General features: G+C 70.8%; 51 protein-coding genes and 2 tRNA genes (2 of these 53 only partly in view). 21 read left to right on the forward strand and 32 right to left on the reverse strand.

Features of this window, described 5'->3' with window-relative positions; all coding sequences use genetic code 11:
• The 4 genes from IEX89_RS15810 to IEX89_RS15825 form a co-directional block, all read right to left on the reverse strand.
• Positions 1-451: the 5' portion of a LysE family translocator gene (locus tag IEX89_RS15810; protein WP_188914207.1), read on the reverse strand. Its footprint begins 191 nt before the window's first position; only the first 451 of its 642 coding nucleotides appear in the window; it begins with the start codon at positions 449-451; its stop codon lies beyond the left edge, outside the window.
• Positions 452-550: 99 nt separating this feature from the next.
• Positions 551-1,642, reverse strand: coding sequence for a TRAP transporter substrate-binding protein (locus IEX89_RS15815; protein ID WP_188914208.1), 1,092 nt, complete (start codon positions 1,640-1,642; stop codon positions 551-553).
• Positions 1,643-1,945: 303 nt separating this feature from the next.
• Complete coding sequence (locus tag IEX89_RS15820; protein ID WP_244645502.1) at positions 1,946-3,034, reverse strand: AbrB family transcriptional regulator; 1,089 nt, start codon at positions 3,032-3,034, stop codon at positions 1,946-1,948.
• A 265-nt stretch (positions 3,035-3,299) separates the two neighbouring features.
• Positions 3,300-3,806, reverse strand: coding sequence for a ferritin-like domain-containing protein (locus tag IEX89_RS15825; RefSeq protein WP_188914209.1), 507 nt, complete (start codon positions 3,804-3,806; stop codon positions 3,300-3,302).
• 294 nt (positions 3,807-4,100) lie between these two features.
• On the opposite strand from IEX89_RS15825, the gene rpsO reads away from it, so the two are divergent.
• The 4 genes from rpsO to IEX89_RS15845 all read left to right on the forward strand — a co-directional run bounded on the left by rpsO (position 4,101) and on the right by IEX89_RS15845 (position 9,940).
• Positions 4,101-4,370 (forward strand): 30S ribosomal protein S15, encoded by a 270-nt coding sequence (gene rpsO / locus IEX89_RS15830; protein ID WP_188914210.1) that lies wholly within the window; start codon positions 4,101-4,103, stop codon positions 4,368-4,370.
• Positions 4,371-4,579: 209 nt separating this feature from the next.
• Entirely contained in the window at positions 4,580-6,805 is a 2,226-nt protein-coding gene (gene pnp / locus IEX89_RS15835; RefSeq protein WP_188914211.1) for a polyribonucleotide nucleotidyltransferase, read from the forward strand.
• Between the two features lie 146 nt (positions 6,806-6,951).
• Positions 6,952-7,281, forward strand: coding sequence for a helix-turn-helix domain-containing protein (locus IEX89_RS15840; RefSeq protein WP_188914212.1), 330 nt, complete (start codon positions 6,952-6,954; stop codon positions 7,279-7,281).
• A 148-nt stretch (positions 7,282-7,429) separates the two neighbouring features.
• Positions 7,430-9,940, forward strand: a complete 2,511-nt coding sequence (locus tag IEX89_RS15845) for a GcvT family protein (protein WP_188914213.1) — start codon at positions 7,430-7,432, stop codon at positions 9,938-9,940.
• 233 nt (positions 9,941-10,173) lie between these two features.
• Here the strand turns inward: IEX89_RS15845 and IEX89_RS15850 are convergent, their stop codons facing one another.
• On the reverse strand, positions 10,174-10,818 hold the full coding sequence (locus tag IEX89_RS15850) for a DsbA family protein (protein WP_188914214.1): 645 nt from the start codon (positions 10,816-10,818) through the stop codon (positions 10,174-10,176).
• Positions 10,819-11,010: 192 nt separating this feature from the next.
• On the opposite strand from IEX89_RS15850, the gene IEX89_RS15855 reads away from it, so the two are divergent.
• Both IEX89_RS15855 and hisD read left to right on the forward strand, forming a co-directional pair.
• The gene (locus tag IEX89_RS15855; protein WP_188914215.1) at positions 11,011-11,481 is read left to right on the forward strand and encodes a DUF2948 family protein; all 471 of its coding nucleotides are present in this window, start codon (positions 11,011-11,013) and stop codon (positions 11,479-11,481) included.
• Positions 11,481-12,773, forward strand: coding sequence for a histidinol dehydrogenase (gene hisD, locus IEX89_RS15860; RefSeq protein WP_188914216.1), 1,293 nt, complete (start codon positions 11,481-11,483; stop codon positions 12,771-12,773). The genes IEX89_RS15855 and hisD overlap by 1 nt, the downstream gene beginning before the upstream one ends.
• A 21-nt stretch (positions 12,774-12,794) precedes the next feature.
• Here the strand turns inward: hisD and IEX89_RS15865 are convergent, their stop codons facing one another.
• The 3 genes from IEX89_RS15865 to IEX89_RS15875 form a co-directional block, all read right to left on the reverse strand.
• Entirely contained in the window at positions 12,795-13,031 is a 237-nt protein-coding gene (locus IEX89_RS15865) for a DUF6894 family protein (protein WP_188914217.1), read from the reverse strand.
• Between the two features lie 97 nt (positions 13,032-13,128).
• Complete coding sequence (locus IEX89_RS15870; RefSeq protein ID WP_244645503.1) at positions 13,129-13,527, reverse strand: DUF2237 family protein; 399 nt, start codon at positions 13,525-13,527, stop codon at positions 13,129-13,131.
• A 94-nt stretch (positions 13,528-13,621) separates the two neighbouring features.
• The gene (locus IEX89_RS15875; RefSeq protein WP_188914218.1) at positions 13,622-15,556 is read right to left on the reverse strand and encodes a DEAD/DEAH box helicase; all 1,935 of its coding nucleotides are present in this window, start codon (positions 15,554-15,556) and stop codon (positions 13,622-13,624) included.
• Between the two features lie 230 nt (positions 15,557-15,786).
• On the opposite strand from IEX89_RS15875, the gene IEX89_RS15880 reads away from it, so the two are divergent.
• On the forward strand, positions 15,787-16,569 hold the full coding sequence (locus IEX89_RS15880; RefSeq protein ID WP_188914219.1) for a class I SAM-dependent methyltransferase: 783 nt from the start codon (positions 15,787-15,789) through the stop codon (positions 16,567-16,569).
• Here the strand turns inward: IEX89_RS15880 and IEX89_RS15885 are convergent.
• From IEX89_RS15885 to IEX89_RS15915, 7 genes are read right to left on the reverse strand one after another with little or no spacing between them, the layout of a single operon-like run.
• A complete protein-coding gene (locus IEX89_RS15885; protein WP_188914220.1) occupies positions 16,533-17,498 on the reverse strand; it encodes an isoaspartyl peptidase/L-asparaginase family protein in 966 nt (321 codons plus the stop codon). The two genes, IEX89_RS15880 and IEX89_RS15885, sit on opposite strands and share 37 nt — an antisense overlap.
• Positions 17,495-18,409 carry a polysaccharide deacetylase family protein gene (locus IEX89_RS15890; protein ID WP_188914221.1) on the reverse strand — a complete coding sequence of 305 codons (915 nt, stop codon included), beginning with the start codon at positions 18,407-18,409 and terminating at the stop codon, positions 17,495-17,497. The genes IEX89_RS15885 and IEX89_RS15890 overlap by 4 nt, the downstream gene beginning before the upstream one ends.
• A gap of 8 nt (positions 18,410-18,417) precedes the next feature.
• Entirely contained in the window at positions 18,418-19,317 is a 900-nt protein-coding gene (locus tag IEX89_RS15895; RefSeq protein ID WP_188914222.1) for a DMT family transporter, read from the reverse strand.
• Positions 19,314-20,066 (reverse strand): SDR family NAD(P)-dependent oxidoreductase, encoded by a 753-nt coding sequence (locus tag IEX89_RS15900; protein ID WP_188914223.1) that lies wholly within the window; start codon positions 20,064-20,066, stop codon positions 19,314-19,316. The genes IEX89_RS15895 and IEX89_RS15900 overlap by 4 nt, the downstream gene beginning before the upstream one ends.
• Positions 20,036-21,076, reverse strand: a complete 1,041-nt coding sequence (locus IEX89_RS15905; RefSeq protein WP_188914224.1) for a ketopantoate reductase family protein — start codon at positions 21,074-21,076, stop codon at positions 20,036-20,038. Before IEX89_RS15905 ends, IEX89_RS15900 begins: the two co-directional genes overlap by 31 nt.
• Positions 21,073-21,774 (reverse strand): creatininase family protein, encoded by a 702-nt coding sequence (locus tag IEX89_RS15910; RefSeq protein ID WP_188914225.1) that lies wholly within the window; start codon positions 21,772-21,774, stop codon positions 21,073-21,075. The genes IEX89_RS15905 and IEX89_RS15910 overlap by 4 nt, the downstream gene beginning before the upstream one ends.
• The gene (locus IEX89_RS15915) at positions 21,771-22,805 is read right to left on the reverse strand and encodes a GntR family transcriptional regulator (RefSeq protein ID WP_188914226.1); all 1,035 of its coding nucleotides are present in this window, start codon (positions 22,803-22,805) and stop codon (positions 21,771-21,773) included. Before IEX89_RS15915 ends, IEX89_RS15910 begins: the two co-directional genes overlap by 4 nt.
• Positions 22,806-22,946: 141 nt before the next feature.
• On the opposite strand from IEX89_RS15915, the gene IEX89_RS15920 reads away from it, so the two are divergent.
• From IEX89_RS15920 to IEX89_RS15945, 6 genes are all read left to right on the forward strand, one after another.
• Complete coding sequence (locus IEX89_RS15920) at positions 22,947-24,524, forward strand: ABC transporter substrate-binding protein (RefSeq protein ID WP_188914227.1); 1,578 nt, start codon at positions 22,947-22,949, stop codon at positions 24,522-24,524.
• 85 nt (positions 24,525-24,609) lie between these two features.
• The gene (locus IEX89_RS15925; RefSeq protein WP_188914228.1) at positions 24,610-25,584 is read left to right on the forward strand and encodes an ABC transporter permease; all 975 of its coding nucleotides are present in this window, start codon (positions 24,610-24,612) and stop codon (positions 25,582-25,584) included.
• Complete coding sequence (locus tag IEX89_RS15930) at positions 25,581-26,480, forward strand: ABC transporter permease (RefSeq protein WP_188914229.1); 900 nt, start codon at positions 25,581-25,583, stop codon at positions 26,478-26,480. The genes IEX89_RS15925 and IEX89_RS15930 overlap by 4 nt, the downstream gene beginning before the upstream one ends.
• Positions 26,477-27,496 carry an ABC transporter ATP-binding protein gene (locus IEX89_RS15935; RefSeq protein ID WP_188914230.1) on the forward strand — a complete coding sequence of 340 codons (1,020 nt, stop codon included), beginning with the start codon at positions 26,477-26,479 and terminating at the stop codon, positions 27,494-27,496. The genes IEX89_RS15930 and IEX89_RS15935 overlap by 4 nt, the downstream gene beginning before the upstream one ends.
• Positions 27,451-28,452, forward strand: coding sequence for an ABC transporter ATP-binding protein (locus IEX89_RS15940; protein WP_188914231.1), 1,002 nt, complete (start codon positions 27,451-27,453; stop codon positions 28,450-28,452). Before IEX89_RS15935 ends, IEX89_RS15940 begins: the two co-directional genes overlap by 46 nt.
• Positions 28,449-29,960: a carboxypeptidase M32 gene (locus tag IEX89_RS15945; RefSeq protein WP_188914232.1), complete on the forward strand. Its 1,512-nt coding sequence runs from the start codon at positions 28,449-28,451 to the stop codon at positions 29,958-29,960. Before IEX89_RS15940 ends, IEX89_RS15945 begins: the two co-directional genes overlap by 4 nt.
• On the opposite strand, the gene IEX89_RS15950 is transcribed toward IEX89_RS15945, so the two are convergent.
• From IEX89_RS15950 to IEX89_RS15995, 10 genes are all read right to left on the reverse strand, one after another.
• On the reverse strand, positions 29,961-30,791 hold the full coding sequence (locus IEX89_RS15950) for a nucleotidyltransferase domain-containing protein (protein WP_188914233.1): 831 nt from the start codon (positions 30,789-30,791) through the stop codon (positions 29,961-29,963).
• A 99-nt stretch (positions 30,792-30,890) separates the two neighbouring features.
• On the reverse strand, positions 30,891-31,538 hold the full coding sequence (locus tag IEX89_RS15955) for a trimeric intracellular cation channel family protein (RefSeq protein WP_188914234.1): 648 nt from the start codon (positions 31,536-31,538) through the stop codon (positions 30,891-30,893).
• A gap of 27 nt (positions 31,539-31,565) precedes the next feature.
• Entirely contained in the window at positions 31,566-32,474 is a 909-nt protein-coding gene (rarD, locus tag IEX89_RS15960; RefSeq protein WP_188914235.1) for an EamA family transporter RarD, read from the reverse strand.
• 128 nt (positions 32,475-32,602) lie between these two features.
• The gene (locus tag IEX89_RS15965; RefSeq protein ID WP_188914236.1) at positions 32,603-33,760 is read right to left on the reverse strand and encodes an iron-containing alcohol dehydrogenase; all 1,158 of its coding nucleotides are present in this window, start codon (positions 33,758-33,760) and stop codon (positions 32,603-32,605) included.
• On the reverse strand, positions 33,757-35,139 hold the full coding sequence (locus tag IEX89_RS15970) for an aldehyde dehydrogenase family protein (protein ID WP_188914237.1): 1,383 nt from the start codon (positions 35,137-35,139) through the stop codon (positions 33,757-33,759). Before IEX89_RS15970 ends, IEX89_RS15965 begins: the two co-directional genes overlap by 4 nt.
• Before the next feature lie 2 nt (positions 35,140-35,141).
• Complete coding sequence (locus IEX89_RS15975; RefSeq protein WP_188914238.1) at positions 35,142-36,506, reverse strand: glutamine synthetase family protein; 1,365 nt, start codon at positions 36,504-36,506, stop codon at positions 35,142-35,144.
• Positions 36,507-36,580: 74 nt separating this feature from the next.
• The gene (locus IEX89_RS15980; protein ID WP_188914239.1) at positions 36,581-37,615 is read right to left on the reverse strand and encodes a TRAP transporter substrate-binding protein; all 1,035 of its coding nucleotides are present in this window, start codon (positions 37,613-37,615) and stop codon (positions 36,581-36,583) included.
• 59 nt (positions 37,616-37,674) lie between these two features.
• Entirely contained in the window at positions 37,675-39,003 is a 1,329-nt protein-coding gene (locus tag IEX89_RS15985) for a TRAP transporter large permease (RefSeq protein WP_188914240.1), read from the reverse strand.
• On the reverse strand, positions 38,993-39,580 hold the full coding sequence (locus IEX89_RS15990) for a TRAP transporter small permease subunit (RefSeq protein ID WP_188914241.1): 588 nt from the start codon (positions 39,578-39,580) through the stop codon (positions 38,993-38,995). Before IEX89_RS15990 ends, IEX89_RS15985 begins: the two co-directional genes overlap by 11 nt.
• On the reverse strand, positions 39,577-40,353 hold the full coding sequence (locus tag IEX89_RS15995) for an N-formylglutamate amidohydrolase (protein WP_210317650.1): 777 nt from the start codon (positions 40,351-40,353) through the stop codon (positions 39,577-39,579). The genes IEX89_RS15990 and IEX89_RS15995 overlap by 4 nt, the downstream gene beginning before the upstream one ends.
• 149 nt (positions 40,354-40,502) lie before the next feature.
• Here IEX89_RS15995 and IEX89_RS16000 point away from each other — a divergent pair, with 149 nt between their 5' ends.
• The gene (locus tag IEX89_RS16000) at positions 40,503-41,387 is read left to right on the forward strand and encodes a MurR/RpiR family transcriptional regulator (protein ID WP_188914242.1); all 885 of its coding nucleotides are present in this window, start codon (positions 40,503-40,505) and stop codon (positions 41,385-41,387) included.
• A 76-nt stretch (positions 41,388-41,463) separates the two neighbouring features.
• Here IEX89_RS16000 and rplT read toward each other — a convergent pair whose 3' ends face one another.
• Positions 41,464-41,832: a 50S ribosomal protein L20 gene (gene rplT / locus IEX89_RS16005; RefSeq protein ID WP_188914243.1), complete on the reverse strand. Its 369-nt coding sequence runs from the start codon at positions 41,830-41,832 to the stop codon at positions 41,464-41,466.
• A gap of 43 nt (positions 41,833-41,875) precedes the next feature.
• Positions 41,876-42,076, reverse strand: a complete 201-nt coding sequence (rpmI, locus tag IEX89_RS16010; protein ID WP_188914244.1) for a 50S ribosomal protein L35 — start codon at positions 42,074-42,076, stop codon at positions 41,876-41,878.
• Between the two features lie 272 nt (positions 42,077-42,348).
• Between rpmI and IEX89_RS16015 the strand changes: the two genes are divergently transcribed.
• A complete protein-coding gene (locus IEX89_RS16015) occupies positions 42,349-42,561 on the forward strand; it encodes a hypothetical protein (protein ID WP_188914245.1) in 213 nt (70 codons plus the stop codon).
• Between the two features lie 15 nt (positions 42,562-42,576).
• Here IEX89_RS16015 and IEX89_RS16020 read toward each other — a convergent pair whose 3' ends face one another.
• Positions 42,577-44,103, reverse strand: coding sequence for an NAD(P)H-hydrate dehydratase (locus IEX89_RS16020; RefSeq protein ID WP_188914296.1), 1,527 nt, complete (start codon positions 44,101-44,103; stop codon positions 42,577-42,579).
• 226 nt (positions 44,104-44,329) lie between these two features.
• Here IEX89_RS16020 and IEX89_RS16025 point away from each other — a divergent pair, with 226 nt between their 5' ends.
• The 6 genes from IEX89_RS16025 (at position 44,330) to IEX89_RS16050 (ending at position 49,852) form a co-directional block, all read left to right on the forward strand.
• On the forward strand, positions 44,330-44,668 hold the full coding sequence (locus IEX89_RS16025; protein ID WP_188914246.1) for a P-II family nitrogen regulator: 339 nt from the start codon (positions 44,330-44,332) through the stop codon (positions 44,666-44,668).
• A gap of 94 nt (positions 44,669-44,762) precedes the next feature.
• On the forward strand, positions 44,763-46,172 hold the full coding sequence (glnA, locus tag IEX89_RS16030; protein ID WP_188914247.1) for a type I glutamate--ammonia ligase: 1,410 nt from the start codon (positions 44,763-44,765) through the stop codon (positions 46,170-46,172).
• A 354-nt stretch (positions 46,173-46,526) separates the two neighbouring features.
• Entirely contained in the window at positions 46,527-48,950 is a 2,424-nt protein-coding gene (lon, locus tag IEX89_RS16035) for an endopeptidase La (protein WP_188914248.1), read from the forward strand.
• 144 nt (positions 48,951-49,094) lie between these two features.
• Complete coding sequence (locus tag IEX89_RS16040; RefSeq protein ID WP_188914297.1) at positions 49,095-49,439, forward strand: HU family DNA-binding protein; 345 nt, start codon at positions 49,095-49,097, stop codon at positions 49,437-49,439.
• A 108-nt stretch (positions 49,440-49,547) separates the two neighbouring features.
• Positions 49,548-49,623 (forward strand) — tRNA-Val (locus IEX89_RS16045).
• 152 nt (positions 49,624-49,775) lie between these two features.
• Positions 49,776-49,852, forward strand: a tRNA-Asp gene (locus IEX89_RS16050).
• Between the two features lie 146 nt (positions 49,853-49,998).
• Here the strand turns inward: IEX89_RS16050 and purU are convergent.
• The 4 genes from purU to IEX89_RS16070 form a co-directional block, all read right to left on the reverse strand.
• Entirely contained in the window at positions 49,999-50,862 is an 864-nt protein-coding gene (purU, locus tag IEX89_RS16055; RefSeq protein ID WP_188914249.1) for a formyltetrahydrofolate deformylase, read from the reverse strand.
• Between the two features lie 177 nt (positions 50,863-51,039).
• The gene (locus IEX89_RS16060; RefSeq protein WP_188914250.1) at positions 51,040-52,401 is read right to left on the reverse strand and encodes an L-serine ammonia-lyase; all 1,362 of its coding nucleotides are present in this window, start codon (positions 52,399-52,401) and stop codon (positions 51,040-51,042) included.
• 27 nt (positions 52,402-52,428) lie between these two features.
• A complete protein-coding gene (locus tag IEX89_RS16065; protein WP_188914251.1) occupies positions 52,429-52,992 on the reverse strand; it encodes a sarcosine oxidase subunit gamma in 564 nt (187 codons plus the stop codon).
• Positions 52,976-55,764, reverse strand: the 3' portion of a protein-coding gene (locus IEX89_RS16070; protein ID WP_188914252.1) for a sarcosine oxidase subunit alpha family protein. It continues 214 nt past the right edge of the window; the window shows 2,789 of its 3,003 coding nt (coding positions 215-3,003); its start codon lies off the right edge, out of view — the gene reads right to left on this strand; the stop codon is at positions 52,976-52,978. The genes IEX89_RS16065 and IEX89_RS16070 overlap by 17 nt, the downstream gene beginning before the upstream one ends.

Genomic DNA, 55,764 nt, shown 5'->3' on the forward strand with positions numbered 1-55,764 from the left:
CGGCGTGCGGGTCCCCCGCCGTCACGAATTGCGGCAGGAAGGTCACGAAGAACAGGATGACCTTCGGGTTGGTGAGGTTGATCCCAACGCCCAGCAGCCATGTGGCGCGGAGCGAGAGGCGGTTCTTCGGCCCCTGCGCGCGCACGTTCAGCGCCGAGCCGTGGCGCAGCGCGTCGTAAGCCATCCACAGAAGGTAGAGCCCGCCGGCGATCTTCACCACGGTGAAGGCGGTGGTCGAGGCCGCGAGCAGCGCCGAGAGGCCGAGCGCGGCGAGAAGCGTGTGGCCCAGCGCACCCGTCATCGCGCCGAGCATGGCCGCGATCCCGGCCGCGCGCCCGCCCTGCACGGTCTTGGCCAGGAACAGGCTCATGTCCGGGCCGGGCGTGACGAAGAGGATGAAGCAGGCGCCGGAGAAGACGAGCAGCGTCTGGATGTCGGGCAGGAAGGTCATCGCGGTCGCCTCACGAAGAAGGGCTCCCGCGCCGCTGCACGGGAGCCCCGATGTCTCGGCGGGGGCGCGAGGCTCCCGCCGCGGATCCGCGCGCGCGGATCAGATGTCGAAATAGGCCTCGCGCGCCGCGATGAAGCGGGCGTCGTTCTGCTCGGTGCGGGTGCGCACGATGCGCAGCGCCTCGACGTAGCTCTGGGTGACGCGCTGCGTCAGCGGGTCGGAGGAATCGAGCAGCTCCTGCATGATCTCCTTCGCCGCCTCGGCGCCCGCCTGGAGGATCTCCTCCGGGAAGTAGCGCACCGTCACGCCGTGCTCGTTGACGAGCGTCTGCAGCGCGCGGGGGTCGTTGGCGTAGAAGTCGGAGGCGACCTGGTCGTACTCCGCCTGGCTGCAATCGCGCACGATCGCCTGCAGGTCGGAGGGAAGCTCCTGGTACTTCGCCTTGTCGACGACGAGCTCGGTCGCCAGGCCCGGCTCGTTGAAGGAGGGGAAGTAGTAGTTCTTGCAGATCTGGTAGAAGCCCAGCGCCAGGTCGTTGTAGGGACCCACGAACTCGGCCGCGTCCAGCGTGCCCGCCTGGAGCGCCGGGAAGATCTCGCCGCCGGCCATGTTGGTGACGGTGGCGCCGAGCGCCTCCCACACGCGCCCGCCGAGGCCCGGCGTGCGGAAGCGCAGGCCCTGCAGGTCGGAGAGGCCCGTGATCTCGTTGCGGAACCAGCCGCCGGCCTGGGTGCCGGTGTCGCCCGAGAGGAAGCCCTGGACGCCGAACTGGTCGTAGATCTCGTCCCACAGCTCCTGGCCGCCCATGTAGCGAATCCAGGCGGCGAGCTCGCGCGAGGTCATGCCGTAGGGAACGCCCGTGAAGAAGGACAGGCCCTGGCTCTTGTTCTGCCAGTAATAGGCCGCGCCGTGGCTCATCTCGGCGGTGCCGTCGATGACGGCGTCGAGCGCCTGCAGCGGCGGCACGAGCTCGCCGGCGGCGAAGACCTGCACCGTCAGCCGGCCGCCGGAGGCGGCGGTGATGCGGTCCGCCAGGCGCTGCGCGCCGACGCCGAGGCCCGGGAAATTCTTCGGCCAGGTCGTGACCATGCGCCAGGTGACGTTGCCCTGCGCGATCGCCGGGGCCGCGAGGCCCGACGCGGCGGCGACGCCGCCGACCGCGGCACCCTTCAGGAATTGACGACGTTCCATGCGTGAACCCTCCATCGTATTATGGGCGTTGCGGATCCGCTCCCCCGAGTGTGGAGGATTCGCGGCTCGCGGGCGTGATCTGGCGTTTCGCGCCCCGCGCGGACCCGACGCGGCGCGCACCTTAGCAACACCGATACGAAAAACAACAGAGCGCAACCGGTTGGTATCGCGCCTCGGGGGAAGCGAGCTCGATGCCGCGCTCTGCATCGACGTCGATGAGGCGCGCCGACCCGATACCGCCCCACGGGGCGGTCGGCGAGCGGAGCGAGACGGGTGGCGGCGAGGCAGCTGCAGGCGCAGCCCTCAAGGCGACGCGTCCCGTCGCCCCGCTTCGTTCGCCTCGCCGCGGCGGCGAGCGAAGAGGACGGGCAGGGTGAAGCCGATGCCGAGGAAGCGCACCAGGTGGTGCACGCCGACATAGAGCGGATCGAGCCCCATCACGAGGGCGAGCACGATCATCGCCTCGAGCCCGCCCGGCGCGAAGGCGACGAGGGCCTCCGCCAGCGGCGCGCCCGCGAGCGCCACGGCCAGCGCGGCGAAGAGGGCGGCCACCGCCATGCTCACCACGAAGGCGACGAGCGCCGGCGGGATCAGCCGGCGGATGGCAGCGAGGTCGAGCGTGTTGAAGCGCTGGGCGATGTAGATGCCGATGAGCACGAAGCCGAGCGTCGCCACGGGATCGGGCAATTGGCCGGCCACGGCGCCGGTGACGTGGCCGAGCCCGCTCGCCACCGTCGAGCCCAGCAGCAGCGGCGCCGCGAGGCCGATGCGCTCGAAGCCGAGGCCCACCACGAGCCCGCCGGCGAGGATGATCGCCAGCGCGACCGCGTCCGCCGGCGGCGCGCCCATCCCGATCGGTGCCGCGTGCGCCCCGCCGCCGGCGGCGACGAGGAAGGGAAGAACGAGGATGAGGAAGAGCAGGCGCGTCGACTGCACGATGCCGATGCCCGGCACGTTCGCCCCGCGCTCGGCGGCGATCGCCATCACCGAGGTGAGCGCGCCGGGCACGGTCGCGAGCACGGCGTCGATGCGCGTCCAGCCGAAGGCGCGCATCAGCACGAGGGAGGACGCGCCCGTCGCCGCGACGACGGCGAGCGCGAGGAAGAGCAGGCTCAGCGGATACCGCCCGATGGCGGCGAGCGTGTCGGGGGTCATGCCCGCGCCCATCACGGCGCCGGAGACGAGCATCGCCGTCTCGACGAGGGGGCGCGGCATGATGACGGCGAGCCCCAGCCGACCCAGCAGCACGACGCCGACGACGGCGCCCGACAGCCATCCCGCGGGAATGCCGGCCTGCGTGAAGAGCCAGCCGACGCCCCAGGCCACGGCGATCTGGACGATCTGCGCCAGCGGAGAGGCGCGATAGGTCTCGAGACGGGGCGTCGATCTCACGTCGCGCGCGCGACCTTTCTCGCGCGCCTTGCGATCGATCAATGTCCGGGGCGCGCGACCCTGCCATTGTCCTTCGCGACGGGGCGCTGTTCCTGGCGGTCGCCGTCACGGGCGCCCGGTGCAATCTCGGGGGAGTTGTGCCGGGCGTCTGTTCTTCTCGCCCCATCTGTCGCAGGAGATCGCCGCGCGCGGAAGACCCGCGCGCGCGGATCGGCCCTGCGCAGGACGCGCAGGGCCGCTGCCTTCGCGGCCGAAAGCCGGTGCCTCAGCGGCTCGCGTCCGCTCCCGAGAGGGTCAGCTCGAGATAGGTCGCGGTGACGGGCTCGATCTGCGCGGCGACGCGCTCGGCCATCGCCTCCTCCTCCGCCAGCGACTGCTCCAGCGCCGGCACGTTCCGCGCGTCGCCGGCGCGCTTCGCGATGGCGATGAGCGAGCGATAGGCGGCGATCTCGTAGTTCTCCAGCGCGTGGTCGGCATAGACGTTCTTGAGGATCTCGTCCTTCGCCGGTGCGTGGAAGATCGCGGCGAGATTGCCGGCGAGGCCGAGCGCGCCCTCCTTCACGGAGGAGGGCGAGGCGCCCTGGCCGTCGAGCGCGGTCTCCAGGCGGTCGCGCTGCAGCTTCGTCTCCTCGATGTGCTGCTCGAGGATCGCCTTCATCTGCGGATAGCGCTCCAGCCGCTCGACCTGGCGCTCCATGGCCTGGAGCGCCTCGAGCTCGAGGGAATGGGTGTTCTTGAGAGCCGTCACGTAGGTGGACTGCAGGTCGGTCATCGGATCGCTCCTTTCGAGCCGGTCTCGTCGGAGCTGCCGAAACGACGGGTGGCGCGCCGGGTTCCGGGCACGCGAGGCGGCCCGACGTCCCGGCGGCCGTCTTCGTGCTGGCGTTTCGCGCGAAATGCTCTATGGTCCGCCCCGTTCGCCGCGCGCTCGCGGCGGATCGCTCGCGCGCGACCCCGCTGGACGACATCCCGGCCGGGCCGACGACGAGCGCAGGAGCCGCGGGCGACGAGCCCGCCTCGGGCAGCGCGCCGGCTCACCACATCAAGACCAAGAAGGACCGAGACGATGTCGATCACCGCAGAGCGCAAGTCCGCGCTCATCAAGGACTATGCGCAGAAGGACGGCGACACGGGTTCGCCGGAGGTGCAGGTCGCGATCCTCACGGAGCGCATCACCAACCTCACGGAGCACTTCAAGAGCCACGCGAAGGACAACCATTCCCGCCGCGGCCTCCTGAAGATGGTCTCCCAGCGCCGTTCGCTGCTGGACTACCTCAAGCGCAACGACGAGGGCCGCTACCGGTCGCTCATCGAGCGCCTCGGCATCCGCCGCTGAGACCTGGCCGGGCGCGCGACCCTCGGGCGCCCGGCTCCTTTCCGCCCCGCCGATCCCGGATCGGACGAGGGGCGTCATCGCCCGGTCGATGACCATGGACAGGATCGCCCGGGGCTCCCTCCGCGAGGAGGGGCGAGCCCCGGGCCGTCTTGCCCATGGCGTCGTGTCGGACGCAAACGACCGCACGCAGGCAAGAGAGATACACAGACATGTTCGACATTCAGCGCGAAGAGCTGATCTGGGCCGGCCGCAAGCTCGTGCTCGAGACGGGCAAGATGGCCCGCCAGGCCGACGGGGCCGTGGTCGCCACCTACGGCGAGACCACCGTCCTCGCCACCGTCGTCGCCGCCAAGGAGCCCAAGCCCGGCATCGACTTCATGCCGCTCACGGTGAACTACCAGGAGCGCACCTACGCCGCCGGCCGCATCCCGGGTGGCTACTTCAAGCGCGAGGGCCGTCCGACGGAGAAGGAGACGCTCGTCTCCCGCCTCATCGACCGCCCGATCCGCCCGCTCTTCCTCGACGGCTGGCGCAACGACACGCAGGTCATCGTCACCGTGCTCTCGCACGATCTCGAGAACGACCCGGACGTCGTCGCCATGGTCGCCGCCTCCGCGGCGCTGACGCTCTCGGGCGTGCCCTTCACGGGTCCCGTCGGCGCGGCGCGCGTGGGCTGGATCAACAACGCCTACGTGCTCAACCCGACGCTCCCCGAGATGGAGGACTTCGCCCTCGACCTCGTCGTCGCCGGCACGCAGGACGCCGTGCTGATGGTGGAGTCGGAGGCGCGCGAGCTCTCCGAGGAGATCATGCTCGGCGCCGTCATGTTCGGGCACAAGCACTTCCAGCCGGTGATCGACGCGATCATCCGCCTCGCCGAGAAGGCCGCCAAGGAGCCGCGCGACTTCGCGCCGCCGGATCACGACGAGGTGATGAAGGCCGTGCTCGAGGTGGCCGAGGCCGACCTGCGCGCCGCCTACCAGATCACCGAGAAGCAGTCCCGCTACGCCGCCGTCGACGCCGCCAAGGCGAAGGTGACGGCCGCGCTCCTCCCCGACGAGGGCGAGGCCCGCTTCGCGCCCGAGCAGGTCAAGGCCGCCTTCAAGGAGGCCCAGGCCAAGGTCGTGCGCTGGAACATCCTCGACACCGGCAACCGCATCGACGGCCGCGACACGAAGACGGTCCGCCCGATCGTCTCCGAGGTCGGCGTGCTGCCGCGCACCCACGGCTCGGCGCTGTTCACCCGCGGCGAGACCCAGGCGCTCGTCGTCGCGACGCTCGGCACCGGCGAGGACGAGCAGTTCATCGACCAGCTGGAGGGGACCCGCAAGGAGCGCTTCCTGCTGCACTACAACTTCCCGCCCTATTCGGTGGGCGAGACCGGCCGCATCGGCTCGCCGGGCCGTCGCGAGATCGGGCACGGCAAGCTCGCCTGGCGCGCGCTGCGGCCGATGCTGCCGCCGCCGCACGAGTTTCCCTACACGCTGCGCGTCGTCTCGGAGATCACCGAGTCGAACGGCTCCTCCTCCATGGCCACCGTCTGCGGCGCCTCGCTGTCGCTGATGGACGCGGGCGTGCCGCTGCGCCGTCCCGTGGCGGGCATCGCCATGGGCCTCATCCTCGAGGACGAGCGCTTCGCGGTGCTCTCCGACATCCTGGGCGACGAGGACCACCTCGGCGACATGGACTTCAAGGTCGCCGGCACGGAGCAGGGCGTCACCTCGCTGCAGATGGACATCAAGATCGCCGGCATCACCGAGGAGATCATGAAGATCGCCCTCGACCAGGCCAAGGGCGGTCGCGAGCACATCCTCGGCGAGATGTCGAAGGCGCTCACCGCGCCGCGCGCCGAGCTCGGCGAGTACGCGCCGCGCATCGAGGTGATGCAGATCCCCACCGACAAGATCCGCGAGGTCATCGGCACGGGCGGCAAGATCATCCGCGAGATCGTGGAGAAGACCGGCGCCAAGGTGAACATCGAGGACGACGGCACGGTGAAGATCGCCTCCGCCGACGGCGCCTCGATCAAGGCGGCCTACAACTGGATCCGCTCCATCGTGGCCGAGCCGGAGCCCGGCGCGATCTACGAGGGCAAGGTCGTCAAGGTGATGGAGTTCGGCGCCTTCGTGAACTTCTTCGGTTCGCGCGACGGCCTCGTCCACATCTCCGAGCTCGCGCCCCAGCGCGTCGCCACGGTCAAGGACGTGGTCAAGGAGGGCGACACCGTGAAGGTGAAGTTCCTCGGCACGGACGATCGCGGCAAGGTGCGCCTCTCCATGAAGGCGGTCGATCAGGCCACGGGCGAGGACATGTCGAAGAAGGCCGCCGAGGGCGGCGAGGCCCCGGCTCCCGCGGCCGAGGGCGGCGAGGCGGCCTCCGGCGGCAATGGCGGCGACGGCCGCGGCCGCCGCCGCGGCGGACGTCGCGGGGAGTGATCCCGGAGGGGGCGGCGGCTGGCCGCCCCGTTTCCGGTTCGGTTACCATCGAGAGCGCGGTCCGCGAGGGCCGCGCTCTCTTTGCTTTCGGCGCCCGGGGAAGCTCCTTACGCGGCGGGCCGGCGCGCTGATCGAGGTGACGTGCGATGACGAAGAGACCTGAGACCACCTATCGCAGCGATGCTCTCGCGGCGATCCACGAGACGGCGTCGGATCTCCACGACGCGGGCGTGATGGCCAAGCGGACGATGCGGCGCTTCGACGAGATGTGCCTCACCCCGGTGAAGCCGCTCGGCGCCGAGGAGATCCGTGCGCTGCGCGAGCGCGAATGCGTGAGCCAAGCCGTGTTCGCCCGCCACCTCAACGTCACGACGGGTCTCGTCAGCCAGTGGGAGCGGGGCGAGAAGACGCCGGTCGGTCCCTCGCTGAAGCTGCTGACGCTGGTGCGCGCCCGCGGGCTCGACGCGATCGCCTGATCACCCTCGCTCCACTCCCTCCGCCTCCGCCGAATGGCGTCCCCGCGACATCCGATGTCGCCCCCGCGCAAGCGTCGCCCCGCTCGTGTCGCGAGCATGGACGCGATCCGGGCGGGTGCCCGGCGGGTCGGGCGAGCGGAGGCGAGCCATGAGGGAACGAGCGCGTGTGGTCGTGATCGGCGGCGGGGTCGTGGGGGCGGGGACGCTCTACCACCTGGCGAAGAAAGGCTGGTCCGACGTCGTGCTGATCGAGCGCAAGGAGCTCACCTCCGGCTCGACCTGGCACGCGGCGGGCCTCCTGCCTTTGTTCAACATGAGCTATTCCGTCGGCCAGCTGCACAAGTATTCGGTCGCGCTCTACGCGACGCTGCAGGAGGAGACGGGGCAGGACGTCGGCTTCCGCCGCGTGTCCAACATCCGCGTCGCCCGCTCGAAGGATCGCTGGGACGAGTTCATGGCCTACAAGGGCGTCGCCGACACGATCGGCGTGCGCTGCGACGTGCTGACGCCCGAGGAGGTGAAGGCGCTCTGGCCGCTCTGCGAGACCGAGAACCTCATCGGCGCCATCCGCCATCCCGACGACGGCTACATCCAGCCCGCGGACCTGACCCAGGCCTTCGCCATCGGCGCGCGTGCCCGCGGCGCGGAGATCCACCGCTACACGACCGTCACCGGCATCGTGCGCACCGCCGACGGCCTGTGGCGGGTCGAGACGGACAAGGGCGCCATCACCTGCGAGCACGTGGTCTGCGCCACCGGCAACTTCGCCCGGCGCACCGGCGCGATGGTGGGGCTCGACATCCCCGTCATCCCCGTCGAGCACCAGTACATCGTCACCGAGCCGCACCCGGCCATCAAGGCGCGCCAGAGCGCGGGCATGCCCGAGATGGGCGTGCTGCGCGACGCGGATTCCGGCTGGTACATGCGCGAGGAGGCGGGCGGGCTCATCCTCGGCCCCTACGAGAAGCACGCGCCGTGCTGCTACGTCGACGGGCCGGATGCGAACAGCGAGTACGAGCTCTTCCAGGAGGATCTGGAGCGGCTCGCGCCCCACATCGAGACGGCGATGGAGCTCGTGCCGATCTTCGGCGAGGTCGGCGTCAAGAAGGTCTACAACGGCGCCATCGCCTACACGCCCGACGGCTCGCCCATCGTCGGGCCGGCCTGGGACCTGCCGAACTTCTGGCTCAACGAGGGCCATTCCTTCGGCGTCACCGCCGCCGGCGGCGCGGGCTGGCAGCTGGCGAACTGGATCGTCGACGGCGAGCCGACCATCGACATGGGCGGCGTCGATCCCCGCCGCTTCGGCCCGCACGCGACCCGCGGCTACCTCGTGGCCAAGAACGAGGAAGCCTACGAGAACGTCTTCACCGTCCACTACCCGGACGAGGAGCGCGCCGCCGCCCGTCCGCTGCGCCGCTCGCCGGTCTACGACCGCCTGAAGGCCATGGGCGCGGTGTTCGGCACCTCCTACGGCTGGGAGCGCGCGAACTGGTTCGCGCCGGACGGCTACGGGCTCGACGCGGCCGATCTGGATCAGGCGCCGACGCTGCTCAACGAGAACCACCCGCCGGTCGTCGAGGGCGAGCGCCCGAGGGAGCGCTGGTCGTTCCGCCGCTCGAACTATTTCGAGCACGTGGGTGCCGAGGTGCGGCGCGTGCACGAGGGCGTCGGCATCCAGGACCTGACGCCGTTCGCCAAGTACGAGGTCTCCGGCCCCGGCGCCGAGGCCTGGCTCGACGGGCTCCTCGCCAACGCGCTGCCCAAGACGGTCGGGCGCATCGGGCTGACCCACATGCTCGCCGCGAACGGGGGCGTGCGGGCCGAGTTCACGGTGTTCCGCGAGGGGCCGGAGCGCTTCTACCTCGTCGGCATGGGCTCGGCGGAGCGGCACGACCTCGACTACCTGCAGAAGGCCCGCCCGCGTGACGGCTCGGTGGATCTCGCGCGGCTGACGACGCAGATCGGCGTCCTGGGCGTCGCCGGCCCGCACGCCCGCGACGTGCTCCAGAGCGTCACCGACACCGACCTCTCCGGCGCGAGCTTCCCATGGCTCACCGGCAAGACGATCGACGTCGGCTTCGCCAACGCGAAGGCGCTTCGCGTCAACTTCGTCGGCGAGCTCGGCTTCGAGCTGCACATTCCGGTCGAGATGACGGCCTACGTCTTCGATCTCCTGATGCAGGCCGGCGAACGCTACGGAATCGCGCCCTACGGCATGCGGGCGATGGAGTCCATGCGCCTGGAGAAGTCCTACCGCGTTCTGCCGCGCGAGCTCTCGATCGAGTACGCGGCGCTGGAATCCGGGCTCGAGCGCTTCGTCAAGCCGGGCAAGGGCGACTTCCTCGGGCGCGAGGCGCTCCTCGCCTGGCAGGAGCGGGGCTTCGCCAACCGCTTCGTCACGCTGGAGGTGCTCGACGTCACCGACGTCGACGCCCGCGGCAACGAGCCGATCCGCAAGGGCGGTCGCCTCGTCGGGCGCGTCACGTCGGGCGGCTACGGCTGGCGGGTCGGCAAGTCGATCGCGCTCGCCATGGTGTCGCCGGAGCTCGGCGAGATCGGCACGGAGCTCGACGTCGTGATCCTGGGCAAGCCGCACCGCGCCATGGTGATCGGCGAATCCCCCTTCGACCCCGACAACCAGCGCCTGCGCGGCTGAGAGCGCCGGGGAGCGAGCGCCGCGCGCGCCCTCCTTCCCTGTAGGGGAAGGTGTCGCCGGCGAAGCCGGTGACGGATGGGGCACGCCGCAAGGCGTGTTCCGCGAAGCGGAAGCGTCGGCTTCAGACCTCGCACGTCGGCTTCGGCTTCGCCGAACGCGCGTCCCGCGCGCCCCATCCGTCTCGTCGCCTTCGGCGCCGAGCCACCGTCCCCTACAGGGAAGGAGATTTCGGCTCAGCGTTCGATGGCGCGCTCCACGATCGCCACCGCGTCCTCCGGCGAGACCGCGCCGGCCAGCACCTCGACGAGGCCGCCGCGCTCGTCCTTGAGGAAGAGCGCCGGATAGCTGACGATGCCGCGGGCGCGCTCGGCGTCGAACATGGCCATCGTCTCGGCGAAGGCTTCGGGCGCCGACCAGCGGTCGAGGAGGACGTCGGGATCGAGCCCGGCGGCGGTCGCGACGCGGGCGATCGTGCGCGCGTCGTCGGGCACGCGGCCCTCGCCGTAGAAGGCCTCGCACAGGCCCGTGGCGACGTCGAGGGCGGCCTCCTCGCCGCCCATCTCGCGGGCGATGCGCACGGCGCGGCAGGCGGGCTCGGAGCGGGAGATCCAGCGGCCGGGCTCCAGCACGCGCTCGAAGAAGGCGGGGCCCGCCTTCACGCCGGTGCGGGCGCGCACCTCCTGGAGGCCGCGCATGAGATAGGGCGCGTCGAGCCCGATCATGCGCTCGCGCGCGCCGGTCACGAGCCCGCCCATGGCGACGCGGAAGAGAGCTTCGCCGGCAAAGCGCGCCCTCAGCCGGCGCAGCGTCGGCCCGAAACCGAAGCACCAGCCGCACAGCGGGTCGTAGGCGACGACGATGACGGGGGGCATCGACATGAGGGCTCCTCGATCGCGGGCAGCCTCCCGCAGATGGGTCGCGCCCGCGCCGGTGCAAGACCGGCATCGCACGCCCCCGCCATGCGCGCGCGGGCGAGGCGGGGCGGTTGCGCGGGCGGGCCCGCCTCTCTATCTGCAGGTAAGCTCCGACACCGTTCCGTTCAGGAACTCGTTCCACGAAGGTGTGAACCGATGGACCTCCTCAAGCTGGTCGCGTTCGACGAGGAAGATCTCGCCGTGCTGTCGGCCCACCTCCAGGACGCCGCCGTGCGCGTGGAGGACGTCGCCTACCTGCCCAAGGAAGGCCGCTTCGCGCTGTGCGCCCGCCGCTTCGACTGGGAGAGCGATCTCGGCGAGGCCCCGCGCCGGCGCCTGACGGGCATCCATTTCGAGCGCGTGCAGAACGTGCGCTGCAAGAACATGGACCCGCGCCGCAAGGAGGAGGTGCTCAACCTCCTCGCCGTCACCTTCGAGCCCGGCGCCGCACCGGCCGGCTGCGTGACGCTGATCTTCTCGGAGGATCGCGCCATCCGCCTCGACGTCGAGTGCCTCGAGGCGCAGATGAAGGACATGGGTCCGGTCTGGGAGGTGGAGAGCCGCCCCGAGCACGCCGCTCCCGATCCGCTGGTGCTCGACGCCGTGTCGCGCGAGGGGCGGGGCTGATGCCGATCCGTCTCGACGCCCGCGAGCCCGGGTTCGACGCCGCGTTCGAGGCGCTCATCGGCATGAAGCGCGAGGCCTCGGAGGAGGTGGACGGCGTCGTGCGCGGCATCATCGCCGACGTGATCGCGCGCGGCGACGCCGCGCTCGTCGACTACACCGCCCGCTTCGACCGGCTGAGCCTGACGCCGCAGACCCTGCGCATCGCCGACGACGAGCTCGCGGCCGCGGAGGCCTCCTGCTCGCGCGAGACGCTCGACGCGCTCCACCTCGCGCGCGAGCGGATCACGAGCTACCACGAACAGCAGAAGCCGCAGGATTTCCGCGAGACGGACGCGCTCGGCGTCACCCGCGGCTGGCGCTGGAACGCGGTCGAGGCGGCGGGGCTCTACGTGCCCGGCGGCACCGCGAGCTATCCCTCCTCCGTCCTGATGAACGCCGTACCCGCCCGCGTGGCGGGGGTCGACCGCATCGTCATGTGCGTGCCCACGCCCGACGGCGCCGTCGATCCGCTGGTTCTCGCGGCGGCGCGGATCGCGGGGATCGACGAGGTCTACCGCATCGGCGGCGCCCAGGCCGTGGCCGCCATGGCCTACGGCACGGCGACGATCCGCCCCGTGGCGAAGATCACCGGCCCCGGCAACGCCTACGTCGCCGCCGCCAAGCGCCGGGTGTTCGGACAGGTGGGCATCGACATGATCGCCGGCCCCTCCGAGGTGCTGATCCTCGCCGACGGCGAGGCCAATCCCGCCTGGATCGCCGCCGACCTCCTCGCCCAGGCGGAGCACGACGCCGCCGCGCAATCGATCCTGATCACCGACAGCGCCGATCTCGCCGATGCCGTCGAGGCGGCGGTGGAGCGCGCGCTCGCGACGCTTTCGCGCGCCGAGATCGCGGGCGCCTCCTGGCGCGATTTCGGCGCGATCGTCGTGGTGCCGGATCTCGAGGGCGCGATCCCGCTCGTCGACCGGCTCGCGCCCGAGCATCTCGAGATCGAGACTCGCGATCCCGAGCGACTCGCCGCGCGGGTGCGCAACGCGGGCTCGATCTTCCTGGGCGCTCATACGCCCGAGGCCATCGGCGATTATGTCGGCGGCCCGAACCACGTGCTGCCGACCGCCCGCTCGGCGCGCTTCTCCTCGGGGCTCTCGGTGCTCGATTTCATGAAGCGCACCTCGATCCTGTCCTGCACGCCCGACGCGCTGCGCGCGCTCGGGCCCGCGGCGATCGCGCTCGGAACGGCCGAGGGGCTGGACGCGCACGCGCGCTCGGTGGCGATCCGGCTGAATCTCTGACGGCGCGCCTCGCCGGCGCGCTCAGCCGGCGGGGATCGCGTCCGCGAAGGGGAAGGACAGGACCGGGCGGTCCGCGTCGTCGCGGACGTCGAACATCCACCTCATGCGGTCCTCGTCGTGCTTGGCGCCCTCGGACATCTCGACGAGCGCGCGATCGATCGCCTCGCGCCGCACGGCCTCGCCGTCGGCCAGGCGCACGCCCTCGGTGTCGGGATGGACGCCGCGTTCGGACCTGATGTGGAAATAGTAGACCGGCATGGCTCCCCTCTCGTGGAGGGAGAACGGACCCGGTCGCGCCCGCGTTCCCGCGCTGCAGCAATTCGCCCCGCCGGGGTCGACCGCGGCGGTGCGGCTCTCAGGTCGGGTAGGCGTGCGCCTCGAGATCGGCCAGCGAGACGAAGTCGAGGGCGCGCGCATGCGTCGCCTCGAGCCTGACCCTGGGCGCGACGCCCGCCTCCAGCGCCTCGCGCCAGCGCAGCGCGCACAGGCACCAGCCGTCGCCTTCGCGAAGCCCCGGGAAGTCGAATTCCGGACGCGGCGTCAGGAGATCGTTGCCGCGGGCCTGGCTGAAGCGCAGGAACGCGTCGCTCACCACGGCACAGATCACGTGGGTGCCCACGTCCTCCGCGGAGGTGTTGCAGAAGCCGTCGCGGAAGAAGCCCGTGCGCGGCGCCGAGCAGCACAGAGCGAGCGGGCCACCCAGCACGTTGCGCGCACCGCCGCCACCCTCGTATCGTCCGGACATGTCGTTCATGGGCGTGCTCTCCCGGAAACGTCGTATCCGCGAGAGCTAGGATGCGCGAGGCGCCGTGTCGAGGCGCCTCGCCGCGCCGCCCGTGCGAGAACCGTCAGCCCTCGGCGTGCCGCGCCTTGGCCTGGAACGGCTTGCCGCCGCCGGGGCCGGCCTTGCGGAAGCCGTCGTTGCCGCCGGTTCCCTTGCCGCCGGTCGCCTTGCCACGCGGCGCCGGCTTGCCGAACCCGCCCTTGCCGAAGCCGCCGCCGCTCTTTCCGGCGAAGCCACCCTTGCCGGCGAACCCGCCCTTGCCCGCGAAGCCGCCCTTGCCGAAGCCGCCTCTGCGCGGCCCGTCGCCGTCGACGTCCTGCCGCGGGCCCGGTGCGCCCTCGGCGCGGGCGATCGTGACGTTCTCGTCGTTGCCGCCGAGCGCCGACTTGGCGAAGGCGTCGGCCGCGTCGACGGCGATGCCGAAGCGGGTCTCCTGGGGGAAGATCCGGATCGGGCCGACGACGCCGCGGTCGATGCCGCCGATGCGGCAGATCAGCGGCAGCAGCCATTTCGGGTCGGCGTTCTGCTGGCGCCCCACGGAGAGCGTGAACCACGCCATCGGCACGCGCTCGCGGGCCTCGCGCGGCTCGCGCGGCTCGCGCGCGTCGCGACCACGACCCTCGAACGGGCCCTTGTCGCGGGCGCGCTCGAGCTCGCGCTCGTCGCGGCCGCGCCGCACCGGGCGCTCGCCGGGATCGGTGACGTCCTCGGGCGCCGGCAGGCGCGCGCGCCACAGGCGCACGAGGGCGGCGGCGACCTCCTCGGGGCTCCTCGTCTCGAGCAGGCGGCGCGCGGTCTCGCGCTCGTCCTCGCCCGCCTCCTCCACGATCAGCGGATCGGCGAGGAAGCGCGCCTCGTCCTCTGCGCGGATCTCCTCGATGGTCGGCGGGCCCGACCAGACGACGTCGATGCGCGCGCCCTGGATCAGCGCCTCGGCCTTGCGGCGGCGGTTGACCGGCACGACGAGGACGCAGATGCCCTTGCGGCCGGCGCGGCCGGTGCGGCCCGAGCGATGCAGCAGCGCCTCGCGGTCGTTGGGCAGGTCGGCGTGGATCACGAGGTCGAGATGCGCGAGGTCGATGCCGCGCGCGGCGACGTCGGTGGCGACGCATACCCGCGCCCGCCCGTCCCGCAGGGACTGGAGGGCGTTGGAGCGCTCCGCCTGGGAGAGCTCGCCCGAGAGCGCCACGGCGGCGAAGCCGCGCTCCACGAGGTTGGCGTGGAGATGGCGCACCTGCTCGCGCGTGGCGCAGAACACGATCGCGGCGCGCGCCTCGACGCGGCGCAGCACGTTGACGACGGCGAGCTCGATCTCCCGCGGCGAGACGCGGATCGCCTGGTAGGCGATGTCCGCGTGCGGCGCGTTGCGGGCGATGGTGTCGATGCGCACCGCGTCGCGCTGGTGATCGCGGGCGAGGCCGGCGATCTGCGGCGGGATCGTCGCGGAGAAGAGCAGCGTGCGCCGCTCGGCGGGCGCCGATTCGAGGATGAAGGTCAGGTCCTCGCGAAAGCCGAGGTCGAGCATCTCGTCGGCCTCGTCGAGCACCGCGCAGGCGAGCTCGGAGAGATCGAGCGCGCGACGCTCGATATGGTCGCGCAGGCGCCCGGGCGTGCCCACCACGATGTCGGCGCCGGCCTCGAGCGCGCGACGCTCGCGCCGCGGGTCCATGCCGCCGACGCAGGTGACGATGCGCGCGCCGGTGCGCTCGTAGAGCCAGGTCAGCTCGCGGGCGACCTGGAGCGCGAGCTCGCGGGTCGGCGCGACGACGAGGGCGCGTGGCGCCATCGCCGGGACGAGGACGGGCGAGGCTCCGATCAGCGTCGAGGCGAGCGCGAGGCCGAAGGCCACGGTCTTGCCGGAGCCGGTCTGGGCGGAGACGAGGAGGTCGCGCCCCTCGTTGCCGGGAGCGAGCACGGCCGCCTGGACCGGGGTCGGGTCGGCATAGCCGCGCGCGTCGAGCGCCTCGGCGAGGAGGGGATGGGTCGCGGGAAAGGGCATGGGGTCGTTCGATACCGATACGAAGAGATCCCCCTGCCGGGTCGCGGAAGAACCCGATCGCGTGTCGCGAAGCTGGCTGGAGGACGAAAGGCGGCAATGCGCGCCGCGCGCTGGGGGCTACATAAGCGATCTCGCGCGCAATTGCGAGCGCGTCGTGTGCGTCCCTGCGCTGCGGGTTGCGCAACACGCGTCGCCGCGTCATTGCTGTCACCGGGAGGAGAGCGCGAGACATGACCCTCGACGTCGTCGCGTTGCGCGCATTCTACGACAGCCCGCTCGGAGAGACCGCGCGGCGATTCGTCGGGCGTGCGCTCGCGGACTTCCTCGCCCCCGTCGCCGGGGCGAGCGTGATGGGCATCGGCTATCCCGGGCCCTATCTGGAGGCCGCCCGCGGCCGGGCGGAGCGCGTGCTCGCCTTCATGCCGGCGGCGCAGGGCGTCGAGCCCTGGCCGCGCGACGTGCGCCCCGCCGCCTGCCTCGCCGACAGCCTGATGCTGCCGCTCCCCGACGGCTGCATGGACCGCGTCCTCATCGTCCACGCGCTGGAGAGCTCGGAGGATCCCGACGAGCTGTTCTACGAGGTGTGGCGCGTGCTCGCGCCGGGCGGGCGGCTCGCGGTCGTCGCGCCCAATCGCGGCGGCCTTTGGGCGCGCATGGACGTGACCCCCTTCGGCCACGGACAGCCCTTCTCGCGCGGGCAGCTCAAGGCGCTGATGCGCCGCACGCTGTTCACGCCCGAGAGCTGGACGGAGACGCTCTACGTCCCGCCGCTGGCCTCGCCCATGCTGCGCGGCTCCGCCGGCGCCTTCGAACGCATCGGCACGCGCCTCAACCTGCCCTTCGCCGGCCTCCACGTGGTGGAGGCGACGAAGCAGCTCCATCGCCCGCTCATGGTCCGCCAGACCCGCCGCGGCACCCGCTTCATCCCGGTCCTCGTGCCCCAGGCGAACGGGGCGGCGACATCGCGGTGGGCGGCTCAGCGTCGGCTCTCCTCCGCGAGGTCCTCGCGGTAGATCGCGACGCGGGCGATGCGATCGGCGCCCATCACGCCGCGATACATGCCCGAGCAGTTGAAGGGCAGCGCCACGTTCCCGGCGGCGTCGACCGCGATGAGGCCGCCGGAGCCGTCGTTGGGCAGGAGCGCCTCCATCACCACGCCCTCGGCGGCCTGGGCGAGGCTCTGCTCGGCGTAGAGCATGCGCGCGTGCAGCTCGTGGCCGGCGCACCAGCGCACGAACACCTCGCCGTGGCCGGTGCCGGACATGGCGCAGGTGGCGTCGTCGGCGAAGGTGCCCGCGCCGAAGAGCGGCGTGTCGCCGATGCGGCCGGGCGCCTTCGCCGTCATGCCGCCGGTGGAGGTCGCCGCCGCGATATGGCCGTGGCGGTCGCGGGCGACGGCGCCGACCGTGCCGTGACGGCGGGCCTCGTCGCCGTCGTTCTCGTCGCGGCCCGCGCGGCGCCGCGCGAGGGTGTCCTGCAGGGCCTGCCAGCGGCTCTGCGTGAAGAAATAGGCGTCGTCCTCGAAGGCGATCGCGTGCTCGCGGCAGAAGGCGAGTGCTCCCTCGCCCGCGAGGAGCACGTGGGGCGAGCGCTCCATCACCGCCTTGGCGGCGAGGATCGGGTTGCGCGGCCCGCAGATCGCGGTGACGGCGCCGCAGGCGCGGTCACGCCCGTCCATGATGGCGGCGTCCATCTCCTGGCGCCCGGCGCTCGTGAAGACCGCCCCGCGCCCCGCGTTGAAGAGCGGCTCGTCCTCGAGCGCGCAGACCGCGGCGGCGACGGCGTCCACCGCCGATCCGCCGTCGGCGAGGATCGCGCCGCCGGCCTCGAGCGCGCGGGCGAGGCCGGCGCGGGTCGCCGCGTCGCGCTCGGGCGTCATCAGCGCCCGGTCGATGGTGCCGGCGCCGCCGTGGACGGCGATGGTGAAGCGCGTGTCGCTCATGACGAGGCCTTATCCCTGACGTAGCGGGCGATGTCCGCATGGGTGGCGCACCACACGTCGGCGCGGCCGGAAACGCGCGCGAGGATCTCCTCGAGGATGAAGATCCGCGAGCGGTAGCCGATGACGTGCGGGTGCATGGTGAGGAGGAAGAGCCCGCCCTCCGCATGGGCGCGCTCGAACTCGCGCAGGAAGATCGCGAGCACGGCCTCGGGCGGCGTGTAGGGGCGAAGCGCCTGGAAGCGGTTCATGTTGAAGTAGACCGCATCGTCCCGGATCCATTCCACGGGCAGCTCGACCACGCCGGTGGGCTCGCCGTCGGCGAGGAGCTCGTAGGGGTCGTCGTCGGCCATGAGCGACGAATCGTACAGAAGCCCCATCTCGCGGATGAGCGCGAGCGTGTGCGGGCTGTAGTCCCAGGACGGCGTGCGCAGGCCAACGGGGCGCGTGCCGGAGAGGCGCTCCAGCGTGTCGGCGGCGCGCAGCATCAGCTCGCGCTCGGCCGCCTCGGGAAGCGTGCCGTTGAGCTCGTGGATCCAGCCGTGGAGCGCGATCTCGTGGCCGGCCTCGACGCAGGCGCGCGGCTCGTTCGGATGCAGCAGGCCCGCCACCGCCGGGACGAAGAAGGTGGCCGGCACGGCGTGGCGCGCCAGCGCGTCGAGGATGCGCGGCACGCCGCGCCGCGCGCCGTACTCGCCCTGCGACATCCGCCCGATGGAGCGCGCGCCGTCGCGCAGCTCGTTGGTCTCGTGGTCGGCGTCGAAGGAGAGCGCCACCGCGCAGCGCGCGCCGTTCGGCCAGGCGGCGGGCTTGAGGGAGCGGCCGGCGCGCACGCGCTCCACGGCGCCGCGCCAGCGCGCCTCGGGCCATTGCCAGGGGAGTTCGTCCTCGGTCTGATCGGTGCGCTGGCTCATGACGGCTCCTATGGGATCTCCTGCCGGGATCGCGGGCGCGGGCGACGCGCGTGGACGAGGACGGCGCTCGCGACGATGAGCGCGGCGCCGAGCCAGAAGACGGGCGCGGGCGTCTCTCCGAAGAGGAGGACGCCCGCGAGCGTCGCGAAGACGAGGCGCGTGTAGGGGATCGGCGCGAGCGCGGAGACCTCGCCGACGCGATAGGCCTCGATCGTCAGCCACATGCCGAGGGTGCCGGTGGCGCCCACGAGGACGAGGAGGCCGAGATCGCGCCCCACGGGCACGCTCCAGTCCATCAGCGCGACGGGAAGCGCACCGGCGAAGGTGACGATGCCGATATAGGTCATGATCGTCGGCGTCGGCTCGCTCGCCGAGAGCGTGCGGTTGAGGAGCACGATGGCCGCGCCCGCCAGCGAGGCCGCGAGGCCGAGCAGCACCGCGGGCTCGAAGCCCACCGTGCCGAGCCCGGAGGCGACGACGACGCCGAGAAAGCCCACCAGCGTCGCCGCGAGCCGCACGCCGCCGACGCGCTCGCCCATCACCGGCCCCGCGAGCGCGACGACGAAGAGCGAGGTCGTGAAGGTGAGGACGGTGGCGAGGGCGAGATCGAGCCGCGCGAAGCTCGCATAATAGAAGCCCCAGCCGCACAGGCTCACCAGCCCGCGGGCGAGGTGGAGCCCGAGCCTGTTCGTGCGCAGTCCCGCCGGGCCGCGGGTCGCCATCAGCCAGGCCAGCGCGAAGACGAGCTGACCGCCCGCGCGGAAGAGCACGACGTCGCTCTGGTCCACCGCCGGGCTCGTGTAGCGCATGATCACAATCTCGAGCGTGAAGGCGAAGGCCGCCGCCACGAGAAGGAGCGCCCCGCGCAGGCTCTGGTCGGTGCCTGCGGGGGCGAGGGGCTCGCTCAAGAGCGTCCGCCGTCGACGGAGAGGATCTGCCCGGAGATCCAGGACGCCCGGTCGGAGGCGAGGAAGAGGACCGCGTCCGCGATGTCTTGCGCGCGCCCGAGGCGCCGGGTGTGGATCGCCTCGACGAGGCGCTTCTGGCCGGCCTCGCCGTAGCTCTCCCATTGCCGCTGCGTCGCGGGGTTCGAGAGGACGAAGCCCGGCGCGACGCTGTTGACGGTGATGCCGTGGGGCCCGAGCTCCTGGCTCAGCTGCTTCGTGAGGCCCACCAGCGCATGCTTCGCCGCCGTGTAGGCCTGGATCCCGGTGAGGCTCGGGCGCAAGCCGGCGCCCGACGAGATCGTGACGATCCGCCCGAAGCCGCCGGCCTTCATGGCGGGCGCGACCGCCTGCGCGCACCAAAGCGCGCTCTCGACGTTGGCCTCGAACAGCACCCGCCAGGAGGCCTCGTCGACCTCCTCGAGCGGGCGCGCCACCTGCCCACGCACGCCGCCGGCGCAGCAGACGAGGATGTCGAGCCCGCCGAGCGCCGCGGCCGTGTCGCCGATGGCGGCGTGGACGCCCGCGCGATCGGCGAGGTCGAGGGCGATGGTCTCGACGCCGCTGCCGGCGAGCGCGGCGAGGCCGTCGGCGTCGCGATCGAAGGCGCGCACCCGCGCGCCTCCCTCGGCGAAGGCGAGAGCGACGGCGCGGCCGATGCCCTGGGCGGCGCCGGTGACCGCTACGCGGCGGGACGTGTGGTCGATGCGCATGTGTCGAGCAGGAGGTCCAGGGTGTCGAAGGATTGCGGCCGGCGCCCGTCCTCGATGTCGTGGACGAGGTCGACGAGCCGCGCGATGGCCGGCGTCTCGATGCCCGCCGCATGGGCGAGCTCGGCGATGACGGCGATCTGCGCGTCGACCTCGGTCTTGCGCTTGCGCACCGCGAGATCGCGCCAGACGCCGGAATGGGTCTTGGCGGTGTGGCGGTTGAACTCCGCCATGGCGGCGACGGAGGCCCGCGCCGCCTCCTCGGAGGCGCCGGGCGCGAAGGCCTCGGGGTCGAAGCCGTTGAAGCCCAGCGGCGAGACGCCCCGCGCGCGCGCCGTCGCCATCACCTCGCGCCCCAGCGCGTGGAAGACGGGGAAGTGGCGCGCGCTCGCGAAATTGTCCGACATCGAGGCCGGCGTGAGCGCAGTCGCGAAGAGCATCGCCCCGTAGCCGAGCTTACCCCAGAGATAGCCCCAGATGTTGTCGGTGAGCACCGCCTTCGGCTCAAAGATCGAGAGCAGGCGGTGGATCTCGCGCACGCGCTCGGTCTCGCGCCCGTCGAGCTCGCCGACGGCGACGTGGGCGCGGTTGCCGAAGAGGATGCGCCCCGGCGCGAGCCAGTCCGCCCCGAAATTGACGAAGCAGCCGATGGTGCGCGCATCGCCGATCTCCTCGGCGATGACGAGCTCGTTGAGCCCGTTCTGCGCGGAGACGACGTAGCCGTCATCTGCCAGATGGGGCGCGAGCGCGCGCACGGCGTCAAGCGTGTGGTGCGCCTTGACCGCGAGGATCACCCGCGTGAAGCGGCCCTCGACGGCATCGGGCGTCGCCGCGCGCACCGGCTGGACGAAGGCCTCGACGGGTCCCTCGATGGAAAGCCCGTCGCGGTTCATGGCCTCGACGTGATCGGCCACCACGTCGACGAGGAGGACGTCCTCGCCGGCGCGGGCGAGATAGGCGCCGAGCGTGCCGCCGATGGCGCCCGCACCCCAGATCAGGATCGGTCCGGTCATGACCAGTCGCCCTCGAGCTGCGCGCGCGTCTCGGCGATGGCGACCTGCCAGATGGCGAGCATCTCCTCGTCGGGGCGCTGGTAGCGGCCGCCGAAATTGCCGTCGCCCAAGATCTCGCGCGCCCGCGTCGCGGGCAGGCTGCGCATCCGGTCGATGTCGGCCATGGGCTTCTGCTCGTCGGGCATGGCGACGCCCGGCAGGCGGGTCCAGGGGAAGTTCTCCATCCAGGAGGCGTGGGAGGCGATAGGGTCGATCTCCTTGACCGTGCCCATGGTGCGCGCCGCGCTCCACCAATTGTGGAAGCGCACCCGGCATCCGGGGTTCTCCGTCATCCATTCCATGGCGCCGGTCTGCGCCGGGCTGTTGCCGCCGTGGCCGTTGACGAGGAGGATGCGCCGGAAGCCGGTGCGCGCGAGCGAGGTCAGCACGTCCTCGATCACCGCGAGATAGGTCGAGAGGCGCAGCGACACCGTGCCCGGATAGGCGGCGAAGTAGGGCGTCACGCCGTAGGCGAGCACGGGGAAGACCGGGATGCCGAGGGGCTCGGCCGCCTCCAGCGCTACGCGCTCGGAGAGGATGCAGTCGACGCAGTTCGAGAGATGGGCGTGCTGCTCGGTGGAGCCCAGCGGGACGACGCAGCGGTCGTCCCCGCGCAGGTATTCCTCCACCTGCATCCAGTTCGTGTCGGCGATCCTCACGTCGCGCTCTCCTTGAAGTCGCCCGCGCGCATCTCCTCCACGAGAGGCAAGAGCACCTCCCGGACGGCCTGCGGGCTCGGTATGTGGCGAAACTCGATGGCCTGCGTGCCCCGCGGCAGGCGGGTCAGCACCGCCTCCGCGCCGCTCGCGTAGACCAGCACGTCGACGGCGCCGACGAGCCCGTCGAGATCGGGATCGTCGAGGAGGCGGATGTCGACGTCGGCGACGTCGGGGGCGAAGCGCAGCACGCCGGGCTTCATGATGGGCACGAATTCGGGGAAGACCGAGACCATGCCCACCCGCGCCATCGGATCGATGGCGGCGAGGCGCGCGCGCGTCTCCTCGGAGGGGATGACGGAGAGCCCGACCACCGGCACGCCCGGGCCGACGAGCGCCTCCACCTCCGCGCGCCGGTGGGCCAGGGCCACGACGACGTCCATGCCCCGCGCGCTCGCCTCGCCCCGGCGCAGCGCATCGATGGTGGCGGCGACGACGCGGTCGCGCGGCTCGAGATGGCGTGCGAGATGCTCGGCATAGCCGCGCGTGGCATCGGGAAAGACGCCGACGAAGAGGATCGAGAGGCCCCGCGGCGCGCCCCGCACGGCACGGGCGGAGACGAGGTTCGCCACGTCCGCGGCCGAGAGGCCGGCGGCCTCCGCCTCGGCGAACAGGGCCTCGACGCGTCCTTGCAGGCGCCGCAGGCCGCGCATGCGCTCGAGCCCGGCGGCGGCGATCTCGGCGACGTAGGTGCCGGCGCCCGGGCGGGTCGCGATGAGCCCCGCCTCGCGCAGCTCGTCGTAGACCTTGGCGACCGTCATCGGCGCGATGCCCGCCTGCTCTGCGCATTCGCGCACGGACGGGAGGCGATCTCCCGGCCTAAGCTCGGAGGAGGCGATGCCGTACTCGACGAGGCCGCGCAGCTGCACGCCGAGCGGGATCGGCAGGGCGCGGTCGAGCGCCGCCACGATTCGCGAGACCGGCGACGGCTCGGGGGCGATGCGTGCTACTTCACTGGTACGTTTGCCCCCCATATAGGCGCTCGCCTCCCCGTCCCTGATCGATCTGTGAGCGATGTCTCGGTTGACAGCGGTTCCAAGCGCCGCCTACTGTCTTATTCGTCTAGAACAGTCTGGACGGAAAACAAGCATCAAATCAAGAGGGGAACGAGGACCATGAAGTCCTTCGCGCTCGCCGGCGCCCTCGCTGCCGGCCTCATGGCGGCAACCGCGCTCTCGACGTCGGCCCAGGCCCAGACGCTGACCATCGGCGTGCGTGCGGGCCCCGAATCCATCGATCCGCACTGGTCCACCCTCGGCAGCCACGCCGAGGCGCTGCGGCACATTTTCGACACGCTGGTGGGCGTCGACGAGGACCTGCAGCTCGTCCCCGCGCTCGCGACCTCCTGGACGCCCGTCGACGACACGACGTGGGAGTTCAAGATCCGCGAGGGCGTGAAATTCCACGACGGCACCGAGCTGACGGCCCACGACGTCAAGTTCTCCATCGAGCGCATCCCGGTGGTCACCGGGCCGATGAGCATGACGATCTATACCAAGCGCGTGGCCGAGGCGATCGTCGTCGACGACTACACGCTGCACGTGAGGACCAACGGCCCGGCGCCGACGCTGCCCAACGACTTCATCCGCCTGTTCGTCGTGCAGGACGACATCGGCATGGAGCCGCGCAACGAGGAGTTCAACTCCGGCGAGGCCGCCATCGGCACCGGTCCCTACCGCCTGGTCTCCTGGGAGCCCAAGGGCGACCTCGTGCTCGAGCGCTTCGAAGATTACTGGGGCGAGGAGCCCCATTGGGAGACGGTGATCCGCAAGGAGATCCCCAACGACCCGGCCCGCGTCGCGGCGCTCAAGTCCGGCCAGGTCGACATGATCAACTACGTGCCGGCGACCGACTACGCCGCCATGCAGCGGGATTCCTCCGTCGAGACCTTCATCGGCGACAGCGTCTACATCCTCGACATCTACTTCAGCTTCGCCGACCAGCTGCCGATGAAGGTGCGCGTCGACGGGCAGGAGATCGACGAGAACCCGTTCCAGGACGCCCGCGTGCGCGAGGCCTTCGACCTCGCCATCAACCGCGACGCCCTCGTGCGCGTGGTCCTGGAGGGTCTCGGCAAGCCGGCGAACCAGCTGATGCCGCCCCACTTCTTCGGCGGCAGCATGGACCTGCCCGAGCGCGAGTACGACCTCGAGCGCGCCAAGGAGCTGCTCGCGGAGGCCGGCTACCCGAACGGGTTCGAGGTCGATTTCCGCTGCACCAACAACCGCCTGCCGGGCGATGCGGCGGTGTGCGAGGCGCTCGGCCAGATGTGGGCGCGCGCGGGCCTCACCGTGAACGCCGAGGCGCAGAACGGGACCGTGTTCTTCCCGGCCGTCTCGCGCAAGGAATACTCGATGTGGATGTCCGGCTGGGGCACCCTCACCGGCGAGGCGTCCTACACCTACGGTTCGCTCGTCCACACCAACGATCCCGAGGTCGGGCTCGGCGCCTTCAACCGCGCCGACTACTCGAACCCCGAGCTCGACGCGCTCATCCAGGAGGCGGCGGCCGAGCTCGACGACGATCGGCGCGCGGAGCTGTTCGAGGAGGTCACCGAGATCTCCATGAACGAGCGCATCCTGATCCCCACCGTGCAGCTCCAGACCGTGTGGGCCGCCAAGCCCGACATGCTCGAGTTCACGCCGCGGATCGACCAGGAGACGCTCGCGCACCACATCTCGCCGGCGCAGTGAGCGATCGGCGGACCCTTCGCCCGGCCGGAGCCGTCGCGCCCCGGCCGGGCGCCCATCCGAGACGAACGCTCACCACGGGCAGAGCATGATCGGTTTCCTGATCCAGCGGCTGATACAGGCGATCGCGGTGGTCTTCGTGATGTCGCTGATCGTCTTCGTCGGCGTCTACGCCATCGGCAACCCGATCGACGTCCTCATCGACCCCGCTGCCGACCAGGCGCTGCGCGAGGCGCTCATCCGGCAATACGGCTTCGACCAGCCCCTGCCGGTGCAGTACGTCACCTTCCTCGGCAACATGCTCACCGGCGATTTCGGCGAGAGCTTCGTCTACCGCCTGCCGGTCCTCGACCTCATCCTCTCGCGCCTGCCCGCGACGCTCGAGCTCGCGCTCAGCGCCATGCTGATCGCGACGCTCGTCGGCATCCCGCTGGGCATCTGGGCCGGCTACAAGCCCGACTCCCTCTCGGCCAAGCTGATCATGGGCTTCTCGGTGCTCGGCTTCTCGGTCCCGACCTTCTGGGTCGGGCTCCTGCTGATCATGGTCTTCGCCGTCGAGCTCGGCTGGCTGCCGTCGGGCGGGCGCGGGCCGACGCAGGAGGTGATGGGCGTCGACGTCTCGATCCTCACGGGCGAGGGCCTCTCGCACATCCTGCTGCCGGCCTTCAACCTGGCTCTGTTCAAGCTCGGCCTCCTCATCCGCCTGGCGCGGGCGGGCATGGTCGAGGTGATGAGCTCGGACTTCGTGCGCTTCGCCCGCGCCCAGGGCCTGCCGGAGCGCCAGGTGGTCTCCCTGCACGTGCTCAAGAACATCGCCATTCCCATCGTCACCGTGTTCGGCCTCGAGTTCGGCTCGACGCTCGCCTTCGCGGTGGTCACCGAGACGATCTTCAATTGGCCGGGCATGGGCAAGCTCATCATCGATTCGATCATGCTGCTCGATCGTCCCGTGATGGTCGCCTACCTCATCCTGGTCGTGATCCTGTTCGTGACGATCAACCTCGTCGTCGATCTCACCTACGGCCAGCTCGATCCCCGCATCCGCACGAAGGGCGCCGCATGAGTGCCGCCGCCTCCGCCCCGAGCCGCCGCGCCCGGCTCGCCGACGCCTGGTGGGAATACCGCCAGAGCCCCGTCGCGGTGATCGCCCTCGCGATCGTCGTCCTCCTGCTCGCCGCCGCCTTCCTCGCGCCGCTCTTCGCGCCGCAGGACCCCTACGACCAGGCCGCGCTCGATCTCTTCGACGCGCGCCTCGAGCCGGGCAGCGTCGGAGGCGGGGGCTACGTGCACCTCATCGGCACCGACGGGATGGGGCGCGACCTGTTCTCGGCCATCCTCTACGGGCTGCGCGTGAGCTTCACGGTGGGCATCGCCGCGGGAGCCGTCGCGCTGGCGCTCGGCGCGAGCGTGGGCCTCGTCGCCGCCTATTACGGCGGGCGCATCGAGGCGCTGATCATGCGCACCATCGACCTGCAGCTGTCGATGCCCGCGATCCTTTTGGCGCTGGTCCTCGTCGCCGTGCTGGGCCAGGGCATGGGGCCGCTGATCGTGGCGCTGGTGGCCGCGCAATACGCCTATTTCGCCCGCACCACCCACGGCGCGGCGAGCGCGGAGAGACGCAAGGACTACATCGAGGCCGCCCTGTCCACGCCGCTGCCCGCGCGGCGCGTGCTGTTCAAGCACCTCCTGCCCAACGCCCTGCCGCCGCTCATCGTGGTGGCGACGGTGCAGGTGGCCAACGCCATCGCGCTGGAGGCGACGCTCTCCTTCCTCGGGCTCGGCCTGCCGATGACGGAGCCCTCGCTGGGCACGCTCATCTCCAACGGCTTCCAGTACCTGCTCTCGGGCCGCTACTGGATCTCGATCTATCCCGGCCTCGTCCTCATGGTGCTCGTCGTCTCGATCAACCTCGTGGGCGACCAGGTGCGCCACGTGCTCAACCCGAGGCGCGGGCGATGAGCGACGTCGTCCTCTCGGTCCAGGGCCTGGAGACCGCCTTCTCCACCCGCGCCGGCACGTTCAAGGCGGTGGACGGGGTCTCCTTCGACGTCGGCCGCGGCGAGATCGTCGGGCTCGTGGGCGAATCGGGCTCGGGCAAGAGCGTGACCGGGTATTCCATCCTCGGCCTCGTCGAGCCGCCGGGGCGGATCGTCGGCGGGCGTGTCGAGCTCGACGGCGAGAACCTCCTCGCGCTTGCGCCCGAGAAGATGCGCCGCATGCGCGGGGCGCGCGTCGCCATGGTCTTCCAGGACCCGATGATGACGCTCAATCCGGTTCTGCGCATCGGAACGCAGATGATCGCCGCCGTGCGCGCCCACGATCCCGTCTCGAAGGCGGACGCGCGGACGCGGGCGCGTGACGCGCTCGGCATCGTCGGCATCCCGAGCCCGGAGGAGCGGCTCGACGCCTATCCCCACCAGCTCTCGGGCGGCATGCGCCAGCGCGTCGCCATCGCCACCGCGCTCCTGCACCGGCCCGCGGTGATCATCGCCGACGAGCCGACGACGGCGCTCGACGTCTCGATCCAGGGACAGATCCTCGCCGAGGTGCGACGTCTGGCCGACGAGACCGGCACCGCCTTCGTGTGGATCACGCACGATCTCGCCGTCGTCTCCAGCCTCGCCGACAAGGTCTGCGTCATGTATGCGGGCCGGATCGTCGAGCGCGGGCCGGCGGACGACGTCATCGCCTCACCGCGCCACCCCTACACGGCGGGTCTCCTCGCCTCGGTGCCGAGCCTGCACGAGCCCGGCGCACCGCTGCCGCAGGTGCCGGGCTCCGCCCCGCCTCCGCTCCAGCGACCGGAGGGCTGCGCCTTCCGCCCCCGCTGCGCGCGGGCGAGCGAGGCCTGCCTCGCCGATCCCCCGCTCGCGACCTTCGACGACGCGCGCCGCGCGGCCCTTTGCCATCACCCGATCGAGCCCGACGCATGGACAAGTTTCTCGACATCGACGGCGTCTCGAAACGCTTCGTGAAGGAGACGACGCTCGGCGAGCGCATCGCCCGCGCCATGGGCGCGGGCGGGCCGCCGGAGGTCGTGCGCGCGGTGAGCGAGGTCAGCCTCTCCATCGCCAAGGGCGAGGTCGTCGGCCTCGTCGGCGAATCGGGCTGCGGGAAGTCGACGCTCGGACGCATGGTCGCGGGCATCTACGTGCCGAGCGCGGGCGCCATCCGTTTCGACGGCGCTCCCGTGGCGAAGCCCGCGGGGCGCCGGGTGGAGAAGCTCACCACCCGCGTGCAGATGATCCATCAGGACCCGTTCGCGAGCCTGAACCCCCGCGTGCGCGTCGTCGACACGGTCGCGGAGGGCCCCGTCGCCCACGGCATCGTCGGCGCGAAGCACTCGGACGACTACGTGGCCGACATGCTGACGCGGGTGGGCTTCGATGCCGCCATGCGCCGGCGCTTTCCCCACCAGTTCTCCGGCGGCCAGCGCCAGCGCATCGCCATCGCCCGCGCGCTCGCGATGAAGCCCGATCTCCTCGTCCTCGATGAGCCGGTGGCCTCCCTCGACGTGTCGATCCAGGCGCAGGTGCTCAACCTGTTCCAGGAGCTGCGCCGCGACCTCGGGCTCACCGCCATCTTCGTGAGCCACGATCTCGGCGTCGTACGCCATGTCTCGGACCGGGTCGCCATCATGTATCTCGGGCGCATCGTCGAGGTCGCGCCGACGCGCACGCTCTATGCCGCGCCGGCCCATCCCTACACGAAGGCGCTGTTCGAGAGCGTGCCGAAGATCGGCGCCGGGCGCGGCGTGTTCAAGCCGATCGCCGGCGAGATTCCCTCGCCGCTGGCGCCGCCGCCGGGCTGTCACTTCCATCCGCGCTGCCCGGCCGCGGGGCCGCGCTGCCGCCGCGAGGCGCCGCGCCTCGTCGAGACCGGGCCCGGCCAGCGCGCCGCCTGCCACCTGCACGACGGAGGCGTCGCATGACGCTCGACGCGTTCCGCACCGAGATCGGCGCGATCAACGATCTTCTCTGCGCCTCCTCCGTCCTCGTCTGGGACAGCCGCACGATGATGCCGCCCGGCGGCGCCGAGACGCGAGGCCTGCAGATCGCGACCCTCGTGCGCGCCGCCCGCGACCGGCTCCTGGGCGACGCCATGGCGCGCGCCCTCGACGAGGCGCGCCGCGCCGTCGAGGACCTGCCGGAGGACCATCCCGACGCGCGCGCGGTGGCGCAGACGCTCGCCGCCGTGGCGCATCATGCCCGCGTGCCGGCCTCCCTCGTCGAGGCCCGCGCGGCCCTGCGCACGAAGGCGCAGGCCGCCTGGACGACCGCGCGGGCCAATTCGGACTTCGCGCTCTTCGCGCCGCACCTCGCCGAGACGCTGCGTCTCACCCGCGCCTATGCGGACGCGGTGGGCTTCGAGGCGCATCCCTACGACGCCATGGTCGCGCTGTTCGAGCCGGGCGAGACGGCGGCCTCTCTGGCGAGCCTGTTCGCGACGCTGCGCGCCGGCATCGCCCCGATCCTCGACGAAGCCCGCGCTCGCCCGCAGGCGCGCGCGGACTTCCTGACCCGCGGCTACGGCGTCGAGGGGCAGCGCGCCTTCGGCCTCGCGATCGCTGAGCGCTTCGGCTACGACCTCGCCCGCGGGCGCCTCGACACGACGACGCATCCCTTCGAGGTGAGCTTCACCCGCGAGGACGTGCGCATCACCACGCGCTACCATGCGGACTGGCTGCCGGCCTCGCTGTTCGGCACGTTCCACGAGACGGGGCACGCGCTCTACGAGCAGAACGTCGACCCCGCCTACACGCGCGGCACGCTCGCCACCGATCTGATCGGCCTCTACGGGGTGGGCGGCACGAGCTTCGGCGCGCACGAGAGCCAATCGCGGCTGTGGGAGAACCACGTCGCGCGCTCGCGGCCGTTCTGGGAGAACCATCTCGAGGAGCTGAAGGCGCACTTCCCCGAGAAGCTCGCGGACGTCGACGCGCAGGCCTTCCACGCCGCGGTGACGCGGGTCGAGCCCGGCTTCATCCGCGTCGAGGCGGACGAGCTCACCTACGACCTGCACATCATGCTGCGCGTCGAGCTCGAGACGGCGCTGATGTCCGGCGATCTCGCGGTGGCGGACCTGCCCGGCGCCTGGAACGCGGCGGTGCGCCGCGATCTCGGCCTCGACGTGCCCGACGACCGCCGCGGCGTGCTGCAGGACGTGCACTGGTCCTCGGGCTATATCGGGTCGTTCCCCACCTACACGATCGGCAACGTCATGGCGGCGCAGCTGATGGACGCCGTGCGCGAGGACGATCCCGGCGCCGTCGCCGCCATGGAGCGCGCCGATTACGCACCGCTGGCCGATTGGTTGCGCGCCGCGATCTGGCGCCACGGCCGGCGCTTCTCCCGCGACGAGCTGCTCGTGCGGGCGACCGGGCGCACGCTCGATCCGGCGCCCTACCTGCGCCACCTCGCGACGACGTACGCGGGCTGATCAGCCCGCGCCGCCGAGCCTGCGGGCGACGAGCGCCTCGATGCCGTCGGCGAGCGCATGGGCGAGGGGCACGCGCTCCGTCGGGATCGCGGCGAGGAAAGCCTCGATCGTGTCCTCGTGGTCGGGCGGCGTGTCGAGACGCATGACGCGCACGTGCTCCAAAAGGCGCTTCTCGCCGGGATGGAGCGTGCGGTTGGCCGCGAACAGCATGTCGAACCAGGACGCCAGGAAGGCGGCGGCGCGGTGGTTGCTCGCGACCGCGTCCGCGCGCGCGCCCGCGAGCGTCAGCTGCTCCAGGAAGGAGCAGCGCGCGCCGCGCAGCATCGGGCCGTTGTGCGCGCAGATCTTCCGCGCCAGCGCGTCGGGATAAGGCGCGCGGGCGCGGGCCTGGAGGGCGGCGTACCATCCGCTCGGGTCGTGCAGCGGGCGCGCCGTGGCGACGTTGAAGACGAAGGCCGTCGAATAGCCGAGCTGCGCCTCGTGGCGATCCATCGTCGCCGCGACGCGGTCCTCGATCCAGGCGGGATCGCGCCACATGACGTCGAGGCCGAGCCCGCAGCGATCGAGCCATTCGTCGCCGGGCTCGAACCAGCGGTTGTCGATCTCGGCGTGGTCCGACGCCGCGCGGGCCGTCACCAGCTTCCGGCGTGCCTCCGCGTCCGGCACCGGGTCGGCGTAGCAATAGAGGTCGAGGTCGGACTGCGCATCCGCCCGCCCGCTCGCCTGCGAGCCGCCGAGCGCCACGGCCCGCACGCCCGGCAGGGCGGCGAGGTCGCGTGCGACGGAAGCGGCGGCGGCGTAGTGCGCTCTATCGTCGATGGTCTCGCTCATGCCCTCTCCTTCGGCGTCTCTCGGTGGCAGCAGGTCCGCCCGAATCAACGAAGAAGGGTATGGCGCGCGTTCCCGGCGAGGAAGCCGCAGGCTGCTCGATCAGCGCTCGATCTCGTCCGGCGAGCGTCCGGCGCGGGCCTTGTAGCGCGGCATCGTCCAGCCGAAGGCCAGCGCGGCGCCCCGCAGGGAAAAGCCCGCCGCGATGGACAGGCCCATGGCGATCTCGCGGGGCACGCCGACGAGGGTGAGCGCGACGAAGCCGCCGGAGGCGAGGAGTGCGGCCGTGACGTAGATCTCGCGCCTGAGCGCGATCGACGGCTCGGCTCCGATGACGTCGCGCAGGATGCCGCCGAACGTAGCCGTGGCGACGCCGAGCATGATCGCGACGCTCGGATCCGCGCCGAGAAGAAGCGCCTTCTCCGCGCCCGCCACCGCGAAGACCGCGAGCCCCGCGGCGTCGAACCAGAGCAGCACGCGATAGCGCGATTGCGGCACGTGCGCCGTGAAGAAGACGAGGCAGGAGACGACGACGCAGGCGACGAGATAGCCGGGCTCCACCGTCCAGAAGACCGGCGCGTCGAGGATCAGGTCCCGCAGCGTGCCCCCGCCGATGCCCGTCGCCGTACCGAGCAGGACGAAGCCGACGATGTCCATCTCCTTGCGCGAGGCGACGAGCGCGCCCGACACCGCGAAGACGACGAGGCCGAGCCAGTCGAGAATCGCGAGGGCGGTGTCGAAGGCGGGCATCGGCGTGTCGGCTCCCTCGCTCGGGTCTCAGGGGCGGCGCGGATGCGCGCGGGATCGGTGCAGGAGGGAGATGCTGTAGACGACGAGCGCCGCCCAGATCAGCGGGAAGGCGATGCGCTCCGCGCGCCCGAACGTCTCCCCGAAGACGAAGACGGCGGTCAGGAAGATCATGGTCGGCGCGATGTATTGCAGGATGCCGATGGTGGAGAGCTTCAGCCCCTTGGCGCCGTAGGCGAAGAGGATGAGCGGCACCGCCGTCACCGCGCCCGTTCCCACCAGCAGCCACCCGTCCGCAGCCGAGCCCGTGAAGAAATGGCTCTCCCCGGCGAGCGCGATCACCGCGAGGAGCGCGAGCGCGAAGGGCGTGAGGATCAGGACCTCGAGCAGGAAGCCCTGGTTGGGCCCCACCGGCAGCCACTTCTTGAAGAAGGCGTAGGCGCCCCAGCTCAGCGTGATCGCGATGGTGGCGATCGGCACGCGCCCGCTCTCGAAAACGAGGATGGCGACCGCGATCACGGCGAGCGCGATCGCCACCATCTGCGCGGGGCTCGGCCGCTCGCCGAGCAGCGTCGCGCCGAGGAAGACGGAGAAGAGCGGGTTGATGTAGTAGCCGAGCGCCACGTCGAGCGCGAGGCCCGCGCCGATCGCCCAGACGTAGACGCCCCAGTTCACCGAGATCAGCGCCGCGGTCAGCGCCGCCATGGCGAGCGTGCGCGGCGAGCGCAGAGCCATGGCGAGATCGCCCGTGCGCCCCGTGGCGAGCAGGATCGCGCCGGCGACGGGCACCGACCAGAGCACGCGGTGCGCCACGACCTCGAGGGGCGGCACGTGCGCGAGCGCCTTCATGTAGAGCGGCAGGAAGCCCCAGAAGAAATAGGCCATCACCGCGAAGCCGATGCCGGCGGACGTATCCTCGTTCGATCTCGGCGCCGCCATGATCCCGCGTCCTTCGCGCGCCGGATCGGCGCGCCGGGTGCAGGCAAATCATCGATCGCGGCCGCGGGCAATGGTCTTGCGCGCGCCTCCCGATGCGCATCGCCCCCCGCGGGCGGGCGAGGCGCGCCTCAGATGGCGGCCTCGAACAGCGAGCGCAGGTTCTCGGCGGTGAGCGGCACCGGGTTGCCGCCGCAGGAGGGGTCCTCCAGCGCCATGGCGACGAGGTCGTCCATGCGATCGGCCGTCACCCCGAGATCGCCCAGCCGGTGCGGGATGCCGAAGCGGTCGTTGAAGGCCTGGACGAAGGCGCGAAAGCCCTCGTAGCCGCCCTCGATGCCGAGATAGGGCGCCGCACGGTCGAAGCGTGCGCGGATCACGGGCGCGTTGAGGTCGAGGACCGCCGGCATGCAGACCGCGTTCGTCGTGCCGTGATGCGTGTTGAACAGCGCGCCCACCGGGTGGCTCATGGCGTGGATGGCGCCGAGCCCCTTCTGGAAGGCCACCGCGCCCATGGCTGCGGCCGACATCATGTGCGCGCGCGCCTCGATGTCGCCGGGCGTGTCCCAGGCCCGCGGCAGGTTCTCGATCACGAGCCGCATGCCTTCGAGCGCGATGCCCTGGCTCATCGGATGGTAGAAGGGGCTCGAGAAGGCCTCCACGCAATGGGCGAAGGCGTCGAGCCCGGTGCCCGCCGTGATGGCCTTGGGCATGCCCACCGTCAGCTCCGGATCGGCGATCACGACGGAGGGCAGCACCTTCGGGTGGAAGATGATCTTCTTCACGTGGGTCTGCGAATTGGTGATGACGCTCGCACGCCCCACCTCCGAGCCCGTTCCCGCCGTCGTCGGCACGGCGACGATGGGGGCGATGCCGGCCGGGTCGGCGCGGGTCCACCAATCGCCGATGTCCTCGAAGTCCCAGAGCGGGCGCGTCTGGCCCGACATGAAGGCGATCATCTTGCCGAGGTCGAGCCCCGAGCCGCCGCCGAAGGCGACGACGCCGTCGTGGCCGCCAGCCCGGTAGGCGTCGAGCCCGGCCTCGAGGTTGAGCTCGTTCGGGTTGGCGTCCACCTCCGCGAAGAGCGCGCGCCCGAGCCCGGCCTCCTCCAGGATGGAGAGGGCGCGGGTCGTGATCTCCATGGACGCGAGCCCGCGATCGGTGACGAGGAGCGGCTTTTCGATCCCCGCCGCCTTGCAGGCCTGCGGCAGCTCGGCGATGCGGCCGGCGCCGAAGCGGATTGCGGTGGGATAGGACCAGGTGGCGCGGGGACCGTCGGTCGGGCTCATGAGCGAACCTTCTTGAGGTGGTAGGATTTCGGGCGGGTGAGCGCGTGATAGCCGAGCACGGAGAGGCCGGCGCCGCGGCCGGTGTCCTTGCAGCCGGTCCAGCAGAGCGCGGGATCGAGGTAGTCGGCGCGGTTCATGAAGATCGTGCCGGTCTCCACGTGGTCGCCGACGCGGGCGGCACGCTCGGGGTCGGCGGTCCACAGGCTCGCGGTGAGGCCGAAGCGGCTGTCGTTCATCAGCCGGATCGCCTCCTCGTCGTCGGCGACGGGCATGATGCCGACGACGGGCCCGAAGCTCTCCTCGCGCATCACCGCCATGTCGTGGGTGACGTTCGTGAGCACCTGCGGCGTCAGGTAGGCGCCGCCGTCGTCGGCGGGGTCCTTGGGCAGGTGCGCCGTCGCGCCGGCGGCGACGGCCGCGTCGATCTGCTCGCGCACGAGCTTGGCGAAGCGGACGTGCGCCATGGGGCCGAGCGTCGTCTCCGGGTCGAGCGGGTTGCCCAGGCGCTGCGCACCAGCCCACGCGATCGCCTTCTCCACGAAGGCGTCGTAGAGCCGCGCGTGGACGTAGATGCGCTCGATCCCGCAGCAGCACTGGCCGGAATTGAACATGGCGCCGTCCATCAGCCCGTCGACGGCCGCGTCGAGATCGGCGTCCTCCATGACGTAGCCGGGATCCTTGCCGCCGAGCTCGGTCGCCACGGGCACGAAGGTGCCCGCCGCCGCACGCTCCATCGCCTGCCCGCCGGGCACGGAGCCCGTGAAGTTGACGAAGTCGACGGCGCGCTCGGCGATGAGCGCGCTCGACGTGTCGTGGTCGAGGAAGACGTTCTGGAACACGTCTTGCGGCACGCCCGCCGCGTGGAAGGCTTTCGCCATGCGCTCGCCGACGAGCAGCGTCTGCGTCGCGTGCTTGAGGAGCACGGTGTTGCCGGCGATGAGGGCCGGCGCCACCGTGTTGATGGCCGTCATGTAGGGGTAGTTCCACGGCGCCACCACGAAGACGACGCCCCAGGGCAGCCGGCGGACATAGCGGCGGAAGCTCTCGTCGTCGCTCACGGGGATGTCGGCGAGCGCGTCCTCGGCGATCGCCGCCATGTGCGTACCGCGCTCCGAGAAGCCGCGGAACTCGCCGCCGTAGCGCACCGGCCGGCCCATCATGCGGGCGAGCTCGGGGACCACCTCGTCGTTCATGGCGCCCACCGCCGCGATGCCGGCGAGCACGAGCTCGGCGCGCTCGCGCACGGAGCGCGCGGCCCAGGCGGGCTGGGCCGCGCGGGCGCGCGCCGCCGCGGCGCGGGCGGCGTCGGCCGAAAGGGCCTCGCGCTCGGCGAAGACCGATCCGTCGATCGGGGAAATGCACCTGAGGATCTGCGACATGCTCACGCTCTCTCGAAGCCCCGCTCGATCTCCCAATCGGTGACCGCGCGGTCGAACTCTTCCTGCTCCCACTCGCCGCAGCGGACGTAATGGTCCACCACCGCGTCGCCGAACGCCTCGCGCAGCATCGTCGAGCCGCGCAGCGTCTCGATGGCGTCGCGCAGCGCGCGCGGGATCTCGACGACGTCCGCGCTCGCATAGACGTCGCCCTCGTAGGGCGCGGCGAGCGCGAGCCCCTCCTCCATGCCCTTGATGCCGGCGGCGATCATCGCGGCCTGGGCGAGATAGGGGTTCATGTCGGAGCCGCCGATGCGGCATTCCATCCGCACGCCCCGCGTCCCCTCCCCGCACAGCCGGAAGCCGGCGGTGCGGTTGTCCACCGACCAGACCGCCTTCGTCGGCGCGAAGGTGCCCGGCGCGAAGCGCTTGTAGCTGTTCACGTAGGGCGCGAGGAAGATCGTGTAGTCGCGCGCATAGGCGAGGAGCCCCGCGGTGAAGCTGCGCATCGTCTCCGACATGCCGTGCTCCCCTTTCGGATCGTGGAAGGCCGGCTCGCCGTCCTCCCATAGCGAAAGATGCACGTGGCTCGACGAGCCCACCTTGCCCTGCGCCCATTTCGGCAGGAAGGTCGCCGAGCAGCCGTTCATCCAGGCGATCTCCTTGGCAGCGTGCTTGGCGATGGTGTGATGGTCGGCGCAGTCGAGCGCGCCCGCATAGCGGATGTTGAGCTCCTGCTGGCCGGTCTCCGCCTCGCCCTTGGAATTCTCCACGGGCACGCCGGCGCCCACGAGGTGATTGCGCAGCGGTCGCATGACGCGCTCTTCCTTGGTGGTCTGGAAGAGGTTGTAGTCCTCGTTGTGGCCGTTGAGCGGGACGAGGTCGCGATAGCCGCGCTTCTGCAGGTCGCGGTAATCGCCCTCGAACAGGAAGAACTCGAGCTCGGTCGCCATCATCGCCTCGAGGCCCATGGCCTCGAGCCGCGCCGCCTGCCGGCGCAGCATCTCGCGCGGGGAATGCGGCACGGGGGCGTGGGTGTGATGGTCGAGGACGTCGCACAGGACGAGCGCCGAGCCCGGCAGCCAGGGCATGAGGCGAAGCGTCGAAAGGTCCGGCTGCATGACGTAGTCGCCGTAACCCTTGGCCCAGCTCGTGGCGGCGTACCCGTCGGGCGTCGACATCACGAGGTCGGTGGCGAGCAGGTAGTTGCAGCAATGGGTCTCGTGGTGGCCGTGCTCGAGGAAGTTCGTCACGTGGTAGCGCTTGCCCATGAGCCGCCCCTGCATGTCGACCATGGCGACCAGCACGGTGTCGATCTCGCCGGAAGCCGCCTTGGCGGCGAGGGTCTCGAGGGTCAGGTTCGCGGGCATGACGGGCTCCGATGGCGGGCGCGGAAGGGCGGCCCGCGAAGGGGCCGCCCCGAGTCTCTCGGAAGTGGCGGAGATCAGAACGTGTAGGGCGGTCCCGCCTGGTTGATGGTCTCGTTGTACTCGCGGAAGATCGAGACGATGCGCTCGTGCACCTCGCCCTCCTGCGCGATCTCGTTCCAGAACTCCTTGGCGGCGTTCTCCACCTCGGCCCATTCCGCGGCCGGGACGGTGCGCAGCGCGAGCTTGTCGCCGGTGGCGCGCAGGCGCGCCTCGCCGCCCCAGTACCACTGGTTCCGGTAGGTGTGGCCCGCCTCGATGGCGGCCATGACGAGCTGCTTCAGGTGATCCGGCAGCTCGGCCCAGCGCTCCTGGTTGACGAAGAAGGAGCCGATCCAGGCGCCGGAGATGTTGTTCGTCAGGAAGTAGTCCGTCACGTCGGCCCAGCCGACGGTGTAGTCCTCGGTGATGCCCGACCAGGCCATGCCGTCGAGCTCGCCCGTCTGCACCGCGACCTCGGCGTCCTCGTAGGGGATGTTCACCGGCACGACGCCGAAGCGGCTGAGGAAGCGCCCGGCGGTCGGGAAGGTGTAGAGCCGCAGGCCCTCGAGATCGGCGACGGAGGTGATCTCCTTCGTCGTGTTGAAGTTGCACGGGTCCTGGCCCGCGGCCGAGAGCCACTTCACGCCGACCTTGGAATATTCCTCGTCCCAGATCTCGGCGAGCCCGTACTGGTTGAACAGCACCGGCACGTCGAGGATGTGCTTCGTGGCGAAGGGGAAGTAGCCGCCGAAGACGCGCAGCGGCGTCGGCGAGGCCATGGAATCGTCGTCGGAATGCACGCCGTCGATGGTGCCGCGCTGGAGCGCCTGGAACAGCTCGCCGGTGGGGACGATCTGGTCGGCGTAGTAGAGCTCGACCTCCATCTCGCCGTTGGAGGCGGCGTTGATGTAGTCGATGATGGGCTTCGTCACCTGCTCGCCCAGCGCCGCGCCGGCATAGGTCTGGAAACGCCAGCGGATCGGCGATTGCGCGCGGACGATGGCGGGAGCGGCGAGGGTGGCGGGAGCGGCGAGGGCGGCGCTCCTCAGGAAACTGCGTCTCGTGGTCATCTCGGCTTCTCCTCTGGTTGGTCATGGCCGGCCGGTTGACCCGGCTCTGGTCCTTGGGGTCACAGACCGTACACCTGGGCAGGCAGCCAGAGCGCGATCTGCGGGAAGATCATCACCAGCGCGAGCGCCAGGATCATGATGAAGACGAAGGGAATGATCGAGCGGTAGATGTCGCCGAGCTTGATCTCGGGAGGCGCCATCGCCCGCATCAGGAAGAGATTGTAGCCGAAGGGCGGGGTCATGTAGGCGATCTGGCAGGTGATCGTGTAGAGCACGCCGTACCAGACGAGATCGAAGCCGAGCGCCCCCACCAGCGGCACGTAGAGCGGCGCCACGATGACGAGCATCGCCGTGTCGTCCAGGAACGTGCCCATCAGGATGAAGCTGAGCTGCATCAGGATGAGGATCACCCACGGATTGAGGCCGAGCTTGTCGGTGAAGAGATCGTCGATGGCGCGCACGGCGCCCAGCCCGTCGAACACCGCGCCGAAGGCGAGCGCCGCCGTGATGATCCACATGAACATGCAGGTGATGCCGAGCGTCTGGCGCACGCTCGTCTCGAACACCGCCCAGGTCATGCGCCGCTTGGCGACCGCCGCGAGGAAGGCGGCGATGGCGCCTACCGCCGAGCTCTCGACGAGGCTCGTCCAGCCGTTGACGAAGGGCACCATCATCACGGCGAAGATGCCGACCGGCAGCAGGCCGGCGCGCAGGAGGCGCATCTTCTCCGCGCGGGTGATCTGGTCGCGCTCCTCCAGCGAGAGCGTCGGCCCGAGCTTGGGGTTCAGCCGGCAGCGGATGGCGATGTAGACGATGAAGAGCGCCGCCATCATCAGGCCGGGGATGGCGCCGGCGAGCCAGAGCTGGCCCACCGGCTGGCGGGCGATCATGGCGTAGAGAACGAGCACGACGGAGGGCGGCACGAGGATGCCGAGCGAGGACCCCGCCTGGATCACCCCCGTCACCATCAGCTTGTCGTAGTTGCGCTTCAGGAGCTCCGGCAGCGCGATCGTCGCGCCGATGGCCATGCCGGCGACCGAGAGCCCGTTCATGGCCGAGATCAGCACCATGAGCCCGATCGTGCCCATGGCGAGCCCGCCGGGCATGCCGCCGGTCCAGACGTGGAACATGCGGTAGAGGTCGTCGGCGATCTTCGATTCCGACAGGACGTAGCCCATGAAGACGAACATCGGCAGCGTCAGCAGCGGGTACCAGCGCATCACCTTGATGATGGCGGAGAAGCCGATGTCGTAGCCGCCGCGCTCGCCCCAGAGCAGGATCGCGGCGATCACCGCCACGAAGCCGATGGCCGCGAAGACGCGCTGGCCCGTGAAGAGCATCAGCATCATCGTCGAGAACATCAGGATCGCGATCAGCTCATAGGGCATCGCCGCGCTCCTTCTCGCCGCCGTCCTTCTCTCCCAGCGCCTGCGATCCGGGCGCCTCGTCCTCGTGGCGGACCGGCTCGCCGGTGGCGAGGTAGAGGACGTCCTTCGCCAGCTCGCTGAGCGCCTGGAGCAGCATCAAAGTGACGCCGATGCAGATCGTGACCTTGATCGGCCACAGATACGGGCGCCAGGCGGAGGAGGAGCGCTCACCGCCGAAGGAGAAGGAGTAGATCGTGCTCTCGATGCCGCCCCAGAGCAGGACGCCGAGATAGAAAATCAGGAAGCCGACCGTGAGCACGTCCATCAGCGCCTTGCGGCGGGGCGAGAGCGCGCCGTAGATCAGGTCCATGCGCACGTTCGAGCCCATCTGCATGGCGTAGGGCCCGCCCAGGATGAAGTAGGCGACCATCACGAACTGGGCCATCTCCAGCGTCCAGAGGGACGGCACGAAGAAGGTCTTCGAGATCGACGACCAGAGCAGGATGCCCATGAGCGCGAACAGGCCGAACATGACCACCCGGCCGATCGCCCAGTTGCAGCGGTCCACCACGGCGACGTAGGCGCGAAGCACCCTCATGGCGCGGCCTCCGCCGGCGGCGGCACCGCCGCGAGCGCCTCGCGCAGCGTCTGCGCCAGGTGATCGCCCATGCGCGTCGCCGCCTCGTGCGTGGCGACGAGGTCGTTTCGCACCTCGATCATCAGCGCGCGCCGGCCGTGCGCCTCGCCGTGGCGGGCGAGGGTGTAGGTCACGCCGTCGCGGGCGGAATAGGGCTCGTCGAGCGCCGCGCGGTAGACGCCGTGGGCGGTCTCGACGGCGAGCGCGGCCTGCGCCAGCGCGGGGTCCTCGTGATGCAGGTAGCCGATTTCCACCGCGCGGGAGACGCCGTTGTAGACGGGCGTGAAGGTGTGGATCGTCACGAGGTCGATGGCGCGCCCGCACGCCCGCTCCTGGCGCCGGCAGGCCTCGGCGAGCGCCGCGTGGAAGGGCTCGTGCACGCGCTCGAAGCGCGCGCGCCGCGCCGCCTCGTCGAGGTCGCGATTGCCGGGGATGTCGTAGCGCTCGCTGCGTGCGGGGATGCAGTCGGACGCCGTGAAGGGGCGATTGCAATCGTAGACGAGGCGCGAGACGCCGCCGGCGACGAGGGGCGCCTCGAGATGCTCGGAGAGCCGCCGCGCGATCACCGCGGCGCCGATGTCCCAGGCGACGTGCGCCTCGCGCGCGGCCGCGTCGAGGCCGAGATCGGCGAGCTCCGGCGGGATCGCGCGGGACGCGTGCTCGCACACGAGGACGAGCGGCGCGGCGCCGGCCGTTCCCGTGAGCTCCACCGCGTTCCAGGTCCCGTCCGCCACGCCGCCGCTCTCCACGTTCGCCGGGCGATGCCGCCCCTTGCCAAGCCGTTGTAAAATTCACTACATCGGTTCGGCGAGTGTCAAGCGCGTTTCTGTAGCAGATCCGTCAAGCGTGATGCACGCTGAAGCGGAAGGGACATTTCACAGGCATGAAGCCGCTCGTGCGCGATCTCCTCCGGCAGAAGCAGGCCGAGCTCACGGCCGCCGAGCGCCGGCTCACCGCCGTGCTCCTGCAGGATTCGCTCGTGGGCGGGCTGCAGTCGATCACGAAGCTCGCGGAGAGCGCGGAAGTCTCGACGCCCACCGTCATCCGGCTCGCGCGCAAGCTCGGCTTCGAGGGCTACGGGGGGCTCCAGGACGCCATTCGCGACGAGATCGCCGCGCGCATCAAGCAGCCGCTGGCCAAGCTCGACATGGTCGAGCCGCAGGCGCCGCGCGACCATATCCTCGCGCGCTTCACGAAGGCGGCGGTGGAGAATATCGGGCGCACGCTCGAGCAGGTCGATCTCGAGGAGTTCGACCGCGTGGCGGCGCTGCTCTCGGCGCCGGAGCAGCAGCTGCATCTCGTGGGCGGGCGCATCACGCGCTCCAACGCGCATTATTTCTACAATCACCTGCAGATCATCCGTCCGCGGGTGTTCCTGCTCGACAGCTCGCCCAGCGTCTGGCCGCAATCGCTGCTCGACATGGACGAGACCTCGACGCTGATCTGCTTCGACATCCGCCGCTACGAGCGCGAGCTCGAGCGGCTCGCGCAGCTCGCGGTGAAGCAGGGCGTGCGGGTGGTGCTGTTCACGGACCAATGGGGCTCGCCCATCGAGCGGTGCGCGGTGCACACCTTCCGCTGCGCCGTGGAGGTGCCGTCGAGCTGGGATTCGACGCTCGCGATCAACGTGCTCGTCGAGAGCCTCATCGCCGAGGTGCAGAGCCGAAGCTCGCGCTCCAGCGTCGCGCGCATCTCGGCGCTGGAGCGGATGATCGGCGAGACGAACATCTTCCGCGGCACGAGCCCCGGGCGCGACGCCGGCGACTGATCGCAATCCGCATACGAAAAGAGCGCGAGGGTCGCCCCCCGCGCTCTCTCCGCCGTTCGGAACGGGTGCGGACGCCTCAGGCGGCCTGCGCCGGCAGCGCGCCCTTCGCCTTCTCGACGAGGGCCGCGAAGGCGGCCGGCTCGTGGATGGCGATGTCCGAGAGGACCTTGCGGTCGACCTCGATGCCGGCCTTGTTGAGGCCGTCGATGAAGCGCGAATAGGTCAGGCCGTGCTCGCGGACGGCGGCGTTGAGGCGCTGGATCCACAGCGCGCGGAACGTGCGCTTCTTCGCCTTGCGATCGCGGTAGGCGTACTGCATCGAGCGATCGACGGCAGCCTTCGCGGTGCGGATGGTGTTCTTGCGGCGGCCGTAGAAGCCCTTGGCGGCCTTCAGGACCTTCTTGTGCTTGGCGTGAGCGGTCACGCCGCGCTTGACGCGGGCCATGGTTCAAGTCTCCGGAATGTAAGGGGCGGCGGGGATCGCGCGATCAGGCGTAGGGGAGGAAGTAGCGCTTCACGAACTTCGCATCGCCCTCGAACATGACGGCGGTGCCGCGATTGTCGCGGATCTGCTTCTTCGTACGCTTGATCATCCCGTGCTGCTTGCCCGCCTGGGTGCGGACCACCTTCCCGGTACCGGTGACCTTGAAGCGCTTCTTGGCGCCGGACTTCGTCTTCATCTTGGGCATTTGGCTCGTCTCCTGTCGCGCACGGCGTCTGACGTCCCCCGAAGGAGACCGCGCCGTTCGCCCGTCTCGTGTGAGCGTCTCGACCAGCCACGGCAGCCCTTTCGCCGGGCCGGTCGATGAGGCGCGGGACATGGCATGGATCGCGGGCGTTTGCAAGCGTTTCGCGACGCGCGACCCGCCGTGCCGCGGCCGCCCCGCCGGAACCCCGCGGGGGCGCGCGCCCTTGTCGTCGGCAAGACGAACGATCACGACCGACGAGAAGGAACGACGACATGGCGGACGACCGCAAGGACGACGGGCGCGAGGAAGAGCGCAAGGAGCCCACGCATGCGCCCGGCGAGGACGCGCGGCCGGGCCGGCGCGGCCCGCAGCCCTATCCCGTGAACGATCCCGAGCTCACCGACCCGCGCAAGACCCGCGGCGCCGAGCCCGATCTCACGCCCGTTCCCGGCGCCGGGCGTGGCGGCGGGCTGCCGAGCATGTGAGGCTCGGGGCGCGCTTCACCCCGAAGCCGGGTCCAGCACCTCCCCGAGCACCCCCGGCAGCGCCTCGGGGAGGTCCTCCGCGATCAGCCCCGGCCCCACGCGCGCGCCCGCGCGCCCGTGCAGGTTCACAGCCGCGCAGGCCGCCTCGAAGACGGGCATGCTCTGGGCCAGCAGGCCGGCGCAGAAGCCGGCGAGCACGTCGCCGGAGCCGGCAGTGGCGAGATAAGGCGTGCCGGTCGTGTTGATCGCGGCGCGCCCGTCCGGCGCCGCGATCACCGTGTCGGGGCCCTTGTCGACGAGAACGATGCCGAGCGCCGCCGCGCCCGCGCGTGCGGCGGCGAGCTTGGAGGGCGCCTCGCGTGCCTCAGGGCAATCCGAGAGGAGCTTGGCGAACTCGCCCGCATGCGGCGTCGCCACCACGCGCTCGACGCCGGCGAGAAGCCGCGCCAGCGCCGCGTGCTCGCCGGCGAAGGCGGTGAGCGCGTCGGCGTCGAGGACGAGAGCGCGCGTGCGCGCATGCGCGGCCCCCGCCGCCGCCTCGACGAGCGCGCGGGCCCGTTCGCGGCCGAGCCCCGGGCCGAGCGCGAGCGCGGTGATGCGCGGATCCTCCAGGAGCCCGGCGAGATCGTCCGCGTCGTCGCAGGGGCGCAGCATGATCGCGGTGAGCTGCGCGGCATTGACGGCAAGCGCGTCCGTCGGCGAGCCGATGGTCACGGCGCCGGCGCCGATCCGGAGCGCGCCGCGGGCGACGAGCCGCGCGGCGCCGGTGGCGTCGGCCGGCCCCGAGAGGACGAGAGCGTGCCCGCGGGAATACTTGTGCGCGTCGATGCCGGGGTGCGGGAAGGCCGCACGCCAGAGCGGCTCCTCGTTCGCGAAGGTGTTCGGCGCGAGGCTCTCGATTACCGCGTCGGGAATGCCGATGTCGACGAGGCGCAGCCGCCCGCAGAGCGCACGGCCCGGCTGGAGCAGGTGCCCGGGCTTGCGGCGTGCGAAGGTGACGGTGATCGCCGCCGGGCAGGCGGTGCCGCGCACGCGCCCGGTATTCCCGTCGAGCCCCGAGGGCACGTCGACGGCGACGACCGGCAGGCCGCTCGCCGCGAGGCGCTCGAGGAAGGCGGCGGGCACACCCGAAACGTCCCGCGTCAGCCCCGCCCCGAAGAGCGCGTCGACGACGACGTCGTAGGCGCGGTCGCCCGATGCGGCGGGATCCGCCTGCTCGAGAGGCACGAGCGCGCCCGTCCAGCGCGCAGCGGCGATGGCGGCGTCGCCGGCGAGGCGTGCGGCATCGCCGAGGAACGCGAGCGTGACCGCGTATCCGCGCTCCGCGAGCAGGCGCGCCGCGACGAAGCCGTCGCCGCCGTTGTTGCCCGGCCCGCACGCGACGAGGACGCGCCGCCCGCCGGGCGTCTGCGCCATGAGATCGACGGCGGCGTCGGCGCAGGCCGCGCCCGCCGCCTCCATCAGGGCGATGCCGGGCACCCCGCCCGCGATGGCGCCCCGATCGGCTTCCGCCATCTCCTCGGTGTCGAGCAGACAATGCATCATTTTTGGCCGCCTCCTGCGCAGATCGGGCAGTCTTCGACGCAGCAATCGGGACGATCTCCTGCCAAGCCGCTCTTCTCCTGGGCGTCTGCCGCAAATTTGTGCATCACGAGCCGCAAAAGCAGTCAGCCTCGCTTGCTCCGCTCGTTCGCGGCGGTGATAAAACACGAGGCGCGGACCAGCGGCCCGCGCCAGCACGACAGCGACGACCGAAGGCGAAGCCGACATGCGAAAGATCGAGGCGATCATCAAGCCGTTCAAGCTCGACGAAGTGAAGGAAGCGCTCCAGGACGTCGGGCTTCAGGGCATCACGGTCATCGAGGCCAAGGGCTTCGGCCGTCAGAAGGGGCATACCGAGCTCTACCGGGGTGCCGAATACGTCGTCGACTTCCTCCCGAAGGTGAAGCTCGAGATCGTCCTCGCGGACGAGCTGGTCGAGAAGGCCGTGGAGGCCATCCGCAAGGCCGCGCAGACCGGCCGCATCGGCGATGGCAAGATTTTTGTATCGACGGTGGACGAGGCGATCCGCATCCGCACCGGCGAGACCGGCGCGGACGCGATCTGACCCCCATCCCGCCTGCTTCGAGAGAAAAAGCGGCGCCCGAAGCCGCGGATGAAGATCCTGCCCTGAAGACCCCGTACGAGAGGACTACCCGGACATGCAGACCGCCAACGACGTGCTCAAGGCGATCAAGGACAACGACGTCAAGTACGTCGACTTCCGCTTCACCGATCCGAAGGGCAAGTGGCAGCACGTCACCTTCGACGTCTCCTTCGTGGACGAGGACACCTTCGCCGACGGCATCATGTTCGACGGCTCGTCGATCGCCGGCTGGAAGGCGATCAACGAATCCGACATGACGCTGATGCCGGCGCCCGAGACGGCGTGCATCGATCCGTTCTTCGCCGCCTCGACGATGTCCATCGTCTGCGACGTGCTCGAGCCGGCCTCCGGCGAGCCCTACAGCCGCGACCCGCGCGGCACGGCGAAGAAGGCCGAGGCCTTCCTGAAGTCGACCGGCATCGGCGACACGATCTACGTCGGCCCCGAGGCCGAGTTCTTCGTGTTCGACGACGTCAAGTTCGCCGCCGACCCCTACAACGTCTCCTTCCAGGTCGACTCGACCGAGCTGCCGACCAACGGCATGCGCGCGTACGAGGGCGGCAACATGGGCCACCGCATCCAGATGAAGGGCGGCTACTTCCCGGTGCCCCCGCTGGATGCCGGCCAGGACATGCGCTCCGAGATGCTCGCGGCCATGGCCGAGATGGGCGTCAACGTCGAGAAGCACCACCACGAGGTGGCTTCGGCCCAGCACGAGCTCGGCATGAAGTTCGACACGCTCACGCACATGGCCGACCAGATGCAGGTCTACAAGTACTGCATCCACAACGTGGCCGCCTCCTTCGGCAAGTCGGCGACCTTCATGCCCAAGCCCGTCTACGGCGACAACGGCTCGGGCATGCATGTCCACCAGTCCATCTGGAAGGACGGCAAGCCGCTCTTCGCCGGCGACAAGTACGCCGACCTGAGCCAGGAGTGCCTCTGGTACATCGGCGGCATCATCAAGCACGCCAAGGCGATCAACGCCTTCACCAACCCGTCGACGAACTCCTACAAGCGTCTCGTCCCGGGCTTCGAGGCGCCGGTGCTGCTCGCCTATTCCTCGCGCAACCGCTCGGCCTCCTGCCGCATCCCGTGGACGACCTCGCCGAAGGCCAAGCGCGTCGAGGTCCGCTTCCCCGATCCGACGGCGAACCCCTACCTCGCCTTCGCGGCGCTGCTGATGGCCGGCCTCGACGGCATCCTCAACAAGATCGACCCCGGCGCGGCGATGGACAAGGACCTCTACGACCTGCCGCCGCGCGAGCTCAAGAAGATCCCGACGGTCTGCGGCTCGCTGCGCGAGGCGCTCGCCGCGCTGGACAAGGACCGCGGCTTCCTCAAGGCCGGCGGCGTGTTCGACGACGACCAGATCGACGCCTTCATCGAGCTGAAGATGCAGGAAGTCATCAAGTTCGAGCACACGCCGCACCCGGTCGAGTACGTGATGTACTACTCGGTCTGATCCGGCTCGCGGCCTGCGCCGCACGCCGATCCGCCAACGACCGCCGAAGGGAGCCGGGGCGCGCCACGCGTCCCGGCTCTCTGCCCTTCCGGGGTCGCTCTTAGCTTGCGCACCTGCAAGCGCGGCTCCCGCGACGGCCGGGGGAGAGCCGCACGGCGCGCTTGAAACGAACCGCGCGACGCGCCACCTTATCGATCGTGGGACGCGCTCTCGCTCACCGATTCCAGGGGAGCGCGCCGCACGCCCCGCGCGTCGATCGATCGTCGCCGAGAGCGCGGGGCCGACATCCGCCCGCAGGCGGCCTGCTTCTTGCGAGAGGCGCGTCCGGGCGCAATGGGAAGAGGATCACCCTCAATGACACAGTCCAAGACGCGGCAGCCCGTCGTTCCGGGGACCGAGGGCACCTATCCGGTGCTTCCGCTCCGCGACATCGTCGTCTTCCCGCACATGATCGCGCCGCTCTTCGTCGGCCGCGAGAAGTCGATTCGCGCGCTCGAGGAGGTGGTCAAGACCGACCGCCACATCCTGCTCGCCACCCAGAAGGTCCCCACCGAGGACGACCCGGCGGCGGAAGACATCTACGACGTGGGTACGCTCGCGAACGTGCTGCAGCTGCTCAAGCTGCCCGACGGCACCGTGAAGGTGCTGGTCGAGGGCGCCGGTCGCGCGCGCGTGGACGGCTACGTGCGCACGGACACGCATTACGAGGCGCGCGCCACCGCGCTCGCCAACGAGCTGGGCGACCCCATCGAGGCGCAGGCGCTGGCCCGCTCGGTGGTCGGCGAGTTCGAGAACTACGTGAAGCTCAACAAGAAGATCTCGCCCGAGATCGTCGCCTCCACGACGCAGATCGAGGATCCGGCCAAGCTCGCCGACACGATCTCGTCGAACCTCGCCGTGAAGATCTCCGACAAGCAGGAGCTGCTCGAGACCGCGACCGTGGTCGAGCGTCTCGAGCGCGTGCTCGCCCTCATGGAGAGCGAGATCTCGGTGCTCCAGGTGGAGAAGCGCATCCGCACGCGCGTCAAGCGCCAGATGGAGAAGACGCAGCGGGAGTACTATCTCAACGAGCAGATGAAGGCGATCCAGAAGGAGCTCGGCGACGAGGAGGGCCGGGACGAGATCGCCGAGATCGAGCAGAAGATCGAGAAGACGAAGCTCTCCAAGGAGGCCCGCGACAAGGCCACCGCGGAGGTCAAGAAGCTGCGCCAGATGTCGCCCATGTCCGCCGAGGCGACGGTGGTGCGCAACTATCTCGACTGGATGCTCTCCATCCCGTGGAACAAGCGCTCCAAGGTCAAGAAGGACCTCGCGGGTGCGCAGGCCATCCTCGACGCCGATCATTTCGGCCTCGACAAGGTCAAGGAGCGCATCGTCGAGTATCTCGCCGTGCAACAGCGCGCCAACAAGCTCACGGGCCCGATCCTGTGCCTCGTCGGCCCTCCGGGCGTAGGCAAGACCTCGCTCGGCAAGTCGATCGCGCGCGCCACGGGCCGCGAGTTCGTGCGTATGTCGCTGGGCGGCGTGCGCGACGAGGCGGAGATCCGCGGTCACCGACGCACCTACATCGGCTCGATGCCCGGCAAGATCATCCAGTCGATGCGCAAGGCCAAGACCTCGAACCCGCTCATCCTGCTCGACGAGATCGACAAGATGGGCCAGGATTTCCGCGGCGATCCGTCCGCGGCGCTCCTCGAGGTGCTGGATCCCGAGCAGAACTCGACCTTCAACGACCATTACCTCGAGGTGGACTACGACCTCTCGAACGTGATGTTCGTGACGACGGCGAACACGCTCAACATCCCGGGCCCGCTCCTCGACCGCATGGAGACGATCCGGATCGCCGGCTACACCGAGGACGAGAAGGCCGAGATCGCGCGCAGGCACCTGATCCCCAACGCGATCAAGAAGCACGGCCTCAAGTCCGAGGAATGGGCCATCGACGATGCGGGGCTCCTCCTCCTCGTGCGGCGCTACACCCGCGAGGCGGGCGTGCGTAACCTCGAGCGCGAGATCTCCAACCTCGTGCGCAAGGCGGTCAAGCAGATCCTGATGACCGACACGACGTCGGTCGTGGTCACCGAGGACAACATCGGCGACTATCTCGGTGCGCCGAAGTACCGTTTCGGCGAGGCCGAGGCCGAGGACATGGTGGGCGTCGTCACGGGTCTCGCCTGGACCGAGGTCGGCGGCGAGCTGCTCACCATCGAAGGCGTCATGATGCCCGGCAAGGGCAAGATGACGGTCACGGGCAACCTGCGCGACGTGATGAAGGAATCGATCTCGGCGGCGGCGTCCTACGTCCGCTCGCGGGCGGTCGATTTCGGCCTCGAGCCGCCGCTCTTCGACCGCAAGGACATCCACGTCCACGTGCCGGAGGGTGCGACCCCCAAGGACGGCCCGTCCGCCGGCATCGCCATGGCGACCGCCATCGTGTCGATCATGACGGGCATCCCCGTGCGCAAGGACATCGCCATGACCGGCGAGGTCACCCTGCGCGGTCGGGTGCTGCCCATCGGCGGGCTCAAGGAGAAGCTGCTCGCGGCGCTCCGCGGCGGTCTCAAGACGGTCCTCGTCCCCGAGGAGAACGTCAAGGACCTCGCGGACGTGCCCGACAACCTGAAGTCCGGTCTCGAGATCGTTCCGGTCTCGCGGATGGAACAGGTTCTCGAGCACGCGCTGATCCGCAAGCCCGTGCCCATCGAGTGGGACGAATCGGCCATGCCGACCCCCACCCGCGGGGCGGACGAGAGCGAGCCGGGCTTCGTCGCCCACTGACGCGCTCGTGCGGGGCACACGTCGGTCCCAGAGAATGAGACGAACGGCCCTCGGACCCCGGTCCGAGGGCCGTTTTTCGTCGCGCAACGTGATTTCCACAGCCAAATGGCGGTGTCGGCGCTTGCGAGGCCGGAGCATTCCGGTATGCAGGAAAGAACCGAACGTCGGCGCAGCAAGGGTTTGCGCGCCGCATACGCTCTGGAGGAGGTAGCGATGAACAAAGGCGAGCTCGTCACGGCGGTGGCCGAGAAGACCGGCCTCAGCAAGGCGCAGGCCGGCGAGGCGCTGGACGCCGCGCTGGAGGCGATCCAGGACACCCTGAAGAAGGGCGAGGAAGTGAAGATCGTCGGCTTCGGCACCTTCACCGTCGCCGACCGCCCCGCGGGCGAGGCGCGCAACCCGCGCACCGGCGAGAAGGTCCAGGTCCCGGCCTCCAAGACCCCGAAGTTCAAGGCCGGCGCCGGCCTCAAGGACGCCGTCAACGGCTGACGCGTCGATCGAGAGAACGACCGGGAAGCCGTCGGCGTGCTTGCGCCGGCGGCTTCGTCTTTCTATGTACGTGCGTGCGGAACGCGGCAGTCGCGCCGGCATCCGCGAGGGCGGTTAGCTCAGCTGGTAGAGCATCTCGTTTACACCGAGAGGGTCGGCGGTTCGAACCCGTCACCGCCCACCACCCGATCCGCGCAAAGCCTTGCGGAACAAGCCTTCCGGACGATTTCGCAGAAAAAGAGCGAAGGCGGCTTTCGGATCGCTTGACAGGGCCGGCGGGGGGTTCTAAACCCCGCCCACTGCCGCTGCGGACCACTCCCGCCGGCAACGGGAAATGCGGGCGTAGCTCAGTCGGTTAGAGTGCCGGCCTGTCACGCCGGAGGTCGCGGGTTCGAGCCCCGTCGCCCGCGCCACCCGCTCCGGCTCGGCCGGATCCTTCTGAACATCGATGCCATTCGCTGGTCGATGTAGTGCCTGTGGCATTCACGTCGGCACTCGTCCTGCACGCCCCACACCCCCGGCCCCTCTCCACGAGGGAGAGGGGAGTCGCTCCAGAAGATCACCGGAAGACGACCGTCCTGTTCCCGTTGAGCAGCACGCGGCGCTCCACGTGGAAGGCGACCGCGCGGGCGAGGACGACGCTCTCCACGTCGCGGCCGAGCGCGGTCAGCTGCGCCGGCCCGTCCTCGTGGGAGACGCGCACCACCTCCTGCTCGATGATCGGCCCCTCGTCGAGATCCGGCGTGACGTAGTGCGCGGTCGCGCCGATGAGCTTCACGCCGCGCGCCCAGGCCTGGGTGTAGGGCGCCGCGCCCTTGAAGCTCGGCAGGAAGGAATGGTGGATGTTGATCGCCCGGCCTTCCAGGAAGCGGCACATCCCGTCCGAGAGCACCTGCATGTAGCGCGCGAGCACGACGAGATCGACGCGCAGATCCTCGACGAGCGCGGCCAGAGCCGCCTCCTGCGCCTGCTTCGTCTCCGGCGTCACAGGCATGTGGTGGAAGGGGATCTCGTAGCGGTTGGCGAGATCCTCGAAGTCCCGATGGTTCGAGACGATGGCGGCGATGTCGACCTTCAGGGCGCCGATCTTCCAGCGGTAGAGCAGGTCGTTCAGGCAATGCCCGAACTTGGAGACCATGATGATCACCCGCGGCCGGTCGGACGTGTCGTGGAGCGTCCAGTCCATGTCGTAGCGGGCGGCCAGCGTGTCGAGCGGCGCGCGCAGGCGCTCGATGGACGTGTCCGGGTCCACCGGCGTGAAGGCGACGCGCATGAAGAAGCGCTCGGTGTCGCGGTCGCCGAACTGCTGGTTCGTGATGATGTTGCAGCCGTTCTGCACCATGAAGCCCGAGATCGCGTGCACGATCCCGATCGTGTCGATGCAGGAGAGCTTGAGGACGAATTTCGGGTCGTCGAGCTTCATGATGCGTGTTCCCGTTCGATCGAGGGAGCGGTCGTGGCGTCCACGAGGGTCGTCGTGGTCGGCGTGGGCGCGGCGGCAGTCCTGCGGCCGGTCCGCCGCCCTCCCCACCCTCAGGCCTTCGGCCTTCGTCCTCCCCTGCGGGGAGGTGGCGGCGGCAGGCGGCGGCGGCGCGGTGCGTCAGCACTCCGCGACGTTCACCGCGAGGCCGCCCTGGGACGTCTCCTTGTACTTCGACTGCATGTCGAGGCCGGTCTGGCGCATCGTCTCGATGACGCAGTCGAGGGAGACGTGGTGGACGCCGTCGCCGTGCATCGCGAGGGATGCGGCGGCGATGGCCTTGACCGCGCCGAAGGCGTTGCGCTCGATGCAGGGGATCTGCACGAGCCCGCCGACGGGGTCGCAGGTCATGCCGAGATGGTGCTCCATGGCGATCTCGGCGGCGTTCTCCACCTGCTCCGGCGTGGCGCCGAGCGCGGCAGCAAGCCCGGCGGCGGCCATGGAGGCGGCGGAGCCCACCTCGCCCTGGCAGCCCACCTCCGCGCCGGAGATGGAGGCCTTGCGCTTGATCAGCCCGCCGATGGCGGCGGCGGTGAGAAGGAAGGTGCGCGTCGTCTCCGGCGCGGTCTCGCCACAGATCTCGCGCAGGTAGCGCAGCACCGCCGGCACGATCCCGGCCGCGCCGTTGGTCGGGGCCGTGACGACGCGCCCGCCCGCGGCGTTCTCCTCGTTGACGGCGATGGCGAAGGTCGAGACCCGGTCCATCACCTCGCTCGGCGAGCGCGTGTTGGCACGCATGCCGGCCTCGAGCCGCGCGTGCAGGTCCTTGGCGCGCCGGCGCACCTTCAGGCGCCCGGGGAGCGTGCCGCCGGTGGCGAGGCCGCGCTCGATGCAGGCGAGCATCGCCTCCGCGATTCGGTCGAGGCCCGCGTCGATCTCGGCACGCGAGCGCAGCGCCTCCTCGTTCTCGAGCTGGATCGCGGCGATCGTCGTGCCGCGGCGCCCGCAAAGCGCCACGAGCTCGTCGGCGCTGTCGAACGGCACCGGCGCGACGACGTCGATGGGCGCGTCCCGGGTCTCGTCCGCCTCGCCGATCACGAAGCCGCCGCCGATCGAGTAGTAGACCCGCGTCAGCACCGCCTCGCCCGCCTCGTCGAGCACCCGGAAGCGCATGCCGTTGGTGTGGCCCGGCAGCATCTCCGTCACGTCGAGAACGAGGTCGGCGGCGGGGTCGAAGGCGACCTCCCATTCCCCGACCCGCACGGCGCGGTCGCGCTCGAGCCCGGCGACGAGGCTCGGCACGGCATCGGGATCGATCCGGTCCGGCCGCTCGCCCAGGAGCCCGAGGCAGATGGCGAGATCGCTGGCGTGCCCACGCCCGGTGAAGGCGAGGGAGCCGTGCAGGCTGACGACGATCCGCGCCGGCGCGGAGCGCAATTCCCTCATGTCGCCGAGGAAGCGGCCCGCGGCCACCATCGGCCCCACCGTGTGCGAGCTCGACGGGCCGATGCCGATCTTGAAGAGCTCGAAGACGCTGATCATGCCTGGCTCTCCGGGAATGGCGGCGGCTCAGGTGCCCCGCGCGGCCTCGACGAGGAAAGTGCGAACATACTCCGCGAAGGAGCGCCAGCATTCCACCTCGAAGCACGCGGCGTCCACGCGCACGAGCAGGATTTCCGCCTTGCCGAGCAGCGTGCGCGTCGCCGCGCCCACGGGGAAGGCGGCGAGCGACAGGTCGAGCGGGCAGCCGGCGTTCAGCGCCGCTTCGGCCTGCGCCCCGGAGACGGCGAGCCCGCAATTGCGGTGGCTCACGTCGACGAGGGCGTGAACAATGCCGGCGAGATCGCCCGCGATCCGCGCGCCGAGCTCGTCCGTCTCGTCGGCCGGGCCGGAGACGAGCCATTCGTCGGGGCCCAGCCGTAGAGCGCGCCGCTCGTCGTGCGCGGCGAAGGTGCCGATCGGCCGATCGAGGGGAAGGCCCGCGACGCTCCCGATCCGCGCGGCTTCCGCGGGACGAAGCCGCAGCGACAGCCGCGCGCGGGGCGGCAGCGGCGCGATGGCGGTGCCCTTCACGGTCTCGGTCGCGAGCGGGAAGGGCGCCGTGCGGGTCGCCTGATTACGAATCTCGAGCATGGACGCGCACTCCCTCGGCGTCGACGAAGACGGGGTTGCGGATCGTGGCGCGGGCGAAGCCGCCCGGCGTGGTGACGTGGACCGTCTCGCCCATGCGGGCCCGCCCGTCGGCGACGAGGGCGAGCGCGATGGTGCGCCCGCAGGCGGGGCTCCAATAGCTCGACGTGACGTGGCCGAGCATGGGCACGGGAACCGGGGCGGAAGGATCGACGACGATCTGCGCGCCCTCGTCGAGGCGCTCGTTCGGGTCGAGGGTCTCGAGGCCCACGAGCTGCTTGCGGCCGCTCGCCACGAGGTCGGGTCGCGCCAGCGAGCGCATGCCCACGAAGTCCCGCTTGACCTTGGAGACCATGCCGCCCAGCCCGACGTCGTCGGGCGTCACCGTGCCGTCGGTCTCCTGGCCCACGATGATGAAGCCCTTCTCGGCGCGCAGCACGTGCATCGTCTCGGTGCCGTAGGGGGTGATGCCGTGCGCGCGCCCCGCGTCGTAGAGCGTCTCCCATACCGAGAGCGCGTGGTCGGCGGGCACGTTGACCTCGTAGCCGAGCTCGCCCGTGAAGGAGACGCGCATCAGCCGCGTCGGCACCCCGCAGACGTAGCCCTCGCGCACCGACATGTGCGGCATCGCCTCGTTGGAGAGGTCGATGTCGGAGACGAAGGGCGCGAGCACCTCGCGCGCCTTGGGGCCCTGCAGCGCGATCACCGCCCATTGCTCGGTGACGCTCGTCAGGAAGACGTCGAGATCCGGCCATTCGGTCTGGAGGTAGTCCTCCATGAGCGCCAGCACGCGGGCCGCGCCGCCCGTCGTCGTGGTGACGTGGAAGCGGTCCTCGGCCAGGCGCGCGACGACGCCGTCGTCGAGGATGAAGCCGTCCTCCTTGAGCATCAGGCCGTAGCGGCACTTGCCCGGCGCGAGCTTCGACCAGCCGTTGACGTACATGCGGTTCATGAATTCCGCCGCGTCGGGCCCCACGACCTCGATCTTTCCGAGCGTCGAGGCGTCGAAGATGCCGAGCCCTTCGCGCACCGCCGCGCATTCGCGCGCGACGGCGGCGTGCATGTCCTCGCCGTCCTCAGGGAAGTACCAGGCGCGGCGCCACAGCGAGACCGGCTCGAACGCGGCGCCGTTCGCCTCCGCCCAGGAATCGATGGGCGTCTTGCGCACGGGGTCGAACAGGGCGCCCTTGCTGGGCCCCACCAGCGCGCCGAACGAGACCGGCGTGTAGGGCGGGCGGAACGTCGTCGTGCCGACCTGCGGCAGCTCCTTGTCGAGGAGCCCGGCGACGTAGCCGAGCGCGTTCATGTTCGACGTCTTGCCCTGGTCGGTCGCCATGCCCGTCGTCGTGTAGCGCTTGACGTGCTCGATGGAGTGGAAGCCCTCGCGCACGGCGAGCTTCAGGTCCTTGGCGGTGACGTCGTTCTGGAAATCGACGAAGGCGCGCACGCGGCCGGGATCGACATCCGTGGGCATCACCCGCATCGGCTGGAAGCCGGTGCGGGCGGGGCTCGCCTCGAAGGCACGGGTCTCGTCGAGGCTCGCGGCCTGCGCGCCGGCGGCGAAGCCGGCCGCAAGGCAGGCGGCGAGATCGTAGGTGCCGGCGCAGGCGCCCGCCGAGCGTTCCGCCTGGGCGTGACTCGCCGGCAGGAAGGCGTCCTGGCCCGCGTCGTAGGCGAGCTTGCCGCGCGATTGCGAGAACAGGTGCACGGCGGGCGTCCAGCCCCCGGACATGCCCACGCAGTCGCAAGCCAGCGTCCGGCGCGGCCCGACCGAGCCGTCCGCCCGCAGCGGGGCGACGATCAGGCCCGATACGCGAAGCCGGCCCTTCGAGCCGACGACGGTATGGCCGGGCAGCACCGTGATGCCGCGCTCCGCCGCGAAGGCGGTGTCGGCGACGCAATCCACCGCGAGCCGTGCATCCACGATCGTCACGGCGAGGCCCGCCGCCTTCAGGTCGGCGGCGACCGTGTAGGCGGAGGAGCCCGTCGTCGCGAGCACGATCTCGCGGCCGGGCGCCACAGCATAGCGGTTGACGAGGATGCGCAGGCTCTCCGCCAGCATGATGCCCGGGCGGTCGTTGTCGGCGAAGACGAGGGGGCGCTCGTGCGATCCCGTGGCGAGGACGACCTCGCCGGCACGCACCTGCCACAGCCGCTCGCGCGGCGCGCCGTGCGTGTCGCCGGCCGGCAGGTGGTCGGTGATCCGCTCCACGAGGGCGACGTGATTGTGGTTGTAGTAGCCGAAGGCGGTGGTCCGCGGCAGCACGACGACGTTCTCGTGCGCGTCGAGCGCCGCGATCGTCTGCGCGACCCAGTCCTGCGCCGGCACGCCGTCGATCGTCGAGGTGACGTCGTGCAGGAGCGCGCCGCCGGGCTCCGCCTGCTCGTCGGCGAGCATGACCCGCTTGCCCGAGCGCGCGGCGGCGAGCGCCGCGGCGAGGCCGGCGGGGCCCGCGCCGACGACGAGCAGGTCGCAATGGGCGTGGCGATGGGCGTAGCGGTCCGGGTCCGGCCCCGCGGGCGCGACGCCGAGCCCGGCGGCGGCGCGGATGATCGGCTCGTAGACCTTGTCCCAGAAGGAACGCGGCCACATGAAGGTCTTGTAGTAGAAGCCCGCGACGAAGACCGGCGAGAGCACGTCGTTGACGGCGCCGACGTCGAAGGCGAGTGACGGCCAGCGGTTCTGCGAACCGGTGACGAGCCCGTCCACGGCCTCGAGCACGCTGGCGCGGTTGTTCGGGTCGACGCGCCCCGCGCCGCGATCCGCCGAGAGGA

This window comes from Salinarimonas ramus (genome assembly GCF_014645695.1).
GTDB lineage: Bacteria > Pseudomonadota > Alphaproteobacteria > Rhizobiales > Beijerinckiaceae > Salinarimonas > Salinarimonas ramus.

Coding starts and splice junctions, on each gene's coding strand:
- IEX89_RS15900 (WP_188914223.1), bottom strand. CDS start 20,066: ATGCGCATCGACCACACGTCCCGCCGCGTAGCGGTCACCGGCGCCGCC.
- lon (WP_188914248.1), top strand. CDS start 46,527: ATGACACAGTCCAAGACGCGGCAGCCCGTCGTTCCGGGGACCGAGGGC.
- IEX89_RS15825 (WP_188914209.1), bottom strand. CDS start 3,806: ATGACCGACCTGCAGTCCACCTACGTGACGGCTCTCAAGAACACCCAT.
- glnA (WP_188914247.1), top strand. CDS start 44,763: ATGCAGACCGCCAACGACGTGCTCAAGGCGATCAAGGACAACGACGTC.
- rplT (WP_188914243.1), bottom strand. CDS start 41,832: ATGGCCCGCGTCAAGCGCGGCGTGACCGCTCACGCCAAGCACAAGAAG.
- rpsO (WP_188914210.1), top strand. CDS start 4,101: ATGTCGATCACCGCAGAGCGCAAGTCCGCGCTCATCAAGGACTATGCG.
- IEX89_RS15935 (WP_188914230.1), top strand. CDS start 26,477: ATGAGCGACGTCGTCCTCTCGGTCCAGGGCCTGGAGACCGCCTTCTCC.
- IEX89_RS16015 (WP_188914245.1), top strand. CDS start 42,349: ATGGCGGACGACCGCAAGGACGACGGGCGCGAGGAAGAGCGCAAGGAG.
- IEX89_RS15870 (WP_244645503.1), bottom strand. CDS start 13,527: ATGAACGACATGTCCGGACGATACGAGGGTGGCGGCGGTGCGCGCAAC.
- IEX89_RS15990 (WP_188914241.1), bottom strand. CDS start 39,580: ATGAGGGTGCTTCGCGCCTACGTCGCCGTGGTGGACCGCTGCAACTGG.
- IEX89_RS15980 (WP_188914239.1), bottom strand. CDS start 37,615: ATGACCACGAGACGCAGTTTCCTGAGGAGCGCCGCCCTCGCCGCTCCC.
- IEX89_RS15940 (WP_188914231.1), top strand. CDS start 27,451: ATGGACAAGTTTCTCGACATCGACGGCGTCTCGAAACGCTTCGTGAAG.
- IEX89_RS15945 (WP_188914232.1), top strand. CDS start 28,449: ATGACGCTCGACGCGTTCCGCACCGAGATCGGCGCGATCAACGATCTT.
- IEX89_RS15855 (WP_188914215.1), top strand. CDS start 11,011: ATGGACCTCCTCAAGCTGGTCGCGTTCGACGAGGAAGATCTCGCCGTG.
- IEX89_RS15815 (WP_188914208.1), bottom strand. CDS start 1,642: ATGGAACGTCGTCAATTCCTGAAGGGTGCCGCGGTCGGCGGCGTCGCC.
- IEX89_RS15920 (WP_188914227.1), top strand. CDS start 22,947: ATGAAGTCCTTCGCGCTCGCCGGCGCCCTCGCTGCCGGCCTCATGGCG.
- IEX89_RS16025 (WP_188914246.1), top strand. CDS start 44,330: ATGCGAAAGATCGAGGCGATCATCAAGCCGTTCAAGCTCGACGAAGTG.
- IEX89_RS15845 (WP_188914213.1), top strand. CDS start 7,430: ATGAGGGAACGAGCGCGTGTGGTCGTGATCGGCGGCGGGGTCGTGGGG.
- IEX89_RS15915 (WP_188914226.1), bottom strand. CDS start 22,805: ATGGGGGGCAAACGTACCAGTGAAGTAGCACGCATCGCCCCCGAGCCG.
- IEX89_RS15970 (WP_188914237.1), bottom strand. CDS start 35,139: ATGTCGCAGATCCTCAGGTGCATTTCCCCGATCGACGGATCGGTCTTC.
- IEX89_RS15880 (WP_188914219.1), top strand. CDS start 15,787: ATGACCCTCGACGTCGTCGCGTTGCGCGCATTCTACGACAGCCCGCTC.
- IEX89_RS15840 (WP_188914212.1), top strand. CDS start 6,952: ATGACGAAGAGACCTGAGACCACCTATCGCAGCGATGCTCTCGCGGCG.
- rarD (WP_188914235.1), bottom strand. CDS start 32,474: ATGGCGGCGCCGAGATCGAACGAGGATACGTCCGCCGGCATCGGCTTC.
- IEX89_RS15975 (WP_188914238.1), bottom strand. CDS start 36,506: ATGCCCGCGAACCTGACCCTCGAGACCCTCGCCGCCAAGGCGGCTTCC.
- IEX89_RS16000 (WP_188914242.1), top strand. CDS start 40,503: ATGAAGCCGCTCGTGCGCGATCTCCTCCGGCAGAAGCAGGCCGAGCTC.
- IEX89_RS16060 (WP_188914250.1), bottom strand. CDS start 52,401: ATGATCAGCGTCTTCGAGCTCTTCAAGATCGGCATCGGCCCGTCGAGC.
- IEX89_RS16065 (WP_188914251.1), bottom strand. CDS start 52,992: ATGCTCGAGATTCGTAATCAGGCGACCCGCACGGCGCCCTTCCCGCTC.
- purU (WP_188914249.1), bottom strand. CDS start 50,862: ATGAAGCTCGACGACCCGAAATTCGTCCTCAAGCTCTCCTGCATCGAC.
- IEX89_RS15875 (WP_188914218.1), bottom strand. CDS start 15,556: ATGCCCTTTCCCGCGACCCATCCCCTCCTCGCCGAGGCGCTCGACGCG.
- IEX89_RS15985 (WP_188914240.1), bottom strand. CDS start 39,003: ATGCCCTATGAGCTGATCGCGATCCTGATGTTCTCGACGATGATGCTG.
- IEX89_RS15955 (WP_188914234.1), bottom strand. CDS start 31,538: ATGCCCGCCTTCGACACCGCCCTCGCGATTCTCGACTGGCTCGGCCTC.
- IEX89_RS15865 (WP_188914217.1), bottom strand. CDS start 13,031: ATGCCGGTCTACTATTTCCACATCAGGTCCGAACGCGGCGTCCATCCC.
- IEX89_RS15925 (WP_188914228.1), top strand. CDS start 24,610: ATGATCGGTTTCCTGATCCAGCGGCTGATACAGGCGATCGCGGTGGTC.
- IEX89_RS16040 (WP_188914297.1), top strand. CDS start 49,095: ATGCAGGAAAGAACCGAACGTCGGCGCAGCAAGGGTTTGCGCGCCGCA.
- pnp (WP_188914211.1), top strand. CDS start 4,580: ATGTTCGACATTCAGCGCGAAGAGCTGATCTGGGCCGGCCGCAAGCTC.
- IEX89_RS15905 (WP_188914224.1), bottom strand. CDS start 21,076: ATGACCGGACCGATCCTGATCTGGGGTGCGGGCGCCATCGGCGGCACG.
- IEX89_RS15890 (WP_188914221.1), bottom strand. CDS start 18,409: ATGAGCCAGCGCACCGATCAGACCGAGGACGAACTCCCCTGGCAATGG.
- IEX89_RS15850 (WP_188914214.1), bottom strand. CDS start 10,818: ATGTCGATGCCCCCCGTCATCGTCGTCGCCTACGACCCGCTGTGCGGC.
- IEX89_RS15950 (WP_188914233.1), bottom strand. CDS start 30,791: ATGAGCGAGACCATCGACGATAGAGCGCACTACGCCGCCGCCGCTTCC.
- IEX89_RS15885 (WP_188914220.1), bottom strand. CDS start 17,498: ATGAGCGACACGCGCTTCACCATCGCCGTCCACGGCGGCGCCGGCACC.
- hisD (WP_188914216.1), top strand. CDS start 11,481: ATGCCGATCCGTCTCGACGCCCGCGAGCCCGGGTTCGACGCCGCGTTC.
- IEX89_RS16020 (WP_188914296.1), bottom strand. CDS start 44,103: ATGCATTGTCTGCTCGACACCGAGGAGATGGCGGAAGCCGATCGGGGC.
- IEX89_RS15930 (WP_188914229.1), top strand. CDS start 25,581: ATGAGTGCCGCCGCCTCCGCCCCGAGCCGCCGCGCCCGGCTCGCCGAC.
- rpmI (WP_188914244.1), bottom strand. CDS start 42,076: ATGCCCAAGATGAAGACGAAGTCCGGCGCCAAGAAGCGCTTCAAGGTC.
- IEX89_RS15965 (WP_188914236.1), bottom strand. CDS start 33,760: ATGAGCCCGACCGACGGTCCCCGCGCCACCTGGTCCTATCCCACCGCA.